This window comes from Streptomyces hilarionis (assembly GCF_024539675.1).
Classification (GTDB): Bacteria; Actinomycetota; Actinomycetes; order Streptomycetales; family Streptomycetaceae; genus Streptomyces; species Streptomyces hilarionis.
Genome location: NZ_JAHHIT010000071.1, coordinates 1 through 52,153 on the forward strand (window position 1 = coordinate 1; position 52,153 = coordinate 52,153).

Sequence of the window (52,153 nt, forward strand, 5' to 3'; positions counted from 1 at the left end):
GGCGGGAAGGGCGGCCGGGGCGGACGTGAGCGCCTTGGGCTCGCCCTGGCGGGGCTCGGGCACCGCGGGCAGGGCGGCGACCGCGCGGCCGGTCGGCTCGGGGGCCTTCCGGATCGCCGCTTCCAGCTCGCGCACGACGGCGCTCTCACCGGAGCGCTCCGACGCGGCGGCGGACCGGGGCGCCGGGGCCGGCAGCCGGTCGGTCGGCAGCACGGCGGGGACGGTGGGGCCCACCCGGTCGCGGGCCCGGTCGAACCACTGCCTGGCCACCGCGTCGAGCGACGCGTCGCTCGAGCGACGCCCGGCGCCGGCGCCGGCGGTGGCCGGCCTGCGTGAGCGGCCCGACATGGCGCGTGTCGCGTTGTAGTTGCCCGTGTCGCTCTCGGCCCGGTCGTAGAGCGAACTGACCCGCTGTTGGATCTCCGCCCGACTCGGCTCGTCGCTGCTGCCTGGGGAACGCGGGCTGCGATCCGTCGCCATGGAAGACGTACTCCTTCCGTGCTCCGTCGCCGGTGGGCGGCGGAATCGGGGCGACCCCGGGTGCGGGCGCCTCAAGCCCCCTGCCCTGAAGGGCAGTCGAACGGCCTGGCGTCAACTTAGCCAACTTGTGTGCCTGGCGTGAAGATTGAGGTCTTAAATGTCCGATACGTAGTCGTGACCTTCGTCTCTTGCCCGCTGTTGCGCCGCTGGTCCGCACGGGTGCCGACACGCCGTCACGGCTGTGGAGGGCTCGTGCCGGTCGGAGGACGGCGGGTGCGGGCCGCCTCGTCCTGAGCCAGCAGCGAGAGCAGTGCCGCCACGCTCAGGCCCGCCTCGGCGGGGTGGCGGAGCACCCGGTCCGGCTCGATCCGGTAGGTGTTGCCGCGCCCCTCCCGCGTGTGGGAGAGGTAGCCGTCCTGTTCCAGGTCCGCGATGATCTTCTGTACGGCGCGTTCGGTGAGGCGGCAGCGCGCGGCGATGTCCCGGATGCGGGCGCTGTTGTCGTCCGCGATGGCGGCGAGCACACGCGCGTGGTTGGTGAGAAACGTCCAGCCGTTGTGTGGTTCGGGCACCCCTTCCATGAGGCAATCCTATGTCCGGGAGTTCACGCATTCAAAAACCGGAACTGTGTTTCGTGTATTGGTTGACGTGTGACCGGCCCGGAGCGACTCTGGTGGTGACATGTGGAGTGACCGGGGAGGCGGTCATGCTGAAACCTGCCCACGAGGCGAACACCGAAGGCGTGCAAGCCCGCTCGGGAGCGCGGACGGACGTCGGCGCCGGCCCTCGCCCCCCGGCCGCCGGTCTCGTGATCGGCGTGGGACCCGCGGGCGGCCGTGTCCTGGTCACCGTGTGCGGCGAGCTCGACCTGGACGCCGTCCGGCGGCTGGAGCGGGCCCTGCGCGACGCCCTGGCCGCCGCCGTCGACGGCGTCGACCTCGCTCTCGACGGGGTCGTCTTCTGCGACTGCTCCGCTTTGAACGTGCTGCTCGGCATGCGGGAGAGCGGCCTGCGGGAGGGCAAGACGGTCGCCGTGCGCTCGGCGAGTCCGCCGGTCGCGCGCCTGCTGGACCTGACCGGCGCCGGCACCCTGTTCGACGCCCGCGGAGCCTCCGATTCCGGCGTCGTGTCCCGCGTCCGGTAGAACTGACCGACATGCGCGTTGACTACGATCCCGGGGCCCTCGGCGCGAGCGCCTTCTACCGCCTGCTCACCGCCGTCGTCGTACCCCGGCCGATCGCCTGGGTGTCGACCCTGACGGCGGACGGAACCACCGCCAACCTCGCCCCGCACTCGTTCTTCACCGTCGCCAGCACCGACCCGCCGGTCGTCCAGTTCACCTCGGTCGGACGCAAGGACACCCTGCGCAACGTCGAGGCGACCGGCGAGTTCGTCGTGAACCTGGCGCCCGAGCAGCTCTTCGAGCAGATCAACGCCACCGGGGTCGACTTCCCCGCGCACGAGGGCGAGTTCGAGGCCGTCGGCATCGAACAGGAGCCCTCGCTGCGGGTGGGGCCGCCCCGCGTGGCGGCCTCGCCCGTGGCCCTGGAGTGCCGGCTGCACTCGACCCTGCGCATCGGCGGCTCCACGCTGGTCCTGGGCGAGGTCGTGCACGCGGCCGTACGGGAGGACGTGATCGTCGACGGCCGCCCCGACATCCGGCGGCTGCGGCCGCTGTCCCGGCTGGGCGGCGACGAGTGGGGCGCCGTCGGGGAGGTCCGCGACCTCGCGCGCATCGCCTACCGCGACTGGCCGTCGTCCTGAGCGGTGCGGTCCTATGCTCGGGACATGAGGAGATCTGTGGCGAAGTGCGAGGGCGCCGGAGGTTCCTGGCGCTCCCTGTGGTCGAGCGACTCCGTCCTGTCGGTCGGGTCGGTCGGCTCGTTCCTCTCCGTCGGCTCCGTGGGCAGTTGCCTGTCGGTCGGCTCGGTCGGCAGTTTCCTGTCGGTGGGGTCGGTCGGCTCCGCCGCGTCCGTGGTCAGTGCGGGTTCCTGGCTGAGCGCCGGTTCGGTCCTGTCCGCCTGCTCGGCCGGCTCCGTGCTGTCGTGGCGCTCGCGCGGCGGCGTGCTGGCGGCGGGCGCGGCGGCGGTCACGGTCGCCGGAGCGGTCATGCTGTCCACGCGGGCGTCGGCCCGGTCCCGTTCCCCGCGCTGACGTGGAGGAGGACCCGGACGCCGTGCGGCGCGCGTAGTCGCCGCCGCACGGCCATGGGCCCCCTGCGACGGCAGGAGGCCCATGGCGTCGGGCGCCCGGCACGCGCACGCGCCGGGTTCCTTCCCTAGCGCCCGCGCGGCCCGATCCTGATCACGCCGGCGATCCGGGTCATGGCGCCCGTGTCGTGGACGACCTTTCCGCCGGACGTCTTCCAGATCCTGATGTGGAAGGTGTCCGGGCCGTCCGTGGCGGTGACGCGGAAGCTGTAGCCGCTCCTGCCGTTGACGGCGCCGGTGCCCTGGAGGACCGCCCGCTTGCCGGACACGACGAGCCAGTCGAGGTGACCGGACCGCAGCGTCAGCGACGCCGGCTTCAGGCTGAAGGTGACCGTGCCGGCCGGGGCGGTGGCCCCCGGGAGATATCCGGCCGAGACCGAGAAGAACGGCTTGCCGCGGGACGCGGACAGGCCCGCGCCCACGACCGGCCCGGCGGCCCGGTCGTACACGATCACCTCGGGCAGCGTCCGGGCGGCCGTGCCGCCGTCGTCGTCCCTGACGGTGATCACCGGACGGAAGACGCCCGCCGCGGTGTAGGCGTGCTCGGCGCGGCAGCCGGTCGCGGTGACCGTGCCGGCGGCCGGCCTGCCGCCGTCCTTCCAGTCGACGGTGCAGCTGTGGGTGTCACCGGCTCCCGGGTCGGTGAACCGGGCGGTGACGACCGCCCGCCCGCCGACCGGGACCGGCGAGGCCGGGCCGGCGGCGGAGGTGACCGAGGGCGCCGCGTTGGCCACCGTGACGACGGCCGTGTCGGTGCTGCGGCCGCCGGTCAGGGTCAGGGTGAACGTGCCGTCGTCGGTGCAGGTGACCGACGTGCGGGCGGCGTTCGGGGCCGCGACCGTGCAGGGCGCGCCCCGCTCGACCGTCCACTTCGGGCTGCCCGCCCCGGAGAGCGTGCCGTTCAGGGCGATCCTGTCGCCCTCCGCGCCCTCGACGTCCGGACCGGCGTGCACGACGGCGACCGGGTCGATGCTCGTGAGCGTGGGCACGACCTTCCTGATGAGCCCGTCGGCGTCGAACTCCATCCTGTCGACGGTGGTCTCACGGTGGGTGCCGTCACCGCCGGGGATCGCGAAGCGGTGGTAGGCGATGTACCAGTCGTCCGTGCCGGGCACCTGGACGACCGAGTGGTGGCCGGTGCCCTTGATGCCGAGGGAGAGGTCCTTCTCCAGGATCACGCCCCGCTTGGTCCACGGGCCGCCGGGGGAGGGGCCGGTGGCGTAGGCGACCCGGTAGTTCTCGTCCCGGGTGTCGTTCTCCGACCACATGAAGTAGTAGACGCCCTTGCGCTTGACGACGAAGGCGCCCTCGTTGAAGCCGCTCGGGGTGATGTCCTTCACCTTCGCGGTGTCGATCGAGGTCATGTCGGCGTTCAACGGGACGACGTACCCGTGGCCGTTGCCGAAGTACAGGTACGACTGGCCGTCGTCGTCGGTGAAGGCCGCCGGGTCGATCATCTGGCCGGGGAACTGGCCCGCCTTCAGCAGGGGTTTGCCGAGGGCGTCCTTGAACGGGCCGGTGGGGGAGTCGGAGACGGCGACGCCGATGTTGGCGTCCGCGCAGAAGTAGAAGTAGTACGTGCCGTTCTTCTCGGCGATCGTCGGCGCCCACGCCCTGCTGTCCGCCCAGCTCACGTCCGGCCCCAGGTCGAGGATGACGCCGTGGTCGGTCCAGTGCACCAGGTCGGTCGAGGAGTAGGCCTTGAACTGCGTGCCGCTCCAGCCGTCGAAGCCGTCGGTGGTCGGGTACATGTAGAAGGTGTCGCCGAAGCGGACGATGTTCGGGTCGGCGTTGAGACCCGGCAGGACCGGGCTCTTCATGATCAGCGCCGACACGGTCCAGGTGCGCTTCCTGCCGTCGGAGCCGGTCACCTCGTAGGTCCGCGGCTTGCTGAAGTCGCGCAGGGTGCCGGAGGCCGGGCTGATGCCCGCGCCGTGGGCCAGGGTGAACTGCGGCGCCAGGGCCGTGACGTCACTGCCCTGGGCGAGCGGCAGGACGACGGTGCTGTTCTGGTCGTCGATCAGCGCGTCCACCTTGAGCGCCGGGTGGGTCGCCGCCGCGATCCCGGTGGTGTTGCCGGCGAGCTCCAGAACCTCGGCGGGCGTCAGAGCGCGGTCGTAGATGCGGAAGTCGTCGACCTCTCCGGCGAAGTACGGGTCCGGCGCGTACAGGGACTTGCCGATGTAGCCCGACGCGTCCTTGGCCGCGTCGTACAGCTCGGACGGCTTGACGGTGACGCCGTTCACGCGGGCGACTTCGGCGCCGTCCACGTAGAGGACCGCCGTCTGGGTCGCTCCGTCCAGGGTGACGGTGAGGTGCTTCCACTCGCCCGGGGTGAGCTGCGAACCGCCGATCATCTGCTTCTCGCCGGACCAGGTGGCCTTGGTGATCGCGGAGAACAGCTTGCCGCCGCCGTTGGAGGGAGTGGCGAACAGGTATCTGTCGCTGTCGGGGCCGAGCCCGAACAGCCACTGGAAGTTGTCGCCGCCCTTCCACTTCACGTACGTGGAGACGGTGACGCTGCCGACGTTCCTGAGCACTCCGCCCGGGATCTTCACGTACGGCGAGTCGGAGGTGCTGGAGCCGCCGGACATCTTGAACGAGCCGCCCTCGACGCCCGTTCCGAAGGCGGGCGTGCGGACGTAGGTGCCGTGGTAGCCGTGACCGCTGGAGTCCCGGACGATGCTGCCGCCGTTCTCGTCGAAGCCGTAGTGCAGGAGCAGGTCGGCGGGGACGTCGGGGCCCTGGGCGGACACGGTGACCGCGGCGTGGACGTCGAGAGCCGCGTCGCCGGGCAGGTCGCCCTTCACCGTGAAGGAGCCGGCCTGCGCGTACCGCGAGGGGTCGACGTCCTCCCAGGTGACGCTGACGGGCCGCTTCGCGCCGTCGGCGTACGTGGCGATCACGGTGGCCGGCAGCACCGGCGCCTCGCCGATCCGCGTCTTCACCGACACGTCCTCGACGCCCGTGACGATCTGGTCCGGCTGGTAGGCGCGCAGCAGCCGGTCGTACTCGGCCTGCGTCACCGGCAGGACGGTCCCGTGGCGCGGCTTGGACGGCAGGTCGTAGCCGGTGGACGGGGTCCAGACGCCGGAGGCGAGGTCCTTCGTCTCGAACGGGATGTAGCCGCGCCCGCCGAACTCGTCGAGGAAGGCGTACCACTTCTCCTCGGTGTTGGACTTGAACACCAGCGGTCCCTCGGCCGCGTTCATCGCGCCCTTGCCGATGCCCTCGGCGACCGGGTCCCAGGAGCGGTTCAGCAGCGAGTCGCTCTTCTCCTCGAAGATGAACTTGCTGTTGGGGGTGGAGGAGGTGTTGTTGCGCTCGTCCTTCGACAGACGGAAGTAGGTGCCGTCGTGCTGGATCACGGTGGAGTCGATGACCGAGTAGCCGCGGTCGATCCAGACCTTGGGCTCGCTGAAGGTGTAGAAGTCGCGGGTGGTGGCGTACATCATCCGGTTGTAGGTGTCGCCGGAGTGCGCCGGGTTGTCGTACAGCTTCGACGCCCAGAACACCACGTACTGGCCCAGCTTGGAGTCGTAGTACGCCTCCGGGGCCCAGGTGTTGCCGGCGCTGTCCGGGGAGACCTTCACCAGGCGCTGGTCGGTCCAGTGGACGAGGTCGGTGGACTCCCACACCATGATGGACTTGCTGCCGCTGCGCTGCGAGCGGTCCCAGTCGCCGTTGCCGTAGATCCTCAGGTCGGTGGCGATCTGGTAGAACTTGTCGCCCTCGGGGGAGCGGATGATGAACGGGTCGCGCAGGCCCTTCTCGCCGAGCGTGGAGGTCAGGACGGGCTTGCCGTCGTTGAGCTCGCGCCACTTCAGCGGGTCGTCGCCCTTGCTGAGCGCCGCGTAGAGCTGCTCGCCGTCCGCGGTGCCCTCGCCGGTGAAGTAGCTGAACATGTAGCCCTTGAGGGCTTCCTTCACGGGGAGTTCGGGGACCTTCGCGGTGAACGTGCGGGTCGTCCTCGCGTCGCCCTTGGCGACGGTCGCGGTCAGCTCGGCCGTGGTGGCGCCGGCGCCGTGGGCGGGACGGTGGACCACGCCGTCGGAGGAGACGACGTCCTCCCGCGCGGAGGACCACGTCACGGTGGTGCCGTACGCGCCCGTCGCGGGAAGGGTCAGGTTGCCGCGGGCGTCGTCGAGGTTGTGGACGGTGAGGGCCTCGGCGGCCTGCGCGGTGGCGGCCTTGTCGTCGAGGTCCGGCAGGACCGTCACGTCGAAGGACTTGGTGGCGGAGACGGAGCCTTTCTTCAGGGTCGCGGTGAGCGTGGCGTGGCCGTCGGGTTCGCCCGAGGCGGGCCGGGTCACCTTGCCCGAGTCGGACACCACGTCGGTGTGGTCGCTGGACCAGGTGATGAGGGAGCCGCCGGCCGGGCCGGACTTCGGCAGGGTCAGGTCGGCGGTGACGGCGCTCGTGTCGCCGAGGTCGAGCGCCGCCTTGTCGTCGGCGACGCCCTGCGTGGCCACGGGCAGCGAGAGCTGTGCGACCTCGCCGGCGTCCAGGGCGCGGTCGTAGACGCGGAAGTCGCGCATGCTGCCCTTGAAGAGCCGGTCGCCCGAGTAGACGGACCTGCCGATGGCGTTGGCCGTGGTCGTGCCCGAGCCGATCGCGCCCGGGGTGATGGTCACCGACGTGTTGCGGGCGACCTCCACGCCGTCCTCGTACAGCACGCCCGTGGTGCCGGTCTGGGTGTACGCGAGGTGCTTCCACACGCCGCGGGCCAGGTTGTGGGAGTCGGCGGGCCTGGTGTTCTGCTCGGTCGACCAGTTGCCGGTCGCGATCGAGGTGCGCAGGGAGTTGCCCGTGGCGAACAGGTACCCGTTGCCGTTGCCCGAGCTCGTGTTGCCGAACCCGTAGAGGAAGTAGGGCGTGGCCTGCGCGGCGTCCATCTTGACGTCCATCGCGACGCTGATCGACGTCATGCCCTTCATCACGTCGTTCGGCACCTTGACGTAGGTGTCGGAGCCGTTGAAGGAGAGACCCTGGCCGGACGGGGAGAAGTCGGCGGCGCCGTTGAGCGTGCCGTTCAGGCCGTGGCCGGAGGCGTCGGGGACCGTCGTGCCGGAGGCGGCGTCGAGCTTGTACCAGAGGGCCAGGCCCTCGGTCACGTCGGCGGTCTCCGTGGCTCCGGCGGGAATCGCCGTTCCGGCCAGACCCACGAGCAGGGACACGGCGGTCAGCGCGGCAAGTCGTCCTGTCCCGTGTCGAGTCCGGCCGCGGAGTCGAGGTCTGTGCGCCATGGGGGGACCGCCGTTTCAGCCGTGTGACGTGATGTTGCAGGAGTGTCAAACGGTGTGCATGGCCGCGTCAAGACTTCTCGAACAATGTCCGACAGGCCGAACGTCGGTGGCGGCGGGCGTCGCGGGAGGCCCCGCGGCCCCCGCCGTCCGGGCGGCGGCCCCCGGGCGCCACCGGCCGTCCCTCACACGAGGCCGAGCATCGCCTCCGCGACCTCGTCGGCGGCCGTGGCGGGCAGGGCGGTGCCCGCCTCCTCGAGGACGAGCAGCCGCGCTCCGGGGATCTCGCGCGCGATCGCCTCGCCGTTGCCGACGGGGAAGAACCGGTCGCGGCGGCCGTGCACCACGAGCGTGGGGACCTCGATCCGAGGCAGGCGCTCACGCCAGCGGGGTGCGCAGTCGAGGCGGGAGAACACCGTGCCCAGCTGGTTGGCCGCCCGGACCGCGGGCGGGGCGCCGGGCGTGCGGTCCCAGACGCGCCCGGCGCGGGCGCGGGCGGCCACGGGGTCGTCACCGAGGATCTCCGCACCGGCGGCGGCGAACGCGGCCACCGCCTCGCGGTCGCCCCAGTCGGGCATCGGGCTGCCGAACAGCCGCCCCATCGTCGCCGCATCGTGGTCGGGGAGGTCGTCGTCGGGCGGGCCCGGGGCGACCGCGCGGGTGCCGACCAGCGTGAGCGCCGAGAACGCGTCCGGATGGTCCAGCACGGCCACCTGGGCGACCATCCCGCCGACCCCGATCCCCGCCAGGTGCGCGGGACCGCCGCCGAGCACGTCGACGAGGGCCGCGGCGTCCGCGGCGAGGTCACGCAGGGTGTAGGCGGGCGCCTGCGGATCCCTCGTCGTCGACTCCCCGCTGTCACGCAGGTCGTAGCGCACCGCACGGCGCCCGCCGGCGGCCAGGCGCTCGCACAGCGCGTCGGGCCAGGAGAGCATCGTCGTCCCGCCCGCGAGCAGGACGAGCGGTGCGGCGTCGTCGCCGAACGACTCGATGCCCAGGTCGATCCCGTGAACGTCGACAGTGGTCATCGGATCACCCCGGGAGCCGCGAGCCCGGCGGCGGGGTGCGGCGCGGTCGACGGCACGGCCCGCGAGCGGGCGGCGACGTCGGCAGAGAAAGCAGTCATGCCGGGTGAGACCCGATCCGTCGCCCGAAATCATCGCTCCCGCACGCTCGCGGTCGCGGACGGGAACCCGGCCGGAGGCGGTCCGATCGAGCGAGACATGGCGTGAGTGGCCCGACTCACATGGCCAACACGGTCACCCACCGCCACGATGGGTCCCGTCACCGGCAGGCTGAAGGGGTCCACGATGTTCCGCAAGGTGCTGGTCGCCAACCGTGGTGAGATCGCGATCCGGGCGTTTCGCGCCGGCTTTGAGCTGGGCGCGCGCACCGTCGCCGTCTTCCCGCACGAGGACCGCAATTCGCTGCACCGGCTCAAAGCCGACGAGGCGTACGAGATCGGAGAGCCGGGTCATCCCGTCCGCGCCTACCTCTCCGTCGAGGAGATCGTCGGCGCGGCCCGACGGGCGGGTGCGGACGCCGTCTACCCGGGCTACGGGTTCCTCTCCGAGAACCCCGAACTCGCCCGCGCCTGCGAGGAAGCGGGCATCACCTTCGTGGGCCCCGACACCCGCACCCTCGAACTGACGGGCAACAAGGCCAGCGCGGTGGCCGCGGCCCGCGCGGCCGGCGTGCCCGTCCTCGGCTCCTCCGCGCCCTCCAACGACGTCGACGAACTGGTCCGGGCCGCCGAGGACATCGGCTTCCCCGTGTTCGTGAAGGCGGTGGCGGGCGGCGGCGGCCGGGGCATGCGCCGGGTCGAGGACCCGGCCGTGCTGCGCGAGTCCATCGAGGCCGCCTCCCGCGAGGCGGCCTCCGCGTTCGGCGACCCCACCGTCTTCCTGGAGAAGGCCGTCGTCGACCCCCGCCACATCGAGGTGCAGATCCTCGCCGACGGCGAGGGCAACGTCATCCACCTCTTCGAGCGGGACTGCTCCCTCCAGCGCCGCCACCAGAAGGTCATCGAGATGGCCCCCGCGCCCGACCTCGACCCGGAGCTGCGCGAGCGGATCTGCGCCGACGCGGTGAGCTTCGCCCGCCAGATCGGCTACCGCAACGCCGGCACCGTGGAGTTCCTCCTCGACCCCGCCGGCAACCACGTCTTCATCGAGATGAACCCCCGCATCCAGGTCGAGCACACGGTGACCGAGGAGGTCACCGACGTCGACCTGGTCCAGGCCCAGCTGCGCATCGCCGCCGGCGAGACGCTCGCCGACCTCGGTCTGTCGCAGGAGACGGTCACCCTGCACGGCGCGGCCCTGCAATGCCGCATCACCACCGAGGACCCCGCCAACGGGTTCCGACCCGACACCGGCCGCATCAGCGCCTACCGCTCCCCGGGCGGCTCCGGCATCCGCCTCGACGGCGGCACCACCCACGCCGGCACGGAGATCAGCGCCCACTTCGACTCGATGCTCGTCAAACTCACCTGCCGCGGCCGCGACTTCCCGACCGCCATCGGCCGGGCGCGGCGCGCCGTCGCCGAGTTCCGCATCCGCGGCGTGGCCACCAACATCCCGTTCCTCCAGGCCGTCCTCGACGACGCCGACTTCCAGGCCGGACGCGTCACCACGTCGTTCATCGAGCAGCGCCCCCATCTGCTGACCGCCCGCTCGTCGGCCGACCGCGGCACCAAGCTGCTCACCTACCTCGCCGACGTCACGGTGAACAAGCCGCACGGCGAGCGGCCCGAGCTGATCGACCCGAGCGCCAAGCTGCCCGACACGCCGGCGGGCGAGCCGCCCGCCGGCTCCCGCCAGCGCCTGGTCCACCTCGGCCCCGAGGGCTTCGCCCGCTGGCTGCGCGAGTCGCCGACCATCGGCGTCACCGACACCACCTTCCGCGACGCCCACCAGTCCCTCCTCGCCACCCGCGTGCGCACCAAGGACCTGCTCGCCTCGGCCCCCCTGGTCGCCCGCACCCTGCCCCAGCTGCTGTCCCTGGAGTGCTGGGGCGGGGCCACCTACGACGTCGCCCTGCGCTTCCTCGCCGAGGACCCGTGGGAGCGGCTGGCCGCCCTGCGCGAGGCCGTCCCCAACATCTGCCTCCAGATGCTGCTGCGCGGCCGCAACACCGTCGGCTACACCCCCTACCCGACCGAGGTGACCGACGCGTTCGTGCAGGAGGCCGCGGCCACCGGCATCGACGTCTTCCGCATCTTCGACGCCCTCAACGACGTCGGCCAGATGCGGCCCGCGATCGACGCCGTGCGGGAGACGGGCACGGCGGTCGCCGAGGTGGCCCTGTGCTACACCTCCGACCTGTCCGACCCGAACGAGCGCCTGTACACCCTCGACTACTACCTGCGGCTCGCCGAGCAGATCGTCGAGGCCGGCGCGCACGTCCTGGCCGTCAAGGACATGGCGGGCCTGCTGCGCGCCCCGGCCGCCGCGAAGCTCGTCTCGGCGCTGCGCCGCGAGTTCGACCTGCCGGTGCACCTGCACACCCACGACACCGCGGGCGGGCAGCTCGCCACCTACCTCGCCGCGATCCAGGCGGGCGCGGACGCCGTCGACGGCGCCGTGGCCTCCATGGCGGGGACGACCTCGCAGCCCTCGCTGTCGGCGATCGTCGCCGCGACCGACCACTCCGAGCGGCCCACCGGCCTCGACCTCCAGGCCGTGGGCGACCTGGAGCCGTACTGGGAGGGCGTCCGCCGGATCTACGCCCCGTTCGAGGCGGGCCTCGCCTCCCCGACCGGACGCGTCTACCACCACGAGATCCCCGGCGGGCAGCTCTCCAACCTGCGCACCCAGGCCGTCGCGCTCGGACTCGGCGACCGCTTCGAGGACATCGAGGCGATGTACGCCGCCGCCGACCGCATCCTCGGCCACCTCGTCAAGGTCACCCCCTCCTCCAAGGTGGTCGGCGACCTCGCCCTGCACCTGGTCGGCGCCGGCGTGGACCCGCGGGACTTCGAGGCGGCGCCCGACCGCTACGACATCCCCGACTCCGTCATCGGCTTCCTGCGCGGCGAGCTCGGCACCCCGCCCGGCGGCTGGCCCGAGCCGTTCCGCAGCAAGGCCCTCCAGGGCCGCGCGGACGCCAAGCCCGTCCAGGAACTGAGCACCGAGGACCGCGAGGGCCTGGAGAAGACCCGCCGCGCCACCCTCAACCGGCTGCTCTTCCCCGGCCCGACGCGCGACTTCGAGCACCACCGCCAGGCCTACGGCGACACCAGCGTGCTCGACAGCAAGGACTTCTTCTACGGGCTGCGCCCGGGCACCGAGTACGCCGTCGACCTGGAGCCCGGCGTACGGCTCCTGATCGAGCTTCAGGCCGTCGGCGAGGCCGACGAACGGGGCATGCGCACCGTGATGTCGTCCCTCAACGGCCAGTTGCGGCCCATCCAGGTCCGGGACAAGGCGGCGGCCTCCGACGTGCCGGTCACCGAGAAGGCCGACCGGAGCAACGCCGGGCACGTCGCCGCGCCGTTCGCCGGCGTCGTCACGCTGGCCGTCGCCGAGGGCGACGAGGTGGAGGTCGGCGCGACCGTCGCCACCATCGAGGCGATGAAGATGGAGGCCACGATCACCGCGCCGAAGGCCGGCCGGGTCGGCAGGCTCGCCATCAACCGCATCCAGCAGGTGGAGGGCGGCGACCTCCTCGTCGTCGTGGCCTGAGCCGCGCGCCGCCGGCGATCCCTCGCCGGCGGCGCCGTCGCGCCCGCCCTCGGCCCTGCCCGTCCGCGGGCCGCGCCCGTCCGTCCGTGGGGCGGGCGGCGTCCGCGGGCGGCGTCTCCCGGCCCGGCGCCGTACGCGCCGGCGCCCCGAACTCGAGCGCGGGCAACGGTCGTTGCCCGCGGGGGCAGCAGGTCTGCCCTTGCGTCCGGTGACGGACGGCGGGCCCGCGGCTACCGTCCGCTCGTGAACAACCGTACTTTCCCGCAGCCTCTCGTGACATGTCGCCAGGGCCGCTCCGCATGAGCGACGAACAGGCCGTCGAGACGCCCCCGGAGCAGGCGGCGAGCGCTCCGCGTCCGGTCGCGCCACGACCGCCCCGGCGCGGCCCCGGCCTCTTCACCGTCGTGGTCCTGCCCGCGCTGCTCACCCTCTCGGCCGTGGCCGGCTTCCTCGCGCTGACCGGCGGACTCCCCGGCGACGAGGACACCGCGGGCACCCCCCAGGACGACGCGGCCGGCGGCGTCAACGCGACCTACGGCCCCTGGCTGCGCAGGTCCGCCGAAGCCTGCTCGGTCGTCACCCCCTCGTTCCTCGCCGCCCAGATCGACCAGCTCACCGGCTTCAGCGACGAGAGCACCGCCTCCGGCGAACAGGGCATCGCCGCCTTCACCGCCGCCGGCTGGCGCACCTGGGGCAGGGACGACGACGGCAACGGGCACTCCTCGCCGCACGACCCCGCCGACGCGATCATGGCGCTCGGCCGCCAGGACTGCTCCCTGGCCCGTAAGATCACCGAGCTCAGGACCGACGGCACGGTCAACGGAGACCTCGTGGACCTCACCCTCGCGGCCTACGCGGCCGGCGCGGACGCCGTGGCCGACGCGGGCAAGGTCCCGGCCGGAGCCCGGACCTACCTCGGCGAGGTGAAGTCCAGGCTCGCGACCTACGCGGACTTCGACCGGGAGGACCCGAGCGGCGGCGCCGCCCCGGCGAACGCGATCCTCGCGGCGCCCACCACCACCCTCACGGTCACCTCGCCCTACGGTTCCCGCAAGCACCCGCTCACCGGCGTCACCAAGCTCCACACCGGCATCGACTTCGGCGCGCCCCAGGGCGCCCAGGTGTCCGCCGCCCGCGACGGCCGGGTGGTGTTCGCGGCCCCGACCAAGGCGTACGGCAACCGCGTGGTCGTCGACCACGGCCTCATCGACGGCAAACGCCTGGAGACGACGTACAGCCACCTGTCCCTGCTGGAGGTCACGGCCGGACAGACGGTGCGCACCGGCGCCCCGGTCGGCCGGGTCGGCTCCACCGGCCTGTCCACCGGCCCGCACCTGCACTTCGAGGTGATCTACGACGGCTACTACACCGACCCGCAGCCGTGGCTGGCACCGAGCGGCTGACCACGGCTGACCACGGCGGCCCGATGCGGCCATGAGCCCTGTATGCGCCCCCGTGCGACTGGGCAGAATCCGTTCTGCCATGGATCACACGGAACGGACACGCCACGAGGTCCGCCCCGAACTCCCAGGGAAGGCAGGTCGGTTGCCGTGCAGTTGCGTCTTCCCTCCTCGGTGTCCGAAGCGCAGCGATGTCTGGCCGACGGCGCGGTGCCGATCGGCGGCGCCACGCTGGTGTGGGCCGGCTGGCAGCGCGACGGCTTTCCCGAGCAGGCCGTCTCCCTGCGCGACCTGCCCGAGGCCAACGCCTTCGGCCCCGAGGAACTGGGCGGAGCCGTGCCGCTGCACCGCGTCGACGCGACCGTGCCCGAGGTGCTCCACCGCGCGGCGTCCGGGGTCGGCACGGGCGCGGTCCGCCGGGCGGCCACGGTCGGCGGCAACATCGTCGGCAGCACCCTGCGCTGTCTGCTCCCCGCGGCCCTGGTGCTCGACGCCCGAGCCACCGTCCTGACGGCCGACGGCGTGTACGAGACCGACCTCGCCGAACTCCTCGCGAAACGCCATGTGCTGCTCGCCCTGCGCTGGCGCACCCCCCTGGTCAGCGGCTACCGCAAACTCCCGGGCGAGACGGGCGGCCCGCCGCCGCTCGTCGTCGCCGTGGCCGTGCACGCGGACGGCGGCGCCCCCGGCCGCGTGCGCGTGGCCGTGCGCGACGGCTACGAGGTGGTCAGCGAGAGCACGCCGTACCGGACCGACGCCGAGCAGGTCCTGCGCGATCTGGCGGACACCACGGCCTTGTCCCTGCCGGCGCCGGCCCAGGAGGCCCTGCGCCGCGAGGTCGCCGACGTCCTGGCCCGCGCCGCCGCCTGAGGGGCCCCGGCAGAACGCCGAGCGGCGTCATGTCTGCACGACGGGCGCGTACGCCTGCGCCGCCAACCCGAACGTCCAGGCGACCCCCGCCCGCGCCGTGAGCGTCGACGGCGGCACCCGCAGCCAGTAGGTGCGCCGCGTCCCGTCCGGCTCCGGCGTGGAGTTGAGGACCTCCACCATGACGACCGGCTCGTCGCCGTCCAGCTCGACGCGCCACAGCGTGCCCGTCTCGTCCCGGTGGACGGGACGGGCGTCGGAGTCCGACAGATAGCGGTCGTAGCCGTAGTACTCGAGCATGACCCGGCGCAGCTCGGCGTTCTCCTCGGCCCGGATCCGCCGCGGGGTGAGCCGGGGCAGCTCCGCGAGGAACGCGGCCGGCACGGGCATGCCCCGCCAGGCGTGCAGCGCGAAGCCGTCGGGATAGGCCAGCGCCGGGCCGTCCCCGTGGTCGAGCCGGCCCGCCTCGTCGCGGTGCAGGGCGACGGGGCGTTCGCACACCACGGCCACGCGCGCGAAGGGCCACCACCAGCCGGCGCTGCGGCTCACCGCCGCCAGCCCGGCCAGCGGGCCCTCGTCGGCCGCGAGCGCGGCGAGCCACGGCGCGTCGTGCTGACCGAGCACGGCGTCCAGAAGCACCAGCCGGACCTGGGCGGCCGTGCTCCCCGTCTGCCCGCCGGCCAGCTCCTCCAGCACGCCCGCCCTGATCCGGTCGACGAGCGCCTGCGTCGGATCCCACAGCCGGCCGCCGGTCGCGGCCCAGTGCGCCGCCCACCCGGTCGCCCCCAACTCCGCGTGCAGTCGCTGCCGTTCCCGCGCCCACGGCCGGCTCCGGACCGCCTCGCGCACGCTCGCGCCCAGCTCCCGCGACGCCTGGATCAGCGCGACCGCCGCACAGGGCGAACCGGCCCACACCACCTCCCGCGGCTCGGCCAGCCCCGCCTGCCGGTAGGCCCGGCGGACGCCCGCCTCGGCGGCGTCCCGATCGGCCGCGCCCACGGCCGCCGCCGAGGCGCGCCACGCCGAAAGGCCCTCCTCGGCCCGGCCGGCCCGCTCCTCGACGTCCCTCGTCGTCACCGTCGTCATCCGTCCCCTCCCTCGCCCCCGACTCAGTCCGCCACGATCCGCACCGACCCCGGCACGTACTCCCGTTGCCGTATCACCCGGTACCACCCCCTGGGCAGCGCGATGGCCGCGTGCTCCTCGTGGACCACCCGGCCGCCCCGGGGCAGACGGAGCAGCAGCGGACCGAACGGCCCCGGCTCGCGCACCAGCTCACCCTCGCCGACGACCGCGTGCGCATGCCCCGTCACCTCGCCCAGGGCCAGCACCAGCCGGCCCCGCGCGTCGCGCCGCTCCCTCGGCGCCGCGGCGACATGCGGCGGCACCGCCTCCTCTGCCACGGGCACGATCAGCACGTCTCCCTGCCGGTACATCGCTCTCCCCTCCCGCCGGGTGCGCAGCGCACCGGCCCCATGACCACGACCGTACGGGCGGGCACTGACAACGCCCCCGAACCGAACCCCCGCCGGAGGGCGCTGTCGGTGCCTGTTGGTAGAACTGCGGACACATCAGGGACCGCACACTCTTCCTCCTCGGGAGCAGCCGTATGACCATCGGCCACCACCTCGACGCGCTGCACGGGCTGCCCGCGTACACGTTCCCCGGCGCCGAGCACCGGCCCCGGCCGGTGGAACCGGACGCCGTGGCCTGGCGCGTCACCGGCGACGTCTACGACGCGGACGAGGACTGGACGGGAGCGTTCGCCCGCTTCTGCGCCACCGTCGACACCACCCGGGTGCGGGCCCTGATCGTCGGAGCCTGGGAGGAGGCCTACGACACGGACCCGTCCGCCGTCGTCGAGGCCCTCACCGCCGCCCGCGAGCGCTTCCCCGCCCTGCGGGCGCTGTTCCTCGGTGACATGGTGATGGAGGAGTGCGAGATCTCCTGGATCAACCAGACCGACGTCACCCCCCTCCTGGCCGCCTTCCCGCTGCTGGAGGAACTGGGCGTGCGCGGCGGATCCGGGCTGCGCTTCCCGGCCCTGAGCCACGGCGCGCTGCGCCGCCTCGTGATCGAGACCGGAGGTCTGCCCGCCGAGGTCGTGCGCGGCGTCGGCGGCAGCGACCTGCCCGCGCTGGAGCACCTCGACCTGTGGCTCGGCACACCGGAGTACGGCGGCGACAGCGAGGCCGCGGACCTGGAGCCGATCCTGTCCGGCACCCGGCTGCCGAACCTGCGCCATCTGGCCCTGCGCAACAGCGAGATGCAGGACGCCGTGGCCGCGGCCGTGGCGTCCGCACCGGTGGTCGCGCGGCTGGAGGTGCTCGACCTCTCCATGGGCGTCCTGACCGACGAGGGCGCGGCCGCCCTGCTCGGCGGTCAGCCGCTCACCCACCTCAAGAAGCTCGACCTGCACCACCACTACGTGAGCGAGCCCCTCCTGGAGCGGGTCCGCACGACCCTGGAGCCGGCCGGCGTCGAGGTCCTCCTCGACCGCGGTGACGCCGAGGAGGACGCCGAGGACGACGGCACCGTGTGGCGGTATGTCGCCGTCGGCGAGTGACGCAGGACCGCGGTTCGCGGTGGTCGGCAACCCCGAGAACCGCCGGGTCGCCCTCTTCGCGGACGCGGTGCGCGCCGCCGGTCTCCCCGCCCCGCGCGTCGTGGCCTGGGCCGACGTGCTGCGCGCCCGGGGGGCCGACTTCGCCGACGACGAGATCGTCCGGATCGACTCGCCCGGCGAGAACGACGAGGTCGACGCGATGCTGCGCGGCGCGCGGGAACCCACCAGGGTCGAGGGCTCGGCCCGGTGGTACGCCCGCTTCACGGCCGCCGTGCGCGAACTGCGCGGCGGCGTCCGTCTCGACGACCCCGACGACCTGGCCGTGCTCTTCGACAAGCGGCTCTGCCACGGCGTCCTCGACGCCGCGGGCGTCCCCGTGCCCGCCTCGCCCACCTCGGGCCCGCACGGCGTCGCGGTCCGCGGCTGGGACGACGTGCGGGCGGCGATGCGCGGGCACCGGATGTCCCGGCTGTTCGTGAAGCCCGCGCACGGCTCCTCGGCGTCGGGCGTCCTGGCGGTCGAGGCGGGCGGCGGCGGCCGCATCAGGGCCACCACCTCCGTGGAACGGGCCGCCGACGGCAGCCTGTACAACTCGCTCAGAGTGCGCCGTTACGAACGCGAACAGGACATCGCGGCGGTCGTCGACGCACTCGCCCCGGACGGACTGCATCTGGAGCGCTGGCTGCCGAAGGCGTCCCAGGACGGCCGGGCCGCCGACCTCAGGGTCGTCGTGGTCGCGGGCCGCGCCACCCACGCGGTGGTGCGCACCAGCCGCTGGCCGCTGACCAACCTGCATCTGGGCGGCCGGCGCGGAGACCTGCGCGCCGCACGGCAGGCCGTGGAGGCGGCGGGCGCGCGCTGGACCGACGTGCTGGGCGTGTGCGAGCGGGCCGCGGCCTGCTTCCCGCGCACCCTGTGCGTCGGCGTCGACCTGCTGCCCGCGGTCGGCTGGCGCGGGGCCGCGGTCGGCGAGGTCAACGCCTTCGGCGACCTGCTGCCCGGCCTCACGGGCCTGTCCGGCGGCGGAGCCGAGGGCCTCGACACCTACGGAGCCCAGGTGGCCGCCGTACTGCACGACCGCAACGACAGAGGAACGCCTCATGCCTGACCCCCTGCCCGACGCCTCGCCCGGCCCCGCGGCCGATGCCGTGCCCGCCGCCGGGTCCGAGCCCGACATGAACGACGTCGTGGGCCGTCACGACATCCTTCTGGTCACCCTCGACACCCTGCGCCACGACGTGGCCGCCGAGCTCGCGCGGGAGGGCCGCATCCCCCACCTCGCCCGGCATCTCCCCGGCGGCCGCTGGGAGGAGCGGCACGCGCCGGGCAGTTTCACCTACGCCTCCCACCAGGCGATCTTCGCCGGCTTCCTGCCGACCCCGGCCGGCCCCGGACCGCACCCGCGGCTCTTCGCGGCGCGTTTCGCGGGCAGTGAGACCACGGCGCCCGGCACCTACGTCTACGACGCTCCCGACCTCGTCTCCGGCCTGGCCCGGGACGGCTACCACACCGTGTGCGTCGGGGGAGTGGGCTTCTTCAACCGGCAGGGCCCCCTGGGCTCGGTCCTGCCCGGCCTGTTCCAGGAGGCGCACTGGGAACCGGGGTTCGGCGTCACCTCGCCCCACTCCTTCGAGAACCAGATCGACCGCGTCGAGGAGGTCGTCGAACGACTCCCGCGCGAGCGGCGGCTGTTCCTGTTCGTGAACGTCTCCGCCCTGCACCAGCCGAACTGGTTCCATCTGCCCGGCGCGACCCGCGAGGCCGGCGACAGCCGCGCGACGCACGCCGCCGCGCTGGAGTACGTGGACCGGCACATCGGGCGGCTCTTCGCCGCCATGAGCCGCAGGGGCCGCTGCTTCGCGATCGTCTGCTCCGACCACGGCACCGCCTACGGCGACGACGGCTACACCGGCCACCGGCTCGGCCACGCGTGCGTGTGGACCGTCCCCTACGCCCACTTCTTCCTCGACCCCGCGCCGGACGCCCCCGCGCCCGCCGATCCGGCGCCCGGGGCCCTCGCACCCGCCGATCCCGGGCTCGGCGCCCCGGCATCCGACGACGCCGCACCCGGCGCCCCCCTGCCCGACGACCCCGCAAGCCGCCCGACGGAGGCCGCCCGATGACCACCGCCGACCCCGCCCTCGCCGAGCCGGTCGCCGCCGACCCCGCCACCTCCGCCCCGGTCGCCCCTGGGACCGCCCTCGAGTCGGCCGCGGCCGAGTCGGTCACCGCCGATCCCCTCGCCGGCGGCGGCCCGTACCAGCACTACGTCTACGCCTATCCGCACAAGACCGCCTACCGCCCGCTCCCCGACCGCCCGCTCCTGAGCGACCTGTGGGCCCCGGAGCCCAAGGACGCGCTCTCCCTCTACCTGCACATACCGTTCTGCGAGGTCCGCTGCGGCTTCTGCAACCTCTTCACCCGCATCGGCGCGCCCGACGGTCTGACCGGCGCCTACCTGGACGCGCTGGAGCGGCAGGCGACCGCCGTGCGGGAGGCGCTCGGGGAGACGGACCCCGTCCGGTTCGCCACCGCGGCCTTCGGCGGCGGCACGCCCACCTTCCTCACCGCCGAGGAGCTCGCCCGCCTCTGCGACATCGCCGAGCACCGCATGGGCGCCGACCTGCGCGCGATCCCGCTCTCCGTCGAGGCCTCGCCCGCCACGGCCACCGCCGACCGCCTCGCCGTCCTGGCGGGGCGCGGCGCGACCCGGCTCAGCCTGGGCGTCCAGAGCTTCGTCGAGGCCGAGGCCAGAGCCGCGGTGCGCCCGCAGCGCCGCGCCGACGTCGAGACCGCCCTGGCCCGCGTCCGTGAGGCGGGCATCCCGGTCCTCAACATCGACCTCATCTACGGCATCGAGGGCCAGAGCGAGCGGAGCTGGCTGCACTCCCTCGACGCGGCCCTCGCCTGGGAGCCCGAGGAGCTCTACCTCTACCCCCTCTACGTCCGCCCCCTCACCGGGCTCGGCCGGCGGGCCGCGACGGGCCCCGACCCGGCCTGGGACGAGCACCGCCTGAGCCTGTACCGCACCGGCCGCGACCACCTCCTCGCGCGCGGCTACACCCAGCAGTCCATGCGCATGTTCCGCCGCGCCGACGCGCCGCCCCAGGGCGCCGACGACTACGCCTGCCAGAGCGACGGCATGATCGGCCTCGGCTGCGGCGCCCGCTCCTACACGGCCGCCCTGCACTACTCGTTCGACTACGCGGTCGGCACGCACGAGATCCGCGGCATCATCGACGACTACGTCGCCTGCGGCCCGGCCGACTTCGCCCGGGCGCAGGTCGGTTTCCGCACGGACGCGGGCGAGTCTCGCCGCCGCCACCTCCTCCAGTCCCTGCTCCAGGCCGAGGGACTGCGCCTGGACGACTACCGGGCCCGCTTCGGCGGCACGCCCGCCGACGACTTCGGCCCCGACCTCGAGCGACTCGCCGACCGTGGCTGGCTCACCGACGCCGACCCCACGGTCCTGCGGCTCACCCCCGAGGGACTCGCCCACTCCGACGCCGTCGGCCCCGCCCTGTTCTCGGCGGCCGTGCGGACCGCCATGGCCGCCTACGAACGCAAGTGAGACCGCCGTGGACCTGACCCTTCTCTACCGCGGTCCGCTCGCCTCCTGCGACTACGACTGCCCCTACTGCCCGTTCGCCAAGCGACGCGACTCGACCGCGCAGCTGCGCGCCGACCGGGCCGCCCTCGAACGGTTCGCCGCCTGGGCGGCGGCCCGCACCGAGGACCGGCTCTCCCTGCTGTTCACCCCCTGGGGCGAGGGCCTGGTCCGTTCCTGGTACCGGCGTGCCCTGGCCGACCTCTCCCGTCTTGCGCACATCCGCCGCGTCGCGATCCAGACCAACCTCAGCTGCCGCACGGACTGGCTGGCCGACGCAGACCCGACCGCGCTGGCGCTGTGGTGCACCTACCACCCGGGCCAGACGCCGTACGCCCGGTTCCTCGCCAAGTGCCGGGACCTGACCGACCGGGGCATCCGCTTCAGCGTCGGCGTCGTCGGCCTCCCCGAACACCTCGAAGCCGCCCGCCGCCTGCGCGCGGACCTGCCCGAGCACGTCTACCTGTGGATCAACGCCGCCGAGGGGCTCGTGTACGACGACGCCGAGGCCGACCGGTGGACCGCCCTCGACCCGCTCTTCCCGTACAGCCGGCACCCGCACGCCAGCGCGGGGCTGCCCTGTCGCACCGGCGAGTCCGTGATCTCGGTCGACGGAGACGGCACGGTCCGCCGCTGCCACTTCGTCCGCGCCGAGCTCGGCAACCTCTACGACGGCTCGTACCGGGACGCCCTGCGTCCGCGGGCCTGTCCGCTCGCCGTCTGCGACTGCCACATCGGCTATGTGCACCTGGAGACGCTGCCGTTGTACGACGTCTTCGCGGGCGGCGTCCTGGAACGCGTCCCGGCCGCGGTCCCGGTCGCCGCCCCCGTACAGCACTCCGCCCGCATCGCGACGATCGCGATGCGGGCGGAGACGGCCGACTAGCGCGCGCTACGGCGTCACGTCCGTGACCCTCCAGCGCTGGTTGGAGCCGGAGTTGGCCTGCCAGGTCGTGACGGCGGCGCCCTCGTTGGTCGCCTGGCCGCCGACCTCGAGGAGACGCCCGGTGGCCGCGTTCACCAGGGTCCACGTGCCGTCACCGGTGGTCGACATGATCCACTCGGTGGCGGGGTCGCGTGTGCCCGTGTCGGGCTCGACCACCGGCACGTCGTCGCGCACGGCGAGGCGCTTGCCCTCGGCCGGGTTGGCGAAGACGTAGCGCTGGCGGGCGCCCTTGTCGCCGTGCCGGGCGTCCAGCTGCCACTGCTGCGCGGTGCTGCCGTTGGCCGAACCGATCACCAGGCTCGTGCCATTGGCGGCGACGGTGACGGCCTTGCCGCTCTGCACGCCGGTCAGCGTGTAGGAGTGGCCCTTGCTGAACAGACCGGCGTTCTTCGCGACCCCCGAGACGCCCTTGACGGCGAACGACGTCACCGACTGGGCGGGCACCGTGTAGGTGGCCTTCCCGTCCACGACCTTGACCGGGGCCTGCTGCTTCAGCTTGCCGTCGGCGCTGGTCACGGTCGGAGTGACGGTCGCGTCGCGCTTGACGCTGCGGAACTTGGACAGGTCGAGGGTGACCGTGCGCGCCGCGGTGGTGGAGTTGACGTGGACGAGCGAGAGGCCCTTGCCGTCCCTGGTCACGGCCGCGGCGCTGGAGGTGTCGTCCACCTTGACCAGCTTGTCGCCGGGCTTGATGAAGTGCGTGAAGTTACGGGCGGTGTCGAACTTGGTGTTCGTGAAGATCGGGCACGACTGGAGGGTGTCCTGCTTCGTGCAGCTGAACGGCAGCTGGATCTCGCCCCAGTTGCCGCCCTTGGCGGACTCGCCGCCCGGCTTCATGTTGTCGTAGTCCTCGACCGGCTGCCAGAACACCCAGGCGCTGGGCTCCAGTTCACGAAGGTCGTTCACCATCTGCTGGGCCAGCCCGAGGCCCGGACGCATGTCGGTGAAGCTCTGCCCGTCGCCCCAGTCGCCCTCGACCTCGCTCATCCACAGCGGTTTGTCGGCGGCCTTGGCGAGGTCGCGCACGGTGGTGCGCTGCCCGGTGCCGTAGGTGTGGACGTTCATCTGGTCCACGAGGTCCTTGGAACCTTGCGAGTAGGAGTTCCAGTTGGTCGCGAAAAGGGACGGGTTGGTCTCGTCCATCGCGGATATGCCGGCCTTGACCTTCGCCTTCTTCAGCGCGGGGGCCAGCGCGGCGAGCACCTTCTGCTGGAGTCCGGGGCCGATGTGGGCGCCCTCCTGGCGGCCGCCGACCGGCACGCCGTTCGCGTCGAGCCGGGTGCCCCAGTAGCCGGTGTTGGGCTCGTTGAACGGGTCGAGGGTGTCGACCTTGATGCCCTCGCCCTTCTCCAGCCGCTTCGTCGCACCCGCCAGATAGGCGGCGAAGTCGTCGACCGAGTCGGCCTTCAGCTGGTCGGCGTTGGCGTTGAACCCGCCGGACACGTATCCGCTCTCCGTCATGAACCACGGCGGGGAGTTGCTGAACGCCTCCCAGTGGGTGATGTCCTTCTTGATGCGGTTCACCCACCAGCGCTGGGTGGCGTCGGCCTCGGGGTTCCAGTCGGCCGGGTCGTCCGCGCTCCACCAGTCGGTGTCCTCGCGGGTGGTGCCCGCGGGCGCCTTCCACCAGCCCTGCACGGCTCCGCCGGCCCGCAGGTAGTCCTTGACGTCCGGAGCGTTGCCGCCGCCGATGTTGTAGCGCGCGATGTTCAGCGCCAGGCCGTCGTCGCCGAAGAGCAGCTTGGCGAGCTTCTCCCGGACCGCCGGGGGATAGTCGCCGGTGGCGTTGGCGAACCAGACCAGGCTGGTGCCCCAGCCCTCGAACTTCTCCTGCTGGTACGAGGGGTCCGGCGTCACCGTGACGGCGGCCTCGGCGTGCGCCTGCACGGGGACGCTCAAGAGCGCGGCCCCGGTGGCCAGTGCGGTGAGTGCGGCGGCCCCGAGGGTCCGTCTGCTGCGGGTACGGCGTGCCATGTGTGCTCCCAACTGCGGTGCGGTCGCTGTGGTGGGCCCCCTCCCGCCGCGCGGACGGAAGGGGATGGCCCCCGGGCACGGGTCAGGCCGTGCCCGGGGAGTCGTGGGGGTTGCGGGAGGGTGCGGGAGGAGACGTCAGGCGGTGGGCCGGCGCAGGACGGCGACCTCGCGGGGACCGAGGACGAGGACGCCCTCCGCGTCGCGGGCGCCGAGCAGCACCTCGCCGTCGAGGCCGGCCACCGGCACCGTGTCGTCGGTCCGGTTGACCAGGAACAGGAACCGTCCTTCAGGGCCGCGCCGAACGGTCAGCTCGACCGCCCCGCGGGCCTGCGCGGGGAGTTCGCTGTTCACGCCGGCCGGGTCCAGCAGGCGCGGCAGCAGCGAGCGCAGCCCGTCGACGCCGAGCCGGGTCGAGACGTACGAGGCCGAGCCCGAGCCCGTGGTCCGGCGGGTCACCGCGGGTCGTCCGGCGTGCACGCCGCCGCGGTAGTGCGCCAGGACCTCCGTGTCGCCGTCGGCGAGGGTGATCCGGTCGGTCCACAGCGTGCCGCGGGCGTCGCCGTCCAGCTCCACGCTCTCCCCGGCGAGCAGCGGGCCGAACTCCTCGATGCGGATGCCGAGCAGGTCGCGCAGCGCCCCGGGGTAGCCGCCGAGCCACACGTGGTCGTTCTCGTCGACGATCCCGGAGAAGTAGGTGGTGACCAGGTGGCCGCCCTGCTCGACGTAGCGCGTGAGGTCCTTGGCGAGCTCGGCCGGCACGACGTGCAGCACGGGTGCGACGAGGACCTGGTGGCGGGAGAGGTCGGCGCCGGCGGTGACCAGGTCGGCCCGCACGCCCAGGGCGAGGAGCGCCGAGTACCAGTCGAGCGCCTCCTGCCGGTAGTCGAGCAGGGAGGTGGGGTGGGAGTCCTGCTCGCTGGCCCACCACGAGTCCCAGTCGTAGAGGATGCCGACGGCCGCCGCCTCGCGCTCCGAACCCGCCACCGGGGCCAGGGACTTGAGTTTGGCGCCGAGGTCGGCGACCTCGCGGAACAGGTCGCTGTCCGCGCCGGCGTGCGGGACCATCGCCGAGTGGTACTTCTCGGCGCCGGCCGCGGACTGCCGCCACTGGAAGAAGCAGACGGCGTCCGCGCCGTGCGCCACGTGCAGCAGCGAGTCGCGGGCCAGGTCGCCGGGGCGCTTCGCCACGTTCACGGGCTGCCAGTTGACGGCGCTGGTGGAGTGCTCCATCAGGAACCAGGGCCGGCCGCTCGCGATGCCGCTGACGAGGTTGGCGGAGAAGGACAGCTCGTCGCGGTCCTGCGGGCCGGGGTGCACGTAGTGGTCGTTGGAGACGAAGTCGATCTCGCTCGCCCAGTCGGGGTAGTTCATGCCCCTGGTGCCGCCCATCACCATGAAGTTGGTGGTGACGGGGATGCCGGGGGTGATCTCCCGCAGGATCTCGCGCTCCGCGACGAGGTGGTCCTTGAGCGCGTCCGAGGAGAACCGCTTGAAGTCCAGCTGCTGGGTCGGGTTGGGGTGCGAGGCGGCGAGCCGCGGCGGCAGGATCTGCTCCCAGTCGCTGTAGCGCTGCGACCAGAAGGCCGTGCCCCAGGCGTGGTTGAGCGCGTCGAGCGTGCCGTAGCGGGTGCGCAGCCAGACGCGGAAGGCGCGGGCCGCGTCGTCGGAGTAGTCGTGGACGTTGTGGCAGCCGAGCTCGTTGGAGACGTGCCAGGCGACCAGCGCCGGGTGGTCCTTGTAGCGGCCGGCGATCTCGCGGACCAGGCGCAGGGCGTGCTCGCGGAAGACGGGCGAGGTGGGCCGCCAGTGCTGACGGGCGCCCGGCCAGAGGGTCTCGCCGTTCGCCGTGACCGGCAGGATCTCCGGGTGGGCGGTGGTGAGCCACGGCGGCGGGGAGGCGGTGGCGGTGGCCAGGTCGACGCCTATGCCGCCCGCGTGGAGCAGGTCCATGACCTCGTCGAGCCAGCCGAAGTCCCAGGTGTCCGGACCGGGCTGGATGCGGGCCCAGGAGAAGATCCCCACGGAGACGACGGTGACGCCGGCCTCCTGCATCAGCCGGACGTCCTCCTCCCACACGTCCCGGGGCCACTGCTCGGGGTTGTAGTCGGCGCCGTAGGCCAGACGCGGGGCGGGGTCACCGTCCGCCCCGCGCAGCATGCGGGACTGGAGGGTGGAGATCATGGCGGTCCTTCCGAAGGGTGGTACACGGGGGCGGCGCGGCCCGGGAGCCGCGCCGCCCGGCGTTTCACTGCGTGGGGATTACTGGCTGCTGATCAGTGCGTACCGGCTGGCGCCGGTCACTTCTCGATCGTGAAGCCCTGCTCCTGGCCGTACTTGACGGAGGCGTCCTGCCAGGCCTTCAGACCGGCCGCCAGCTTGGTGCTGGAGACGTAGGCCTTGCCGACCGTGTCGTTGAAGATCGAGTTCGCGTACGGCTGGAACGGGAGGTACGACCAGTCGCTCGCCACGTTGGCCGCGGACTCGGCGAAGATCTTGTTGGCCTCCTGGCCGTCGAAGTAGTCGAACTTCTTGCTCTGGAACGCGGGCGACTCCAGCTCCGCCTTGGTGGCGGGGAAGGCGCCTTCGCCGACCCGGGTGGCGACGCCGGGACCGGAGTTGGCGTACTCGGTGAACGCGTAGGCCAGTTCCTTGTTCTTGGCCAGCGCCGGGACGGCCAGCGAGCTGCCGCCGTTCTCCGCGCTCGCCTTGTCGCCCTTGGTCCACGCCGGCATCGCGGCCGCGCGCCACTGGCCCTTGGCGTTCGGCACGCCGGTGGTGAAGTTGGCCGGCATCCAGGCGCCGGTGGCCAGGGTGGCGATGGTGCCGTCGCCGAGGCCCTTGTACCAGTCGTCGGTCCAGCCGCTGACCGGGGCGAGGAGCTTCTCGTCGATCAGCTTCTGCCAGACCGTCTCGAACTTCTTGGCGCCCGCGTCGTCGAAGTTGACGGCGACCTTGGTGCCGTCGACCTTGTAGGGACGCGAACCGGCCTGCCACAGCAGGGAGGTGGTGAAGCCCGGGTCGCCGAGGTCGTTGGCGATGTAGGCCTTGGGGTCGGCCTTGTGCAGCTTGCGGGCCGCGTCCAGGTACTCGTCCCAGGTGGTCGGGACGGCGATCTTGTACTTGTCGAAGACCGTCTTGTTGTAGAAGAGCGCCATCGGGCCCGAGTCCATCGGCAGGCCGTAGACCTTGGCGCCGTCGCTGACCGCGTTCCACGGGCCCGGCGTGTACTTGGAGGCGAGCTTGGCGGCGCCGTACGGGGCCAGGTCGGTCAGGCCCTTGGTGAGGGAGTACTGGCCGAGCGCGAAGTACTCGACCTGGGCGACGTCCGGGACGCCCTTGCCGGCCGAGATCGCGTTGGACAGCGCGGTGTAGTGCTTGTCGCCGGAGCGCTCGCTGACCAGGTTGACCTTGACCTTGGGGTACTTCTTCTGGAAGTCGGCGGCCACCGTCTTCAGGGTGGGCTCCCAGGCCCAGACCGTGATGTCGCCGCCCTTGTCCAGTGCGGCCTGGATGTCGCCGGCGGAGACGGCCTTGGTGTCGGAGTCGTCGTCCGAGCCGCCGCAGGCGGTCACGCCCAGGGCCAGGGTGGAGACGAGGGCGATGCCGCGCAGGATGCGGCTCGTTGTTCTGCGCATGGGGCTTCCACTTCTGCGTGGGTGGGACAGGTGAGGGTGGGGGTGGTGCGGGTGGTGCTCACATGTGGGGCTTGGGGGCGCCGCCCGTGTCACTCCTTGACGCTTCCGGCGGCGAGGCCGGACTGCCAGTACTTCTGGAGGAACAGGAAGGCGGCGATGAGGGGGATGATCGTGAGCAGGGATCCGGTGATGACCAGGTTGAAGATCACGTCGCCGCCGATGGTCTGCGCCTGTGAGCTCCAGGCGCTCAGACCCAGCGTCAGCGGGTACCAGTCGGGGTCCTTCAGCATGATCAGCGGGAGGAAGTAGTTGTTCCAGGTGGCGACCGTGGTGAACAGCAGCACGGTCACGATGCCGGGGGCCAGCAGCGGCAGCGCGACCTGGAAGAAGGTCCGCACCTCGCTCGCCCCGTCCATGCGGGCCGCCTCCAGCAGCTCGGTCGGGATCGCCTCGGCGGCGAACACCCACATCAGGTAGAGGCCGAACGGCGACACCAGCGACGGGATGATGACCGCCCAGGGGGTGTCGGTCAGCCCCATCTTGCTGAACATGAGGAAGGTGGGCACGGCCAGCGCCGTGGCCGGCACGGCGACCGCGCCGATCACCACGGCGAAGACCGCACGCTTGCCGGGGAACTGGAACTTCGCCAGCGCGTAGCCGCCGAGCACGGCCAGCAGCGTCGCCCCGCCCGCGCCGAGCACCACGTACAGCAGGGTGTTCAGCAACCAGCGGCCGAAGATGCCGTCGTGGTAGGTGAAGGTGGTCCGGATGTTGTCCCACAGCGCGAAGTCGTGGGCGAACCACAGGCCGTTGGACTCGGCGAGGCCCGACTGGGTCTTCGTGGAGTTGATGACGAGCCAGATCAGCGGGACCACGGTGTAGAGGACCATGAGGGCCATCAGCACCGTGAGCAGCACGTTGCGCTTCGGCTTGCCCGGGGTGTGCTTCTTGCGAGGGGTGCGCAGCCGGGGGGCCGCGCTCTTCGCGGGGGAGGCGGTGACGGAGGTGGTCATCGGGTCACGCTCCCTTGCGCATGCCGCGCAGCTGGACGGCATAGGCGACGATCATCGTGATGACGCCCATGATGATGGCCACCGTCGCGGAGTAGTTGTGCTGCTGGCCGTTGAAGGACAGCGAGTACGTGTAGAAGTTCGGGGTGAAGTCCGTGGTGATCGAGTTCAGCGCCAGCGGGCGCAGGATGCTCGGCTCGTTGAAGAGCTGGAAGCTGCCGATGATCGAGAAGATCGTCGCGATGACGAGCGCGCCGCGGATCGCGGGCAGCTTGATCGCGCTGATGATCCGCCACTGACCGGCGCCGTCGATCTCCGCCGCCTCGTACAGCGAGGTCGGCACCACGCGCAGCGCGGAGTAGAAGATCAGCATGTTGTACCCGACGAACTCCCAGGTCACGATGTTGCCGATGGAGGCGAGCACCCAGTCGGGGGAGAGCAGGTCGGGCAGGGAGACGCCGAACGCGGAGTTGATGTCGCCCACCAGGCCGTACTTGGTGCCGTACATGAAGCCCCACATGAGGGTGGCGACCACGGCGGGCACGGCGTACGGCAGGAAGATCGTGATCCGGAAGAAGCCCTTGCCGTAGAGCCGGCCGCTGTCCAGCGCCAGCGCCACCAGCAGGGCGATGCCCAGCATGATCGGCACCTGGATCACCAGGAAGAGCGCCACCCGCCCGACGGCCGACCAGAACGCGTCGTCCTGGAGGGCCCTGGTGTAGTTGTCCAGACCGACGAACTGGTTGCCGCCGATGAGCTGGTCGCGGAAGAGGCTCAGGTAGATCGAGTACGCGATCGGCGCCAGGAAGACCAGCGCGAAGACCACCACGAAGGGACCGATGAAACCCCATCCCGTCCAGGAGCGGCGGTCCCGTTTCGCCGGAGGAGGTGCCGGCCGCGGCTCGGCGGCCACCGGCGGTTGCAGCGTCGTCATGTCGTTCCTCGCTCGTCCAGAACTGGAGCCGGCGGTGTTGCGCGGAGATGTCCGGACGCCCCACCGCCACCATGATGTTTACGTAAACATCGGCCACGCAAGAGGCCGGGCAAGCTGTTATGTTTACGTAAACATCTGATGGCGGCATGTCTACACTGCCCCGATAACGATGGTCAAGGGTCGTCTGGGGGGACCGTGGCACCTGCGCCGACAGAGAGGTGGGGACACCGAGTGGACATGGCTCGAAGAACACCGGCCGACGTGCCCCGACGCGCCCGGGCCACCGCCTCGATGGCCGACGTCGCACGGCTGGCCGGAGTGTCGTCGCAGACCGTCTCCCGCGTGTCCAACGGTTACGCGGGCGTGAACGAGGAGACCCGGCAGCAGGTCCTCGCCGCCATGGCCGAACTCGGCTACCGGCCCAACAGCGCCGCCCGCGCCCTCAAGCGCGGCGAGTTCCGCACGATCGGCGTCATCACGTTCACGCTGTCCACCACCGGCAACGTGCGCACGCTGGAGGCGATCGCCACCTCGGCGGCCGAGGAGGGCTACGCGGTCACCCTGCTCCCGGTGGCCGTCCCCACCACCGACGAGGTGCGCGGCGCGTTCTCCCGGCTGGAGGAACTCGCCGTCGACGCGGTCATCGTGATCATGGAAGTGCACCTGCTGGACGCGGCGACCGTCAAACTGCCGCCGCACGTCCAGGTGGTGGTGGTCGACTCCGACGCCGGGGACCACTACACCGTCGTCGACACCGACCAGGCGGGCGGCACCCGCACCGCGGTCCAGCATCTCCTCGACCTCGGACACCGGACGGTGTGGCATCTCGGCGGGCCCGAGGGCTCGTTCGCCGCCCAGCGCCGCGCGGACGCCTGGCGCGCCGCGCTCACCGAGGCGGGCCGCACACCCCCGCCCCTGGTCCGGGGCGACTGGTCGGCGGAGTCCGGCTACCGGGCCGGCCTCGAACTCGCGGCCCAGCAGGAGTGCACCGCCGTCTTCGCGGCCAACGACCAGATGGCCCTCGGCCTGCTGCGCGCGCTGCACGAGCGCGGCCGCCGGGTGCCCGAGGACGTCAGCGTCATCGGCTTCGACGACATCCCCGAGGCGAGCTCCTTCCTGCCCCCGCTCACCACCTTGCACCAGGACTTCGCCGAGGTCGGCCGGCTGTGCGTGCAGGCCGTGCTGCGCACGATGCGCCCGGACGGCTCCGAGCGCGGCACGACGCTGGTGCCCACCCGGCTGGTCCTGCGCGACAGCACCGCCCCGCCGCCCCCCGCGGGGTAGTCGCCGACGCCCGACCGTCCCGTGCCGCGAGGTGCAGTCACCCGCGAGGTGCAGTCACCGACGCCCGACCCTCCCGTGCCGTGCGCGAGGGGCGGGAGCCCGGGCGCACCCGCGGGCGGCCGCGACGCGCGACGCGCCCCACGGTGTCGTGTGCGGGCGCGAGGGGCTGCGCGGGGTGGGGCGTGGTCACCTCGGGTGTTCGCCCACGGCGCGGGCCGCGGTCCGCCAGGCCGTGGTGACGGCGAGCCGGGCGGCCGTCGTGCCGCGCTCCGTCTCGGCGGGCAGGCGCAGCGGAGCGCCCAGGTGGACGTGGCAGTGCGGACGCCGCACGGGCGCGGTGAGCGTGCCCGCCAGTTGCTTGGCCGCCGAACCCGAGGCGATCCGGCGGGCGCCCGCGTGGCCCACCGGCACGACCAGCGAGCCGGTCGCCTGCGCCAGCCGGGCGAGTCCCGTGCGGAACGGCTCGGGCGCCGAGATCCCCGCGTCCCTGCGGCGCGGCAGTCCGCCCTCGCCGTAGAGCAGCACGTGCCGGCCCCCGGCCAGCGCCTCCGCCGCGGCGTCGAGAGCCAGCGCCGCGTGCGCCGAACGGCGGTGGACGGGAATGTGCCCCTCGCGCGTCAGCGCCCTGCCGAGCAGGGGGATGCGCCACAGCCCGGCGGTCGCCATGACCACCGGCTCCAGTTCGAACCGCCGCAGGGCGGTCATGACGACGGCGGGGTCGGCCATCGAGTCGTGGTTGGCCACGAAGATGGTGCCCGCGGGCAGGCGCAGCTTTATCTCGCTGGTGACGGTGAGCCGCCCGAAGAGCGGCGTCAGGGCGTAGACGGCACGGCTGAACACGAGGGGCCTCCGGGCTGAGCGGTCGGAGCCCCAGTCTTCCGGCGGCGCGACGGCCGCGCCTGAGTACGGCTACTCACTTGCCGCCCCTCCCCGAACACCGGGGAAATGGGCCGGTGTTCGACGGGCGGTCGGGGGCATTCGGAGAACAGTCACATCGAAGGGGCGACGACACCGAGGCCGCACCGGATCCGCACACCGCACACCGAAGCACCACGAACGGACGACCCAAGCACCGCGGCAAGGCACCGGAACGGCCCCACGGAACGACCCGGCGGCACGACGCGCCGGACGGACCGCGACGACCCGCCCCGACGACCCCACCACCACGCACCCAGCGAAGTCCCCACCCCGAAAGGACGGACCCCCCGTGCTCGCCATCGTCTCGGCAGTGCTGTTTTTCATCTCTTTCCTGATCAACGCGGCGGACATCTCCACCAACGACACCTTCACCTCCACCAACTTCATGCTGATCGGCCTGATGCTCCTCGCCCTCCACGTCGCGGGCATCGGCAGCGGCTGGGCGGTCCGCGGCCGCCGGCGCTGACCACGCGCACGGGCCGGACGAGCCGGACCGCAGGAGATCCGGGGACGGCCGGCCGGCCCGTGGTCGCGGGCGGGCGGCCCCACAGGGAAAGATGGGACCGCAAGCCATGGTCAACCGATGTGGAGGAGCGGGCACATGCAGCACGAGCGAGCGGGCCGGACGGCCGGCCCCGAAGATCTCGTCGACGTCGCCCGGCTGGTCACCGCGTACTACGCGCTGCACCCGGACCCCGCCGACCCGGCCCAGCGCGTGGCGTTCGGCACCTCCGGGCACCGCGGGTCGTCACTGAACACGGCGTTCAACGAGGACCACATCGCCGCGACGAGCCAGGCGATCTGCGAGTACCGCGCGGCCCGGGGCACCGACGGGCCCCTTTTCCTCGGCGCCGACAGTCATGCCCTGTCCGAGCCCGCGCGGGTCACCGCGCTGGAGGTGTTCGCGGCCAACGGCGTCAGCGTGCTCATCGACGACGCCGACGGCTACACCCCGACGCCCGCGGTCTCCCACGCCATCCTCACCCACAACCGGGGCCGCACCGCCGGCCTGGCCGACGGCGTGGTGGTCACCCCCTCGCACAACCCGCCCGCCGACGGCGGCTTCAAGTACAACCCCCCGAGCGGCGGCCCGGCCGGCTCGGACGCCACGTCCTGGATCCAGGACCGCGCCAACGACCTCATCGCCGCCGGTCTCAAGGAGGTGCGGCGCGTCCCGTACACGCGGGCCCTCGCCGCCTCCAGCACCGCCCGCCACGACTTCCTCGGCGCCTACGTCGCGGACCTGCCGAACGTGGTCGACCTCGACGCGATCCGCGCCGCCGGCGTGCGCATCGGGGCCGATCCGCTGGGCGGGGCCTCGGTGGCCTACTGGGGCCGCATCGCCGAGCAGCACCGGATCGACCTGACCGTCGTCAACCCCCTCACCGACCCGACCTGGCGTTTCATGACGCTCGACTGGGACGGCAAGATCCGCATGGACTGCTCGTCGCCGTACGCGATGGCCTCGCTCATCGAGCAGCGCGACCGCTTCCACATCGCCACCGGCAACGACGCCGACGCCGACCGGCACGGCATCGTGACGCCGGACGCGGGCCTGATGAACCCCAACCACTACCTCGCCGCCGCCATCGGCTACCTCTACGCGCACCGCGAGCAGTGGCCCGCCGACGCGGGGATCGGCAAGACGCTGGTGTCGTCGTCCATGATCGACCGGGTCGCCGCCGACCTCGGGCGCCGGCTGGTCGAGGTGCCCGTCGGCTTCAAGTGGTTCGTGGACGGCCTGGTGGACGGTTCGCTGGGCTTCGGCGGCGAGGAGTCGGCCGGCGCGTCCTTCCTGCGCCGCGACGGCTCGGTGTGGACCACGGACAAGGACGGCATCATCCTGGCGCTGCTGGCCTCCGAGATCACCGCGGTCACCGGGAAGAGCCCCTCCGAGCACTACGCCGCGCTGACGGAGCGCTTCGGCGCGCCCGCCTACGCCCGTATCGACGCACCGGCCACCCGCGAGGAGAAGGCGCTGCTCGCCAGGCTCTCGCCCGCGCAGGTCACGGCCGACACCCTGGCCGGCGAGGCCGTCACCGGCGTCCTCACCGAGGCCCCGGGCAACGGCGCGGCCATCGGCGGCATCAAGGTGACCACGGCCAACGCCTGGTTCGCCGCCCGGCCCTCGGGCACGGAGGACGTGTACAAGATCTACGGCGAGTCCTTCCTCGGCCCGGACCACCTGCGCCGGGTGCAGGAGGAGGCCAAGGAGGTCGTCGACACGGCACTGGCCGGCTGAACCCCCGCGGGAGCGGCGCGGACCGCCCGGGCGGCGCGGGAGAGGCCCGTGTCGGACGACGAAGGCCGGCGGCCGGGGCAGGCGGCTACAAGCCGGAGACGGTGCCTCATGGCGGGCTGCGGGATGGCGAGCGGCGGGGCGGCAGGCGCCGCCCCGCGTCGCAGGGGGAGAGGCGGAGGCCGGTCGCCTTCGCCTCGGGCCGCTATCATCCTATGAAGGTAAAATGTGAGGTTTTGTCCGAGATGGGCGCCGAGGCGCTCACGCGTCTGCTTCCCGCCGATGAGCCGCCGTTCCGCCGGAGTGATCGATGTCCCGCAAGCGCCGCACGGACGAGGGCGACGAGCTGCTGGCCCGGCTCGGCTCGCTGACCGCCCAGGCGCGCGAGCGCGCGGAACTGCAACGCTCCCGCGTCGAGCTGGCCCTGGCCCTCCAGCGCGGCATGCTGCCCCGGGACCTGCCCGCGGCTCCGGGATTCCGGCTCGCGGTCGAGTACGCGCCCGCCTGTCACGGCCTCAACGTGGGCGGCGACTGGTACGACGCCTTCGCCATGCCGGACGGCCGCATCGGCCTGTCCATCGGCGACGTCCAGGGGCACAACATAGAGGCGACGGCCTTCATGGGGCAGGTCCGGGTCGGACTGCGCGCCCTGGCCTCCGTGACCGGCGAGCCCGGCGAGCTCCTCGCCCGGACCAACGAGCTGCTCCTCTCGCTCGGCGGCGACCGCTTCGCGACCTGCACCTTCATGCGCCTCGACCCCGCCACCGGCGTCCTGGAGAGCGCACGCGCCGGGCACATCCCCTGCGTGTGGGCCACCGCCGACGGCAAGTCCGGCGTCGCCGAGGACGAGGGCGGACCGCCGCTCGGCGTCCAGGACGGCATGGACTACCCCGTCACCCGCTACCGGCTCACCAAGGGCGGGGTCTTCGTGCTGCTCACCGACGGGGTGGTCGAGGGGCCGACGCTCAGCGTGGAGGAGGGCCTGGACCAGGTGGTGCGGCTCGCGGGGATCGCCGCCGTCGCCGGCATGACGGCGGACTCGCTCGCCGCCGCGGTCATCAGGCGCGCCGAGCGCATCGGCCACGAGGACGACGCGGCCGTCCTCGTCGTGGGCCACGACGGACTGGCCCCACCGCAACGGCTCCGCGTTCAGCCATAGGGCCGGTCGCCGCGCCCCCCGCCTCGCCGACCGCGCTCCGCCGGTGTCTGATGACAGCTGTGGTGGGTACCCCCGATCTGCGCCGGACAGCCGTCTTCGTCATCCAGACGCTGGCGGTCGCCCTCTGCTACTACGCGGCCGGGCGGCTCGGTCTGGTCCGGGAGCTCGTCGTCGAGGGCGCGGTCTTCACCCCCATCTGGCCGCCCACCGGCGTCGCGGTCGCCTGTCTGCTGATCCTGGGGATCCGCTCCTGGGCGGGCATCGCCCTCGGGGCCCTCCTCGTCATCATGTCCCTGACGTCGCTGCGACCGGCGGTGGTCGGCAACCTGGCCGGCAACACCGCGGCCCCCGTCTGCGCGTACCTCATGCTCCGCAAGGTGGGCTTCCGCACCGACCTGGCCCGCTTGCGCGACGGCCTCGCGCTGGTGTTCCTGGGGGCCTTCACCGCCATGCTGATCAGCTCGACCGTCGGCGTGGGCATCCTGCTGCTCACCGACAGGATCGCCGCCGACAGCTTCTGGGCCGTCTGGCTGGCCTGGTGGGTCGGCGACGCCATGGGCGTGCTCATCGTCACGCCGGTCCTGCTCGTGCTGTACACACTGCGACGGCCCCTGCGCCTGACCCGGTGGAAGGAGGCCACGGGCCTGGCGCTCATCGCCTGCGCGCTCGTCCCGCTGGCCACGCGCAGCCATGTCAGCCTGCTCTTCCTCGTCTACCCGCTGCTGATCTGGGCCGCGCTGCGGTTCCAGCTCGGCGGGAGCATGGTGTGCGCCCTGTTCACCTCCGTCCTGGCCACGATCGCGGCCACCGACCGGGCGGGACCCTTCGAACGCCTGACCCGCATCGAGGTGATGATCAAGTTGCAGGCCTTCAACGGGACGATGGCGCTCACCGCGCTGCTGCTCTCCGCGGTGATCGCGGAGCAGCGCAACACCAGACGCTCCGTGGAACGGGCCTGCCAGGAACTGGTCGAGGTGCTGGAACACCTCACCGCGGGCGACCTTCCACCCGGCCGGCCCCCCAAGGACGAGGATTCCTGAGCGGACCGCCGCGCGGGCCGGTGACACGACGTCACACGCGTGTGCGACAGTCGGGCCTCATGGTCCCGGTGAACGAGGCGCGCAGAAGACGTCCGCGACGCGGTGCTCTCGTCCTGCTCGGGCTGCTGCTCCTCGCGGGATCCGCGGAGTCCCGGGGAGCGCCGCCGCCGCGGCCGGGCGGTCCCTCGGCCGTCACCGCCTGCCTCACCCCGGCGGGGGACCTGTCGGCCGACCTGAACGCCGACGGGTACCCGGACCGCGTGTCCGACCCCTCCCGGGTCGGCGCGCGGCTGACGATCACCTTCGGCGTCGGCTCGGCCCGTGAGCGGACCGTGGGGGTGCGCCGGCTCGCCGACCGGGCGGGGGAGCACCAGGCGTTCGTGCGCGCGGCCGTCGCGGACTTCGACGGCGACGGCTGGAGCGACCTGCTCGTCGTCGCCGGAGCCCGGCAGCGCGGGGACGCGCCCGTCCGCCCCAGGGTCTCGGAACTGAGGCGGGGGCCCTTCTCCGACGCGGGGCGCGGACAGCGGACGATCCCGCTCGACCTGGGGGCGGCCGAGGACATCGCCGTCATCGACGTCGACCACGACCGCCACCCCGACCTCCTGGCGGACGAGTACACCGGGGACGGCCTGTACGAGACGCGCGTCCACCTGGGCGAGCGCGCCGCCGGGCTCCGCGAGGGTCCGCGCGACACCGCCGGCGCGGCCGACGGCGCCGGCCGCGGCATCGCGGACGACTTCCTCCACGCCGGCCTCGAGCCCTTCTACCCGCCCTGCGGGGCCGCCGGCCCGGCCCGGCCCCCGGACTCCGGCTGACGACGGCGCCGGGGCTCCGGCCGACGCGATTGTCAGTGGCTGCGCCTACGGTTTGACCAGTGGGACCCGCCACAACGGCCGCGGGTCCGGCCTGGGGAGGGGTGTGTCATGTCTACGGGGTCCAGCAGCGTGTCGACGACCTATCTGGAGCTGTCGCAGGACGACGGCGGCGCGCACAAGTTCTACGAAGTCGCCGTCGACGGGCTGGTGGTGACGGTCCGCTACGGGCGCATCGGCGCCTCGGGCCAGGTGCAGTCGACCACGTTCCCCACCGCCGACAAGGCACGCGCCGCCGCGGCGAAGAAGGTGGGGGAGAAGGTCCGCAAGGGATACGCCCCGGCCGTCGCCGGACAGCGCGCCGCCCGCCCGGTGACCCGCCGTCAGGTGGCGTCGGCCCCGTCCACCGCGCGCGCCGTGGCGCCGGTGCTGTGGCGGTTCCGCACCGGGTCCTCGGCGTTCGGCATCCACGTCGACGACGACCGCTGCTGGGTCGGCAACCAGGCGGGCGACGTCTACACGCTCGACCGCGACGGCCGGGTCCTGGCCCGCTTCACCCTGCCGGACGGCGTGAAGTGTTTGGTCGCCGACGACTTCTGGATCTACGCCGGCTGCGACGACGGCAAGGTCTACGACCTGTCCTCGAAACTGCCGTTCGCCGCGTACGACATCACGGCCGACGTCGACATCTTCTGGCTGGACATCCACGAGGGCGTCCTCAACGTCTCGGACCGGGGCGGCCGGCTCACCGTCATCGACCACGAGGACGAACACCAGTGGGCCCGGCGCAGCCAGGGCGAACACGCCTGGATGGTGCGGGCCGACGACCGGGCCGTCTACCACGGTCACCACCGGGGCGTCACCGCCTACGCGCCCGACGGCGGCGGAGAGCTCTGGCACACCCCCACCCGGGGCGGCGTCCTGTTCGGCTGGCAGGAGGAGGACGCCGTGTACGCGGGGACCGCCCACCGGGTGGTCCAGCGGCTGTCCAAGACCACCGGCGCGGTGGAGGCCACCTACGGCTGCGACAGCGCGGTGTACTCGTGTGCGACCTCGCCGAGCGGGCGGTTCGTGTTCGCGGGCGACGCGTCGTCCTCCGTCTACTGCTTCGACCGGGACGGCACGCGACTGTGGAAGCTCGGCACCGGCGGCGGATCCGCCCTGTCGATGCAGTACCGCGACGAACGGCTGTACCTGGTGACCACCGACGGCTCGCTGGTGTGCGTGGACGCGAGCGAGGCGGCCGTCGAGGCCGCCCAGCAGGGCACGGTGCCGGTGGCGCGCGACGTCAAGCTCGCCGCCGCCCTGCCGACCTACGCACCCGCCACGGCGGTGAGCGCGGTGGCGACCGTGGCGCAGGCGCCCGCCGGCGCGATCGTCGTCGAGTGCGTCCAGCATGCGGGCCGGGTGCGGGTGCACGTGGTCTCCGACGGCTACGACGCGTCCTGGAACGTCCAGTTCCCGCGCGAGATACGGGAGCCCGGCGCGCGATACGTCGTCGACGCCCTGCACCCGGCGGCCGGCGGCTTCTACCGGGTCCGCGGCGACATCCGGCGGCTGCTGTGACGGGAGCGCCGCCGGACCCCGCCGCCCGCCCTCACCGCAGGCCGTCGCGTCGGCCGGCCGCCGCCGTGCCGACCCTCGCGGGCGGCCCGGCGGCAAGGGCCGGTCAGGAGCCGCCCGGACGGCCCGCGGTCACGGCTTGCGGCCGAGACCGCCGTGCTCGCCGATCAGCTCCGGAGCCGGCGACCCGGCCTCGGGGCGCCACATGGGCACCGAGACGACCCCCGGTTCCAGCAGCTCCAGGCCGTCGAAGTACGCGGTGATCTCCTCGATGGAGCGCAGGTTGTACGGGACGGCGCCGCTCTCGTTGTAGGCGTCCTGGGCCTGCTCGAAGACCGGGTCGACGCCCCGCGAACCGTCGTTGACGGCCAGGTAGCTCCCGGACGGCAGCGCGGCCATCAGGTCGGTGACGATGGCGCGGGCCGTCGCGTGGTCGGCGACATGGCCGAGGATGTTGCTCAGGATGAGCGCGGTGGGGCGGCCGAGGTCCAGCGTCTCGGCGGCCGAGGCGAGGATGCGCTTGGGGTCCATCACGTCGGCGTCGACGTAGGCCGTCGCACCCTCGGGGGTCGAGGTGAGCAGCGCGCGGGCGTGGGTCAGGACCAGCGGGTCGTTGTCGACGTAGACGATCCGCGACTCGGGGGCGAGTCGCTGGGCGACCTCGTGGGTGTTCTCGGCGGTCGGCAGACCGGTGCCGACGTCGAGGAACTGCCGGATGCCCGCCTCCGACACCAGATGCGTGATGGTCCGGCGCAGGAAGGCGCGACTGCTGCGGGCGATGGTGACGATGCCGGGGAAGACGGCCGTGTACGCGTCGCCGGCCTGTTCGTCGACGGGGTAGTTGTCCTTGCCTCCCAGCCAGTAGTTCCAGATGCGCGCCGAGTGCGGCACCGACGTGTCGATGGTCTGGTGCGCCGCTGACGAGGTCTCAGGGTCGGTCATGGTCGTCGTCCGTCTTTCAGCCGAGGCGTGAGCAGTTCTGGCCACAACTTACGTCCCAACGACCGGGTTCCGTACATCAGTTCACCTATCCGGTCGCCTTCGGACGCCCGTTTCGCGTGAACGGCCCCCCTCAGTGCCCGCCGGACGGGGGCCGGCAGTCGGTGCCGTCGGGGTAGCCGCCGAAGGCGTCCGCCCGCGTCTTCTCGCGGTCGATCCCGCCCTCCAGGCACAGCGGGTGGGCGACGACGAGGAAACTCACCCCGGTCGGCCCGCTCTGGGACGCCTCGACGTCCCCGTCGGCGTATCCCAGGCGGGTGAGCGCGGCACGGGTGCTCTGCGGGCTGAACTCGCCGCGCTCGCGCAGCGGTTCGAGCGCCCGCTCGATCCGTCCGGCGGCCGTCAGCCCGTCGCAGCGGCTCTGGCCGTGGAGCCGCAGCGGGACCAGGAAGCCGTGGTTCTCGGCGTAGTGGTCGGTGGGCGGTGTGGCGGGCGTCGAGGAGGCCGCGCTCGGGGCGGGCGTCGGCGCGGCGCTCTCACCGGGGCAGCGGAAGTCCACCGGCGCGCCCGGCGTCGCCGCCGCGGCCCGCGACGGGCCGGCGTCCCCGGCGTCCTGCCCCGCCCGCTGGGCGCCGCATCCCGTCGCGAGCAGGGTCAGCGCGGCCAACAGCGGCGCCGCACGCAGGATGTCGGCTCGTCCGGTCTTCGTCATGCGTCGATCTTCGCGCGCGCGGCCGGTGCCGCGCCATGAGTCGTCGTACTCAGACGAACCCGCGACCCACCCGCACGCGCCTCGGCGGCCGGGAGCAGCCGCGAGGGGACGCCCGGACCCCGCTACGGCTTGATCCCCACCCCGGTCCAGAGGCTGACCTCGGCGTCCGTCGCCTCGACGGGGCCGTCCGGACGCCAGCGGTGGCCCACCGCGACACCGGGGTCGAGCAGCTCCAGCCCGTCGAAGAAGCGGGCGACGTCGTCACGCGAGCGGAACTGCACCGGCGTGCCGGCGCCGTTGTAGATGTCGGTCACCTTCTGCCAGGTCGACGGGTCGAAGTCGGGCGTGCAGTGACTCAGGGCCAGGGCGCTGCCCGAGGGAACCACGTCCAGCAGACGCGTCACGATGCCGTACGGGTCCTGCGCGTCGGTGACGAAGTGCATCAGCGCGTTGAGGGACAGCGCCACGGGCTGGTCCAGGTCCAGGACCTCGGCCAGCGCGGGCGCCTCGAGCAGCGCGCCGGGGTCGTTGACGTCCCCGTGCACGTACGCCGTACGCCCCTGCGGCGTGCTGCGCATGAGGCGCTCGGCGTACTTCAGGACGAGCGGGTCGTTGTCCGCGTAGACCACCCGCGCCTCGGGGACCACGGACTGGGCGACCTGGTGCAGGTTCGGCTCGGTCGGGATGCCCGTGCCGATGTCCAGCCACTGGCGGATGCCGTGCTCCCGGGCGAGGACCCGGGTGGCCCGGTGCATGAAGGCCCGGTTCTCGCGGGCGCAGACGAAGATGCCCGGGTAGACGCCCGCGACGGACTCCGCCGCCTGGGCGTCGACGGCGAAGTGGTCCTTGCCGCCCAGGTAGTAGTCGTACATCCGCGCGGAGTGCGGCCTGCTCGTGTCGATGTCCCGCGGGGCGTTCGGGGTGCTCATCCTGTGCCTTTCGGTGGTGTGCATGGGGGGTGCGGGCGGCCGGGGGCCGCGGACGGCCGGGACCCGCCCGTCGTGCTCGGGTTCAGCCGGCCGCCAGGTGGTCGGCGAGACCCCGCTTGACTCCCGCGACGAACGCGGCGATCTCCTCGGGGGTGTAGATCAGCGCCGGCCCGGCCGGGTCGGTCGACTGCCGCAGCGCCACACGACCGTCGGCGAGCTGCTTGGTCTGCACGCACTGGCCCCCGTTCGGTCCGCTCCACGGGGACTCCCAGCCGTGGTCGCCCAGGTCGGATGCGGGCATCCCGTTGTAGACGTCGTGGGCGCGGCCGTCGCCGCCGTCGGTGCCGGTCATGAGTACTCCTTGCGCATACGGTTCAGGAGCGCCCTGCTGTCCGTGTCCGAGGTCAGCAGGGACATGCGGTTGTGGGCCTCCAGATGCGCCGCGACGTCGGAGCGCTGGTCCAGGTACACGGCGCCGGAGAGGATCTCGGTGTAGACGATGTCGGGCAGCTCCGGCTCCTCGAACCGGAAGTAGGTGAACGGGGCGCACGCGCCGACGTGCGCCCCGGCCGTGAACGGCACGATGTCCACGCTCACGTGCTCCAGTTCCGACACCTCCAGCAGCCGGTCGATCTGCTCCCGCATCACCTCGGGGCCGCCCACCATGCGGTGCAGCACGGCCTCCTCCAGCACCGTCCACAGCGTCGGGGCGTCGTCTCTCTCCAGCAGGCTCTGGCGACGCAGTCGCAGGTCCACGCGGCGGCGCAGATCCTCGTCGCGGTCGTTCGGGAAGCCTCCGCCGAGCACGCCGCGCGCATACCGGGGGGTCTGCAACAGCCCCGTGACGTAGTGCGGCTCGTAGGTGCGCAGGGTCCTGGCCCCGGTCTCCAGGCTCACGTAACCGCTGAACCAGCTCGGCAGGACGTCGCGGTACGGGTGCCACCAGCCGGGCTCGTTGGCCCGCTCGGCCAGGGCGACGAACTCCTCGATCTCGCGCCGGCCGGCCCCGTAGGCGTCGAGCAGGATCTCCACGTAGAGCGGCCGGAGACCGACCTCCGCCTTCTCCAGGCGGCGGATGGTCAGCGGCTTGACGTGCAGCGCTCTGGCCGCGTCCTCCAGTGACACGCCCGCGTTCTGGCGCCGTTCCTGAAGCCTGCGGCCGAGGATCATGCGCAACACGGTGGGCGCGCTGCTGCTGCCCGTGCCCGAACGGCCTTCGCTCACGCCGTGCCTCCTGAGGGACTGTCACCCCGACGCGCCCGATGGCGTCCTGCTGACGCGACCGAACGGATACCGGCTCGCTGAAATTATCAGGCAGTCGGTTGCAGCCTGAACTCAGGTGCGAGCATAGTTACTCACGTGAACCGCGCCGTCGAACGGGAATGTTCCCCCGTCAAGCTCCTTCATCCGCAACGGAGTTGGGGCGACCGGGCGTTCGCGGCGCAAGGGCTCGCACGGAACGTGCCCCTCTCCTCGGCCCCTTGCTCACCTTCCCGGCCTCTGGCTGCTGCTCCCGCCCCCCACGGAAGGCGCCCACCGTGTCCCCCCACACGACTTCTCCCCGGCCGTTGGACACCTGGAGTCCGGACCGCACGCACTGGGTCGAACTCCCCGCCCACCGGTCCAGCGTCTCGCTGGCCCGCCGCTCGATGGACGCGCGGCTGACGGCTTGGCGGCTGCCCGGCGAGCTGTGCGCGGACGCCGTCCTGCTCGTGTCCGAGCTCGCCACCAACGCCGTACGGCACGCGCTGGGCGCCCGATTCCTGTGCGGGATCGGACTGGTCGGCTCCGGATGCCTGCGCCTGGAGGTGCACGACCAGGACCGCTCGTGCCGCGTCCTGCCCCGCCGCGAGCCCGGACCGGACGACGAGGGCGGCCGCGGACTGCTCCTCGTCGAGGAGCTCGCCCAGACCTGGGGCGTCCACCGCTCGGCGCTCACCGGCGGGACCGCCGTGTGGGCGACCCTGGCGACCGCGCCGGCCTGACCTGGCGCGGTCGCGACCGGCGCGACCGGCGGGCTACTCGCCCTTGGGCGCCGCCTGCTGCACCACCTCGAAGGACCACAGGGTGGACGCCGAGGCCGCCGGCTTGGGGCGCTCGCCCTCGGCGCCGCCCCCGTGCGCCGCCTTCATCGAGCCCTTGAGCCACGCCTGGAACGACTCCTCGTCCCGCCACCGGGTGTAGACGAGGTAGGTGTCGGTGCCCTCGACCGGACGCAGCAGCTCGAACCACTCGAAGCCGTCGGAGTCCCCGACGGCGTCGGCCCGCGCGGCGAACCGCTTCTCGAGGGTCTCCCGCTGTTCCGCCGGGACGGTCAGTACGTTGATCTTCACTACGCTCATGGCCCCATCCTCCCTCGCCGGGCGTGCGGACCACGGACCGCCCCGACGCCCCCCACCCGCCGGCGCCGCGCGGGCGGTCGTGCGGGGCGGGTGTTGCCTGTGCCCGGGGACCGGCGCACCCTGTTCGTATGACCGCGCGGGACGGCCCCACGCTGATCGCCTCCGTGCAGCGGGCGTTCCGCCTGCTGGAGGCGGTGAGCGCGCACGACAACGGCGCGCCGGCGAAACAGCTGGCACGGGAGGCGGCTCTGCCCCTGGCCACCGCCTACCACCTGCTGCGGACCCTCGTGCACGACGGCTACCTGCGCAAACTCCCGGACGGCGGGTTCGTCCTGGGGGACCGGGTGCAGACGCTGCACGCCAGCGGGCGCGCGCAGACCCTGCTCAGCAGGGTCCGCCCCACGCTGGCCGCGCTGCGCGACGAACTGGCGACCGCCGCCTACCTCACCTTCTACGAGGACGGCGAGATCAGGGTGGCGGAGATCGTCGACGGACCGCGCACCCCCCGCGTCGACCTGTGGGTCGGCTTCGAGGACGCCGGGCACGCCACCGCGCTCGGCAAGTCCGTGCTGCGTGAGCTGGACGACGACGCCCGCAGGGACTACCTCACCCGGCACCGCCTCGCCGACCTCACGCCGAGGACCATCACCAGCGCGCCCGAACTCCTGCGGCGACTGGACGCCTCGCCCGTGGCCCCGGCCGTCACGGACCTGGAGGAGTACGCCCTCGGCACCGTCTGCGTGGCCGTGCCGGTCTACAGCGGAGACACCCTCGGCTCGCTCGGCGTCTCCCTGCCGGTGGACCGGCTGCCCCGGCTGGCACAGGTCCGGGACCGGCTCCTGCCGACCGCCGATCGCGTGACCAGGACTCTTTCGCTCACCGTCTGATCGTTCACTATCTGAAAATCTGATCCTTGTGAGGGGTCGCGCCGCCCCGTTTCCTAAGAGAAACGGACATTTCCGAAGCATCCGGCGCACACGTGAGGACTACGGACCCGCATGACTCAGGCCCGCGACCACGACGGCGACCCCCGCCCGACCAGGCTGTTCGGACCCCGGCCGGCCATGACCGGCCCGCTCCTGCCCGTACTGATCACTGTCGTCATCGGGCTCGTCACCCTCCTCGGCGGAGCCGGGACGACCTGGCTGCCCCTGCTGGCGGCCGCGCCCGCGCTGGCCGCCACCACCCAGGGGCCGCGCGGCGTCCTCGGCGTGGGCCTGCTCGCCGCCGGTCTCGGCGTGGCGCTCGGCTCGCGCGACGGCTCGGGCGGGGCCGCTCTGGTGGCCGTACCCGCCGCCGTGCTGGCCGTGACCGCGGCGAGCGCCCTGGCCGGCGCCCTGCGCTCACGCCGGGAGCGGGTCCTCGCGGACGTCCGCTCGGTCGCCGAGGCCGCCCAGCACGCGCTGCTCAAGCCGGTGCCGGCGACCGTCGGCCCCTTCGAGGCGGCCGTCCGCTACAGCGCGGCCGCCGCGGAGGCCAGGATCGGCGGGGACCTGTACGCGCTGGTGCCCACTCCGTACGGCGTGCGGATGATCGTGGGGGACGTGCGCGGCAAGGGTTTGCCGGCCGTGGGCACCGCGGCGCTGGTCCTCGGCGTGTTCCGCGAGGCCGCCTACGACGAACCCGACCTGCTGGCCGTCGTCGACCGGATCGAGCGCAGTCTCGCGCGCAACCTCGGGGTCGACGACTTCGTCACCGCCGTGATCGCCGGGTGCCCGCGCCCCGGAGTGCTGGAAGTGGTGAACTGCGGACACGCCCCGCCCCTGCTGGTGCGCGCGTCGACGCGGATCGAGGCGGTGGAGCCCGTGCCGCCCGCTCCGCCCCTCGGGCTGCGGGCCCTGACCGAGCAGACGCCCGGCCTGCAGGAGCTGTCCTTCGCGGACGGCGACCAGCTCCTGCTGTACACCGACGGGGTCATCGAGGCCCGGGACCGCGACCGCGCGTTCTACCCGCTCGTCGAGGGGCTCGAGCGCCATCTGTCCGACGAGCCCTCGCGCACGCTCGGCGCCATCCACGAGGAGTTGCTGGCGCATGTCGGCGGTCGCCTGCACGACGACGCGGCGCTGCTGCTGATCCGCAAACCGCTGCCCGCCCCGCTGCCGCCGTCCCAACTTGCCTTCCCCGCAACCGCGTTGGACGACCTGGCCGGCTGACCGCGGCGGTGGGTGCGGCAGACTGCGCTCATGACACGCATGAGGAAGTCCGCCGTCGCGCTGTCCGCCGCGACGGCCGCGCTGCTCGCGGCATCCCCCACCGCCTCGGCCGGCCCCGTCGGTGCGCCCGCCCCCGCCGCCTCGGCGTCCCCGGCCCGGCACGCACCCTTCGTCCGGGAGGGCTTCGACCGGCTCCCGCTCGGCCCGGTCACCGCGGGCCGGGGCTGGACCACCGACGTCTCGGACGGTTCGGTGACCGTCGAGCCGAGTTCCGCCGGCCACGGCCGTGAACTGCGGCTGCGCACCGAGGGCAACGGTCGCGCCTTCGTGGTGTTCTCCGGCCTCGCCCCCGCCGGGAACAGCTTCTGGGCCCGTCTGCGCCTGCGGGTGGACCGGTTCCCCACCGCTCCCGACTGGGCGCACTGGACCGTCGCGGAGGCCTCCGGCTCCGACGCCCCCACCCTGGTGCGTCCGTTGGGCGGCCAGTACGTGCCCACCTCGGGGGCGAACTTCTGGGGGGTCGGCTCCGACCTGGGTCCCACCGGGGACTGGACGGCCTGGCGGACCTCCGCTCCCGCCACGGCCTCGGCCTGGAGCTGCGTGGAGTTCCACCTCGACGCGACCGACAACCGTGTCACCGTGTACCAGGACGGTGTGCGACGCCCGGACCTGACCGTCTCCACCGAGCAGCACGGCGGCAGCGCGGACGACTTCGTCTTCCCGCGCTTCGACGCGCTCAAGCTGGGCTGGCAGCTGTACCAGGCCGCGCCCACGCCCTCGTCGTACGACCTCCGCATGGACGACGTGGCACTGAGCACCCACCGCGTGGGCGGCTGCGGCGCCTGACAAGGGCCCTTCGGGCGAGGCGCGCCACCCTCGCCCGCCGACCCCCGCGACGTCCGGAGCGGGAGCGCGCAGGCGGAACGCGAGGCGTACCGGACACCGGGCCGGAGGTCGTCGCACGGCAGCGCGTCGACGGGGCCTTGCTTCACGGAACGTGCACACCTCGACGGGTTAACTTTAGAATTCAAGCGCTACGCTCGTCGCCAGTTCGAGCGGTCGAGGCGACCCCCACCGCGCCGCTCGTCCTCCCCCCATGCACCCCCTGCACAGGAGACGCGCGTGCGCGACGGCGACGTAGTGGTGATCGGCGGCGGCTATGCGGGCGTCCGCCTGGCGAAACGGCTCGACTCGACGGCGCGGGTCACCCTGGTGGACCGCAAGGAGGTCTTCTTCCACCGCATCGCCTCCCTCCGGGCCGGTGTGCGCCCGGAGTGGTCGCTCACGCCCTTCATCCCGTACGACCGGCTGCTGCGCGACGGCCGGATGGTGGTGGGCAAGGCCGTGCGCATCGACACCGGCGCGCGGCAGGTGGTCCTGGCGACCGGAGAGCGGCTGCCCTACGACGTGGTCGTCATCGCGTCGGGCGCCGACTATCCCGAGCCGGCGCGCTTCACGGGCGTCACCGCCGAGGAGACGATCGAGTCGTTCGCCGGACACCAGCGCAAGGTCGCCGCGGCCCGGCACGTGCTGGTGGTCGGCGGCGGCCCCTCCGGCGTCGAGCTCAGCGCGGAGATCCGGCTGGCCCGGCCGGACGCCCGCGTCACCCTCGCCCACTCCGGCCCGGCGCTGCTGCACGGCACGGGCAGCGAACGGGCCGGCCGCAAGGCGCTCGACTGGCTGGAGTCGCACGACGTGGAGGTCCGCCTCGACTCGTTCATGTCCCCCGGCAACGACTTCGGCACCTACCGCGACGCGCACGGCAAGGTCGTGGCCGCCGACGTCTCCTTCTGGGCCACCGGCACCACCCCGAACACGCTCTGGCTGCGCCTGGCGGGACACGGGGACTGGCTGACCGAGAGCGGTCACGTCAAGGTCGACCGCAGGCTCCGGGTCCACGGGTGGCCGGACGTCTTCGCGGTCGGCGACGTCAACGACGCGAGCGAGCTGAAGATCACCCCCGCCGCGCTGGCCCAGGCCGACCTCGCCGCCCACAACATCCGCGCCTATCTGCACAGTTCCGGCAGGCACCGCAGGGAGCCGCGTCTGTACCGGCCCGTGCGGCGCTCCCCGCTCATCGTGCCCTTCGGTCCGGCCGACGGAATGACCCTGCTGCCCGTGCCGGGCGGCGAGGGCGCCCTGCTCGGCGGCCGGACCTCGGTGCTGGCCAAGGCCAAGACGCTCATGACGCCCTACATGAGGCGTCAACTCGGGTACACGGCCGCCTGAACCGGCCGCGCGCGGAACGCGGTGCGGGCCGCCGGGGAACCGGATGGCCGAAAACGGCGCCGTAGGACAGCAAGCGCTCTCAACTTCCCTGCGTCGCACGAAAGTTCGCCTAGGTTGGTGCTCTGATCACCGACGTGCCCCGCAGGAGGCTTTGCCGTGCCGGATTCCCCCTCCCCGTCCGCCGCCCCGTCCGCGACGCCCGGGCGGATCGACACGTCCAAGCCGCATTCGGCGCGGTTCTGGAACTACTTCGTCGGAGGAAAGGACAACTACGAGGTCGACCGGGAGATCGGCGACGAGATCAAGGAGATCTTCCCCGGTCTCGTCGACGTGGCGGTCACCAGCCGGCACTTCCTGGGGCGCGCGGTGCGTCATCTGGCCGTGGACGTGGGCATCCGTCAGTTCCTGGACGTCGGCACGGGTCTGCCCACCGCCGACAACACCCACGAGGTCGCCCAGCGTGTCGCCCCGGACTCCCGGATCGTCTACGTGGACAACGATCCGGTCGTGCTCGCCCACGCCCACGCCCTGCTGACGAGCACCAGGGAGGGCAGGACCGCGTATCTGGACGCCGATCTGTACGACCCGGAGGCCGTGCTGGGGGCCGCCGCGCAGACGCTCGACCTGTCCCGGCCGGTCGCCCTGATGATCCTCAACACCCTGGGTCACGTCGCCGACCACGAGGAGGCGCGGGGACTCGTGCGCCGGCTCATGGCGGGACTTCCGTCGGGCAGTCATCTGGTGATCAGCGACAGCACGGCCACCAGCGAGGGCATGATCGCCGCGTCGGAGGCGTACAACGCCAGCGGCGCCGTGCCCTACCACGTGCGCTCCGTCGACGAGATCGGCGCCTTCTTCGAGGGGCTGGAGCTGGTGGAGCCCGGGATCGTCCAGGTGACGAAGTGGCGTCCGGACGCCGCTGATCCGGCCAATCTCGCCGCCGACGTCGACGCCTACTGCGGCGTGGGACGCAAGCCCTGACGGCGCGGGCCGGTCGCGGTGCGCCGGCCGGTCTCCTCGGCCACGGGCGGGCCGCCCCTCGCGGCACCGCGGCCGGGGCGGCGCGCGGCGGCCGGCTTGCCGGGTCCCGACCGTCCGCGTCCTTCCGGCCCACGCCCTTCCGGCCCACGCCCTTCCGGGCCCGCACCTCGTGGCCCGCGGGGCGTCCGCCCACCGCGCGGTCGCGTCGGCTACGTGGCGTCGTTCGCCGTGTGCCGCCGTCCGGCCGCGCCCCGCAGCAGCGGCAGCGCGTCGAGGTACTCGGACGGGTGGTCGAAGGCGCGCACGAGGGTGGTGAGCCGGGGCCGGAGGCGGTGGGTGAGGTCGTCGGTCGCGGCGGGGAACTCGTGGACGTGATGCGCGGCGATATGGCCGTCGGCCAGCAGCAGACCGGTGTGCGGGGCGAGCTGGCCGAGCAGGAAGAGGGCCGTGAGCTCGCTCAGCACGTCGTGGGCGGGTCCGCCTGCGGTGTCGGCCAGGGCGGCGAGCAGGACGTCGGCCGCCTGGAGGACGGTGTGCACGTGGGCGCGCTGGAGGGCGGGGCCCGAGGCCGTGTTCCAGCGGCCCTGGGGGTCGTGGGAGGGGCCGCTGCGCAGCGCGCGGTTCGCCTGGCCGTGGAAGGCGTGCTCGAGGTGGGCGAGCAGGTCGCGCAGGAAGCGCGGGTCGGTGAGGTCGGCCGGCGCGCGGTGGGCGGCCGGGGAGGCCGGCGGCTGGTGCAGGAGTTCGGCGGCCGCCTTGGTGGAGATCAGAAGGTTGTCGCCCTCCGCGGTGATGGTCCCCTCGATGTACTCGGGGAAGCCGGCGAGGTGGTTGGCGGGCAGCAGCCCCTGGGCGCCGCAGCGTTCGCGCGCTTCCAGGGCGATGGTGCGCGCCTGCCAGGTGGTCCAGGCCTTGGCCAGGGCGATGAGGCGCTCCAGGCGGTCGCGGTCGTCGGGGGTGTGCCGCGCCCACGCGGCGGTGAGGGAGCGGTGGAGCAGGGTCATGGCATAGGCGGTGGCGACGGCTTGCAGCAGCCTGCCGTGGTGGGTGCGGTGGGCGTTCACCGGGACGTGCCGGCCGGGCCGCGATCCGCTGACGAGGCGCTGGTCGCCGTAGTGGACGGCGATGGCGAGCGCGGCGCGGGAGGCGCCGACGGCCGCCGCGCTCATGCAGAGCTTCCCGGCGGTGACCCGCGCGATGGAGGTGAGGAACCGCTTGCGGCGGTTGCCGAGACTGCTGGCGAACGCGCCGTCGGCGCCGAGGCGGCCGTGTTCGCCCTGGAGCAGGGACCGGGCCGGCAGCGGAAGGTGGTCGAAGGAGGTGAGGCAGTGGTCGACGGGCGCGTTGGGCCGCAGCGGGAGCGGCTCGACCGTGACATGGGGGAGGGGCCCGTCGTGGTCGGTGAGCGGCGTCAGGAAGAGGAAGACGCCGTGGTCCCGGTCGCCGACGAGGAGGCGGGCGGCGACGACGGCGGCCTTCGGGCCGCCCAGGGTACTGGTGTTGGGCATGAACTTCGCGGCGCCCGGATGCGGGGTGTGCAGGACGAAGCCGCCGGTCGCGGGGTCGTGGCGGGCCGTCGTCTCCAGCGCGGTGGCGTCGTTGCCGTGGTCGACCTCGGTGCACAGGAACGTGCCGATGCGGCGCAGGGCGGTGAACTCGTCCAGGTCTCGCGACGCGGGGTCGGCGTGGTCGAGGATGCTGCCGAGGAAGAGGTTGTAGTGGATGCTCGCGACGGTGGTGAGGCCGCCGCCCCCGTCCACGATGGCGGCCCACTCGTGCAGGGCGGTGAGCAGGGCGGGGTCGGTGGCGAGGGAGAGGGGGTCCTCAAGCGTGTCGTTGACCAGACGCAGCCAGGCGTAGGACTGCGCGGCGCGTTGACCGGGCGTCAGGTCGGGCCGGTGCCGGAAGGCGTCCCGGGCTATCAGCCGCCGCCAGGGTGTGTGGACCCGGTCCCGTTCGCCGTCCTGGTCGAAGAGCAGCCGGCCCAGGTCGTGGGCGAGCTTCTCGTCGGATTCCGCCGGGTCCTCGGCGCGCCGGTCGCGCGCGGCGGCGGACGGGTCGGGGGACGGGGCGGGGGAGTGCTGCGGCGGGGAGGCCGCGTCGGCCGCGGTCGGGGACGTCCGGCGCGGTGCGGCCGTGTCCCGGACCCGGTCCGGTGGGCACGGCCCGGTGGGGCCCTCCGCGTTGTGGAATGCCAGAAGGGCCATGATCCTCTCCCCCGTTGGTCGCTGATTCGGAACGCGGACGACTGGATATGCAATGAGCCAGAAGATACGGACCTCCCGGTTTTCTCATCAAGACGGAAATCGGCAAACACCGTTGCCGAGAATGGCGTGATCCGGGGGGTGGTCGCGCGGGAAGGCGGCGCGCCGTCCGGCGGCCCTCGCGGGCGTGCGTGCGGCGGCCGGGATCGGCCGAGGTGGCGCGGCACGGACGGGTCGGTATATTCCGGAGCCTGAATCGAGGGAGCTATCTCGGAGGTAGGGCGTGGCGCTTCAGGAACGGGCCGTGCGGAAGAGACGGGCCGTCCTCGTCGCGGCCGCGGCGGTGTTCGCGGAGGTCGGGTACGAAGCGGCGACGATCTCGGAGATCCTCGCCCGGGCCGGGGTGACCAAGGGGGCGTTGTACTTCCACTTCTCCTCCAAGGAGGCGCTCGCCCAGGCCGTGCTGGCCAGTCAGCTGGGGGCGATCCCGGTCGTGCCGCAACGGAAGCTGACGCTGCAACAGGGGCTGGACGAGGCGTTCGTCCTGGCCCATCTGCTGTCGGTGGGCGATCCGCTGGTGCAGGGGAGCATCCGCCTCACGGTGGATCAGGGCGCCCACAGCGACGGACTGGACCGGCAGGCGCCGATGCGCGGCTGGATCGCGCGCAACGCCGAGCTGCTGGGGCGGGCGAAGGACAGGGGAGAGCTGCTGCCGCACGTCGACGTGGACGCGGCCGCGCGGATGTTCGTGGGGGCGTTCACCGGGGTCCAGGTGCTGTCCAAGATCATGACCGGGCACGCGGACCTGCCCCAGCGGGTGACGGACCTTCAGCGGCACCTGATGGCGGGGGTCGCGGTGCCGGCGGTGCTGTTGCAGCTGGACACCGCGCCGGACCGGGGCGCGCGCGTCTACGAGGAGGCCGTGCAGGCCGGTTGGGGGACGGCGCAGCCCCAGGCGGCCGGGTGAGGAGCGGGGGCGGCGGGTCGGCCCGGCCGGTGAGCGGCTGAAGGGAGGCCCGGAGCGACCGGGCCGACCCGTCGGCGGTGGGACGTGTGAGGGCTGTGGGGCGAGGGGGGTTGAGCGGTACATGC

42 protein-coding genes and 2 pseudogenes are annotated in these 52,153 nt (G+C 73.0%); 25 read left to right on the forward strand and 19 right to left on the reverse strand.

The genetic code is table 11. The features are described 5' to 3' along the window. Both KMS84_RS18555 and KMS84_RS18560 read right to left on the reverse strand, forming a co-directional pair. Positions 1 to 480: pseudogene (locus KMS84_RS18555) on the reverse strand (C40 family peptidase); the annotation flags it as partial. 233 nt (positions 481 to 713) lie between these two features. Next, positions 714 to 1,061, reverse strand: coding sequence for a helix-turn-helix transcriptional regulator (locus tag KMS84_RS18560; protein WP_256917360.1), 348 nt, complete (start codon positions 1,059 to 1,061; stop codon positions 714 to 716). A 125-nt stretch (positions 1,062 to 1,186) separates the two neighbouring features. Between KMS84_RS18560 and KMS84_RS18565 the strand changes: the two genes are divergently transcribed. Genes KMS84_RS18565 through KMS84_RS18575 form a run of 3 tightly spaced genes read left to right on the forward strand, consistent with a single transcriptional unit; the run spans position 1,187 to position 2,634 of the window. Then, positions 1,187 to 1,624 carry an STAS domain-containing protein gene (locus tag KMS84_RS18565; RefSeq protein ID WP_256917361.1) on the forward strand — a complete coding sequence of 146 codons (438 nt, stop codon included), beginning with the start codon at positions 1,187 to 1,189 and terminating at the stop codon, positions 1,622 to 1,624. Between the two features lie 11 nt (positions 1,625 to 1,635). Then, entirely contained in the window at positions 1,636 to 2,244 is a 609-nt protein-coding gene (locus tag KMS84_RS18570; protein ID WP_256917362.1) for a flavin reductase family protein, read from the forward strand. Between the two features lie 24 nt (positions 2,245 to 2,268). Next, on the forward strand, positions 2,269 to 2,634 hold the full coding sequence (locus KMS84_RS18575) for a hypothetical protein (RefSeq protein WP_256917363.1): 366 nt from the start codon (positions 2,269 to 2,271) through the stop codon (positions 2,632 to 2,634). A 124-nt stretch (positions 2,635 to 2,758) separates the two neighbouring features. On the opposite strand, the gene KMS84_RS18580 is transcribed toward KMS84_RS18575, so the two are convergent. Together KMS84_RS18580 and KMS84_RS18585 are read right to left on the reverse strand one after the other, a co-directional pair. Continuing rightward, a complete protein-coding gene (locus KMS84_RS18580) occupies positions 2,759 to 7,936 on the reverse strand; it encodes a family 43 glycosylhydrolase (RefSeq protein ID WP_256917364.1) in 5,178 nt (1,725 codons plus the stop codon). Positions 7,937 to 8,118: 182 nt separating this feature from the next. Next, positions 8,119 to 8,961, reverse strand: coding sequence for an alpha/beta fold hydrolase (locus KMS84_RS18585; RefSeq protein ID WP_256917366.1), 843 nt, complete (start codon positions 8,959 to 8,961; stop codon positions 8,119 to 8,121). 282 nt (positions 8,962 to 9,243) lie between these two features. On the opposite strand from KMS84_RS18585, the gene KMS84_RS18590 reads away from it, so the two are divergent. The 3 genes from KMS84_RS18590 (at position 9,244) to KMS84_RS18600 (ending at position 14,888) form a co-directional block, all read left to right on the forward strand. Continuing rightward, positions 9,244 to 12,618, forward strand: coding sequence for a pyruvate carboxylase (locus KMS84_RS18590; protein WP_256917367.1), 3,375 nt, complete (start codon positions 9,244 to 9,246; stop codon positions 12,616 to 12,618). Positions 12,619 to 12,917: 299 nt separating this feature from the next. After that, positions 12,918 to 14,021 (forward strand): M23 family metallopeptidase, encoded by a 1,104-nt coding sequence (locus KMS84_RS18595; RefSeq protein WP_256917368.1) that lies wholly within the window; start codon positions 12,918 to 12,920, stop codon positions 14,019 to 14,021. Between the two features lie 147 nt (positions 14,022 to 14,168). Beyond that, complete coding sequence (locus KMS84_RS18600; protein ID WP_256917369.1) at positions 14,169 to 14,888, forward strand: FAD binding domain-containing protein; 720 nt, start codon at positions 14,169 to 14,171, stop codon at positions 14,886 to 14,888. A 27-nt stretch (positions 14,889 to 14,915) separates the two neighbouring features. Here the strand turns inward: KMS84_RS18600 and KMS84_RS18605 are convergent, their stop codons facing one another. Both KMS84_RS18605 and KMS84_RS18610 read right to left on the reverse strand, forming a co-directional pair. Further along, complete coding sequence (locus KMS84_RS18605) at positions 14,916 to 15,971, reverse strand: DUF6745 domain-containing protein (RefSeq protein ID WP_256917370.1); 1,056 nt, start codon at positions 15,969 to 15,971, stop codon at positions 14,916 to 14,918. Positions 15,972 to 15,994: 23 nt separating this feature from the next. Next, positions 15,995 to 16,321 (reverse strand): DUF8820 family protein, encoded by a 327-nt coding sequence (locus tag KMS84_RS18610; protein ID WP_256917371.1) that lies wholly within the window; start codon positions 16,319 to 16,321, stop codon positions 15,995 to 15,997. A gap of 173 nt (positions 16,322 to 16,494) precedes the next feature. Here KMS84_RS18610 and KMS84_RS18615 point away from each other — a divergent pair, with 173 nt between their 5' ends. From KMS84_RS18615 to KMS84_RS18635, 5 genes and pseudogenes are all read left to right on the forward strand, one after another. Further along, positions 16,495 to 17,451, forward strand: coding sequence for an STM4015 family protein (locus tag KMS84_RS18615; RefSeq protein ID WP_256917372.1), 957 nt, complete (start codon positions 16,495 to 16,497; stop codon positions 17,449 to 17,451). Next, the gene (locus KMS84_RS18620; RefSeq protein ID WP_256917373.1) at positions 17,432 to 18,559 is read left to right on the forward strand and encodes an STM4014 family protein; all 1,128 of its coding nucleotides are present in this window, start codon (positions 17,432 to 17,434) and stop codon (positions 18,557 to 18,559) included. The genes KMS84_RS18615 and KMS84_RS18620 overlap by 20 nt, the downstream gene beginning before the upstream one ends. 67 nt (positions 18,560 to 18,626) lie before the next feature. Next, positions 18,627 to 19,430, forward strand: a pseudogene (locus tag KMS84_RS18625) (STM4013/SEN3800 family hydrolase); the annotation flags it as partial. Positions 19,431 to 19,570: 140 nt separating this feature from the next. Further along, positions 19,571 to 21,022, forward strand: a complete 1,452-nt coding sequence (locus KMS84_RS18630) for an STM4012 family radical SAM protein (RefSeq protein WP_256917375.1) — start codon at positions 19,571 to 19,573, stop codon at positions 21,020 to 21,022. A 7-nt stretch (positions 21,023 to 21,029) separates the two neighbouring features. Next, complete coding sequence (locus KMS84_RS18635; RefSeq protein WP_256917376.1) at positions 21,030 to 21,944, forward strand: STM4011 family radical SAM protein; 915 nt, start codon at positions 21,030 to 21,032, stop codon at positions 21,942 to 21,944. Positions 21,945 to 21,950: 6 nt separating this feature from the next. On the opposite strand, the gene KMS84_RS18640 is transcribed toward KMS84_RS18635, so the two are convergent. The 5 genes from KMS84_RS18640 to KMS84_RS18660 all read right to left on the reverse strand — a co-directional run bounded on the left by KMS84_RS18640 (position 21,951) and on the right by KMS84_RS18660 (position 29,557). Continuing rightward, entirely contained in the window at positions 21,951 to 23,978 is a 2,028-nt protein-coding gene (locus KMS84_RS18640; RefSeq protein ID WP_256917377.1) for an RICIN domain-containing protein, read from the reverse strand. 135 nt (positions 23,979 to 24,113) lie between these two features. Beyond that, complete coding sequence (locus KMS84_RS18645) at positions 24,114 to 26,159, reverse strand: beta-galactosidase (protein ID WP_256917378.1); 2,046 nt, start codon at positions 26,157 to 26,159, stop codon at positions 24,114 to 24,116. Between the two features lie 116 nt (positions 26,160 to 26,275). Beyond that, positions 26,276 to 27,613, reverse strand: a complete 1,338-nt coding sequence (locus KMS84_RS18650; protein WP_256917379.1) for an ABC transporter substrate-binding protein — start codon at positions 27,611 to 27,613, stop codon at positions 26,276 to 26,278. Positions 27,614 to 27,702: 89 nt separating this feature from the next. Beyond that, positions 27,703 to 28,626: a carbohydrate ABC transporter permease gene (locus KMS84_RS18655; RefSeq protein ID WP_256917380.1), complete on the reverse strand. Its 924-nt coding sequence runs from the start codon at positions 28,624 to 28,626 to the stop codon at positions 27,703 to 27,705. 4 nt (positions 28,627 to 28,630) lie between these two features. Continuing rightward, a complete protein-coding gene (locus tag KMS84_RS18660) occupies positions 28,631 to 29,557 on the reverse strand; it encodes a carbohydrate ABC transporter permease (protein ID WP_256917381.1) in 927 nt (308 codons plus the stop codon). A 237-nt stretch (positions 29,558 to 29,794) separates the two neighbouring features. On the opposite strand from KMS84_RS18660, the gene KMS84_RS18665 reads away from it, so the two are divergent. Then, a complete protein-coding gene (locus KMS84_RS18665; RefSeq protein WP_256917382.1) occupies positions 29,795 to 30,841 on the forward strand; it encodes a LacI family DNA-binding transcriptional regulator in 1,047 nt (348 codons plus the stop codon). A 186-nt stretch (positions 30,842 to 31,027) separates the two neighbouring features. On the opposite strand, the gene KMS84_RS18670 is transcribed toward KMS84_RS18665, so the two are convergent. Further along, a complete protein-coding gene (locus KMS84_RS18670; RefSeq protein ID WP_256917383.1) occupies positions 31,028 to 31,681 on the reverse strand; it encodes a lysophospholipid acyltransferase family protein in 654 nt (217 codons plus the stop codon). 367 nt (positions 31,682 to 32,048) lie between these two features. Between KMS84_RS18670 and KMS84_RS18675 the strand changes: the two genes are divergently transcribed. The 6 genes from KMS84_RS18675 (at position 32,049) to KMS84_RS18700 (ending at position 38,578) form a co-directional block, all read left to right on the forward strand. Then, complete coding sequence (locus KMS84_RS18675) at positions 32,049 to 32,225, forward strand: hypothetical protein (RefSeq protein WP_256917384.1); 177 nt, start codon at positions 32,049 to 32,051, stop codon at positions 32,223 to 32,225. Positions 32,226 to 32,360: 135 nt separating this feature from the next. Next, entirely contained in the window at positions 32,361 to 34,001 is a 1,641-nt protein-coding gene (gene pgm, locus KMS84_RS18680) for a phosphoglucomutase (alpha-D-glucose-1,6-bisphosphate-dependent) (RefSeq protein ID WP_256917385.1), read from the forward strand. 307 nt (positions 34,002 to 34,308) lie between these two features. After that, positions 34,309 to 35,157, forward strand: a complete 849-nt coding sequence (locus tag KMS84_RS18685) for a PP2C family protein-serine/threonine phosphatase (RefSeq protein WP_256917386.1) — start codon at positions 34,309 to 34,311, stop codon at positions 35,155 to 35,157. Positions 35,158 to 35,207: 50 nt separating this feature from the next. Then, positions 35,208 to 36,197: an MASE1 domain-containing protein gene (locus tag KMS84_RS18690; protein WP_256917387.1), complete on the forward strand. Its 990-nt coding sequence runs from the start codon at positions 35,208 to 35,210 to the stop codon at positions 36,195 to 36,197. Positions 36,198 to 36,256: 59 nt separating this feature from the next. Continuing rightward, the gene (locus tag KMS84_RS18695; RefSeq protein ID WP_256917388.1) at positions 36,257 to 37,015 is read left to right on the forward strand and encodes an FG-GAP repeat domain-containing protein; all 759 of its coding nucleotides are present in this window, start codon (positions 36,257 to 36,259) and stop codon (positions 37,013 to 37,015) included. A 108-nt stretch (positions 37,016 to 37,123) separates the two neighbouring features. Beyond that, positions 37,124 to 38,578, forward strand: coding sequence for a WGR domain-containing protein (locus tag KMS84_RS18700; RefSeq protein WP_256917389.1), 1,455 nt, complete (start codon positions 37,124 to 37,126; stop codon positions 38,576 to 38,578). A 129-nt stretch (positions 38,579 to 38,707) separates the two neighbouring features. Here KMS84_RS18700 and KMS84_RS18705 read toward each other — a convergent pair whose 3' ends face one another. From KMS84_RS18705 to KMS84_RS18725, 5 genes are all read right to left on the reverse strand, one after another. After that, positions 38,708 to 39,517 (reverse strand): SAM-dependent methyltransferase, encoded by an 810-nt coding sequence (locus tag KMS84_RS18705; protein ID WP_256917390.1) that lies wholly within the window; start codon positions 39,515 to 39,517, stop codon positions 38,708 to 38,710. 130 nt (positions 39,518 to 39,647) lie between these two features. Then, positions 39,648 to 40,226 carry a hypothetical protein gene (locus KMS84_RS18710; protein ID WP_256917391.1) on the reverse strand — a complete coding sequence of 193 codons (579 nt, stop codon included), beginning with the start codon at positions 40,224 to 40,226 and terminating at the stop codon, positions 39,648 to 39,650. 122 nt (positions 40,227 to 40,348) lie between these two features. Further along, complete coding sequence (locus KMS84_RS18715; protein ID WP_256917392.1) at positions 40,349 to 41,155, reverse strand: SAM-dependent methyltransferase; 807 nt, start codon at positions 41,153 to 41,155, stop codon at positions 40,349 to 40,351. A gap of 82 nt (positions 41,156 to 41,237) precedes the next feature. Further along, positions 41,238 to 41,507, reverse strand: a complete 270-nt coding sequence (locus tag KMS84_RS18720) for a DUF397 domain-containing protein (protein ID WP_256917393.1) — start codon at positions 41,505 to 41,507, stop codon at positions 41,238 to 41,240. Then, complete coding sequence (locus KMS84_RS18725; RefSeq protein WP_256917394.1) at positions 41,504 to 42,379, reverse strand: Sco1979 family transcriptional regulator; 876 nt, start codon at positions 42,377 to 42,379, stop codon at positions 41,504 to 41,506. Before KMS84_RS18725 ends, KMS84_RS18720 begins: the two co-directional genes overlap by 4 nt. 314 nt (positions 42,380 to 42,693) lie before the next feature. On the opposite strand from KMS84_RS18725, the gene KMS84_RS18730 reads away from it, so the two are divergent. After that, complete coding sequence (locus KMS84_RS18730) at positions 42,694 to 43,140, forward strand: ATP-binding protein (protein ID WP_256917395.1); 447 nt, start codon at positions 42,694 to 42,696, stop codon at positions 43,138 to 43,140. A 33-nt stretch (positions 43,141 to 43,173) separates the two neighbouring features. Here KMS84_RS18730 and KMS84_RS18735 read toward each other — a convergent pair whose 3' ends face one another. Then, positions 43,174 to 43,497, reverse strand: a complete 324-nt coding sequence (locus KMS84_RS18735; RefSeq protein WP_256917396.1) for an antibiotic biosynthesis monooxygenase family protein — start codon at positions 43,495 to 43,497, stop codon at positions 43,174 to 43,176. Positions 43,498 to 43,625: 128 nt separating this feature from the next. Between KMS84_RS18735 and KMS84_RS18740 the strand changes: the two genes are divergently transcribed. The 5 genes from KMS84_RS18740 (at position 43,626) to KMS84_RS18760 (ending at position 48,860) form a co-directional block, all read left to right on the forward strand. Continuing rightward, positions 43,626 to 44,384 (forward strand): IclR family transcriptional regulator, encoded by a 759-nt coding sequence (locus tag KMS84_RS18740; RefSeq protein ID WP_256917397.1) that lies wholly within the window; start codon positions 43,626 to 43,628, stop codon positions 44,382 to 44,384. A 111-nt stretch (positions 44,385 to 44,495) separates the two neighbouring features. After that, complete coding sequence (locus KMS84_RS18745) at positions 44,496 to 45,650, forward strand: PP2C family protein-serine/threonine phosphatase (RefSeq protein WP_438818954.1); 1,155 nt, start codon at positions 44,496 to 44,498, stop codon at positions 45,648 to 45,650. A gap of 30 nt (positions 45,651 to 45,680) precedes the next feature. Next, the gene (locus KMS84_RS18750; protein WP_256917398.1) at positions 45,681 to 46,496 is read left to right on the forward strand and encodes a hypothetical protein; all 816 of its coding nucleotides are present in this window, start codon (positions 45,681 to 45,683) and stop codon (positions 46,494 to 46,496) included. Positions 46,497 to 46,772: 276 nt separating this feature from the next. Next, a complete protein-coding gene (locus tag KMS84_RS18755) occupies positions 46,773 to 47,879 on the forward strand; it encodes an NAD(P)/FAD-dependent oxidoreductase (protein WP_256917399.1) in 1,107 nt (368 codons plus the stop codon). Between the two features lie 156 nt (positions 47,880 to 48,035). Then, positions 48,036 to 48,860 (forward strand): SAM-dependent methyltransferase, encoded by an 825-nt coding sequence (locus KMS84_RS18760; RefSeq protein WP_256917400.1) that lies wholly within the window; start codon positions 48,036 to 48,038, stop codon positions 48,858 to 48,860. A 209-nt stretch (positions 48,861 to 49,069) separates the two neighbouring features. Here the strand turns inward: KMS84_RS18760 and KMS84_RS18765 are convergent, their stop codons facing one another. Then, positions 49,070 to 51,064, reverse strand: coding sequence for an acyl-CoA dehydrogenase family protein (locus tag KMS84_RS18765; RefSeq protein ID WP_256917401.1), 1,995 nt, complete (start codon positions 51,062 to 51,064; stop codon positions 49,070 to 49,072). A 280-nt stretch (positions 51,065 to 51,344) separates the two neighbouring features. Here KMS84_RS18765 and KMS84_RS18770 point away from each other — a divergent pair, with 280 nt between their 5' ends. Then, positions 51,345 to 52,028 carry a ScbR family autoregulator-binding transcription factor gene (locus tag KMS84_RS18770; protein WP_256917402.1) on the forward strand — a complete coding sequence of 228 codons (684 nt, stop codon included), beginning with the start codon at positions 51,345 to 51,347 and terminating at the stop codon, positions 52,026 to 52,028. Positions 52,029 to 52,153: the final 125 nt, after the last annotated feature.

Coding starts and splice junctions, on each gene's coding strand:
- KMS84_RS18560 (WP_256917360.1), bottom strand. CDS start 1,061: ATGGAAGGGGTGCCCGAACCACACAACGGCTGGACGTTTCTCACCAAC.
- KMS84_RS18565 (WP_256917361.1), top strand. CDS start 1,187: ATGCTGAAACCTGCCCACGAGGCGAACACCGAAGGCGTGCAAGCCCGC.
- KMS84_RS18570 (WP_256917362.1), top strand. CDS start 1,636: ATGCGCGTTGACTACGATCCCGGGGCCCTCGGCGCGAGCGCCTTCTAC.
- KMS84_RS18575 (WP_256917363.1), top strand. CDS start 2,269: ATGAGGAGATCTGTGGCGAAGTGCGAGGGCGCCGGAGGTTCCTGGCGC.
- KMS84_RS18580 (WP_256917364.1), bottom strand. CDS start 7,936: ATGGCGCACAGACCTCGACTCCGCGGCCGGACTCGACACGGGACAGGA.
- KMS84_RS18585 (WP_256917366.1), bottom strand. CDS start 8,961: ATGACCACTGTCGACGTTCACGGGATCGACCTGGGCATCGAGTCGTTC.
- KMS84_RS18590 (WP_256917367.1), top strand. CDS start 9,244: ATGTTCCGCAAGGTGCTGGTCGCCAACCGTGGTGAGATCGCGATCCGG.
- KMS84_RS18595 (WP_256917368.1), top strand. CDS start 12,918: ATGAGCGACGAACAGGCCGTCGAGACGCCCCCGGAGCAGGCGGCGAGC.
- KMS84_RS18605 (WP_256917370.1), bottom strand. CDS start 15,971: ATGACGACGGTGACGACGAGGGACGTCGAGGAGCGGGCCGGCCGGGCC.
- KMS84_RS18610 (WP_256917371.1), bottom strand. CDS start 16,321: ATGTACCGGCAGGGAGACGTGCTGATCGTGCCCGTGGCAGAGGAGGCG.
- KMS84_RS18615 (WP_256917372.1), top strand. CDS start 16,495: ATGACCATCGGCCACCACCTCGACGCGCTGCACGGGCTGCCCGCGTAC.
- KMS84_RS18620 (WP_256917373.1), top strand. CDS start 17,432: ATGTCGCCGTCGGCGAGTGACGCAGGACCGCGGTTCGCGGTGGTCGGC.
- KMS84_RS18630 (WP_256917375.1), top strand. CDS start 19,571: ATGACCACCGCCGACCCCGCCCTCGCCGAGCCGGTCGCCGCCGACCCC.
- KMS84_RS18640 (WP_256917377.1), bottom strand. CDS start 23,978: ATGGCACGCCGTACCCGCAGCAGACGGACCCTCGGGGCCGCCGCACTC.
- KMS84_RS18645 (WP_256917378.1), bottom strand. CDS start 26,159: ATGATCTCCACCCTCCAGTCCCGCATGCTGCGCGGGGCGGACGGTGAC.
- KMS84_RS18650 (WP_256917379.1), bottom strand. CDS start 27,613: ATGCGCAGAACAACGAGCCGCATCCTGCGCGGCATCGCCCTCGTCTCC.
- KMS84_RS18655 (WP_256917380.1), bottom strand. CDS start 28,626: ATGACCACCTCCGTCACCGCCTCCCCCGCGAAGAGCGCGGCCCCCCGG.
- KMS84_RS18660 (WP_256917381.1), bottom strand. CDS start 29,557: ATGACGACGCTGCAACCGCCGGTGGCCGCCGAGCCGCGGCCGGCACCT.
- KMS84_RS18665 (WP_256917382.1), top strand. CDS start 29,795: ATGGCTCGAAGAACACCGGCCGACGTGCCCCGACGCGCCCGGGCCACC.
- pgm (WP_256917385.1), top strand. CDS start 32,361: ATGCAGCACGAGCGAGCGGGCCGGACGGCCGGCCCCGAAGATCTCGTC.
- KMS84_RS18685 (WP_256917386.1), top strand. CDS start 34,309: ATGTCCCGCAAGCGCCGCACGGACGAGGGCGACGAGCTGCTGGCCCGG.
- KMS84_RS18690 (WP_256917387.1), top strand. CDS start 35,208: ATGACAGCTGTGGTGGGTACCCCCGATCTGCGCCGGACAGCCGTCTTC.
- KMS84_RS18695 (WP_256917388.1), top strand. CDS start 36,257: ATGGTCCCGGTGAACGAGGCGCGCAGAAGACGTCCGCGACGCGGTGCT.
- KMS84_RS18700 (WP_256917389.1), top strand. CDS start 37,124: ATGTCTACGGGGTCCAGCAGCGTGTCGACGACCTATCTGGAGCTGTCG.
- KMS84_RS18705 (WP_256917390.1), bottom strand. CDS start 39,517: ATGACCGACCCTGAGACCTCGTCAGCGGCGCACCAGACCATCGACACG.
- KMS84_RS18710 (WP_256917391.1), bottom strand. CDS start 40,226: ATGACGAAGACCGGACGAGCCGACATCCTGCGTGCGGCGCCGCTGTTG.
- KMS84_RS18715 (WP_256917392.1), bottom strand. CDS start 41,155: ATGAGCACCCCGAACGCCCCGCGGGACATCGACACGAGCAGGCCGCAC.
- KMS84_RS18720 (WP_256917393.1), bottom strand. CDS start 41,507: ATGACCGGCACCGACGGCGGCGACGGCCGCGCCCACGACGTCTACAAC.
- KMS84_RS18735 (WP_256917396.1), bottom strand. CDS start 43,497: ATGAGCGTAGTGAAGATCAACGTACTGACCGTCCCGGCGGAACAGCGG.
- KMS84_RS18740 (WP_256917397.1), top strand. CDS start 43,626: ATGACCGCGCGGGACGGCCCCACGCTGATCGCCTCCGTGCAGCGGGCG.
- KMS84_RS18745 (WP_438818954.1), top strand. CDS start 44,496: ATGACTCAGGCCCGCGACCACGACGGCGACCCCCGCCCGACCAGGCTG.
- KMS84_RS18750 (WP_256917398.1), top strand. CDS start 45,681: ATGACACGCATGAGGAAGTCCGCCGTCGCGCTGTCCGCCGCGACGGCC.
- KMS84_RS18765 (WP_256917401.1), bottom strand. CDS start 51,064: ATGGCCCTTCTGGCATTCCACAACGCGGAGGGCCCCACCGGGCCGTGC.